This window comes from Mesorhizobium sp. B4-1-1 (assembly GCF_006439375.1).
Taxonomy (GTDB): domain Bacteria; phylum Pseudomonadota; class Alphaproteobacteria; order Rhizobiales; family Rhizobiaceae; genus Mesorhizobium.
Genome location: NZ_VFTH01000017.1, coordinates 1 through 54,068, shown reverse-complemented (window position 1 = coordinate 54,068; position 54,068 = coordinate 1). Strand labels below are relative to the sequence as shown.

Here is a 54,068-nt window from a genome sequence, read left to right as displayed (position 1 = left end):
CGACGCATATGGCGGTCGGCGGCGGCGAGAAGCGCGCCGAGGCGATGTCCTCGCTTGCCGGCATGCTGCACGCCCAGGCGACCGCGGCGGAGATCGGTGACTGGATCGCGGCCGCCGAAGCCGAGTCACTGAGCGAAGAGCAGCAGGCGGCGGTCAGGGAGTTGCGCCGCCAATACACCAACCTCACCTGCCTGCCTGTCGAATTCGTCGAGCGCCAGACGGTGGCGCGCATGCGTTCCGAGCAGCTCTGGCGCGACCTGCGCGCCAAGAACGACTGGGCCGGCTTCCTGCCGGCGCTGGAAGGCGTCGTGGCTCTGGTGCGCGAGGAAGCGGCGCTGCGCGCCGATGCGCTCGGCCTTGCCCCCTATGACGCGCTGATGGAACAGTATGACCCCGGCAACCGTTCCGCCGACATCACGCCGGTGTTTGCCGAGCTGAAGGCCTTTCTCAAGGATTTCCTGCCGCGTGCGCTGGTCATGCAGGAAGCGCGGCTGGCAAAACATCCGTTGAAGCCGCTATCGGGCACCTATGCCGTCGACCGCCAGCGCGAACTCGGCCTTGCCATGATGGCGGCCGTCGGCTTCGACCTCACCCATGGCTCGCTGTCGGTGTCGCATCATCCCTTCTGCGGCGGCGTGCCGACCGACGTGCGCATCACCACCCGCTACAAGACCTCCGACTTCCTGTCGGCGCTGATGGGCGTGCTGCACGAGACCGGCCACGCGCTTTACGAGCAGAACCTGCCGAAAGCCTGGTCGCATTGGCCGCTCGGCAAGGCGCGCGGCATGGCCGTGCATGAGAGCCAGAGCCTGTTCGTCGAAAAGCAGATCGGCCGCAACCCGGCGTTCTGGCGCTGGGCTTTGCCGGTGGTCGAAAGACACCTCGGCGAAGCCTGGTCGCTCGACGACATCCTGCCGCATGTCCACCATGTCGAGCGCGGCCTGATCCGCGTCGATGCCGACGAGGTCACCTATCCGATGCATGTCATCCTGCGCTACGAGCTCGAGCAGGAACTCGTGACCGGCCGGCTGGAGGCCGCCGACCTGCCGGAGGCCTGGGACGCCAAGATGCGCGACTATCTCGGCCTCTCGACCATCGACAATCCCGCCGACGGGCCGATGCAGGACGTGCATTGGCCGGGCGCCGCCTTCGGCTATTTCCCTTCCTACACGCTGGGCGCCATGATGGCGGCGCAGCAATGGGCGGCCCTGGTCAAAGATCATCCGACCGCCGACCAGGACCTGGCAAAAGGCGATTTCAGCGCCATCAATGGCTGGCGGCGCGACCGGATCTGGTCGCAAGGCTCGCGGTGGTCTACCCCCGAACTGCTCGAGCGTGCCACGGGCGAGAAGCTGAACGCAGCTTACTTCACCGAGCATCTGCGCCGGCGTTACGGGGCCTCATAGACCGACGCCGGCAGTGGCCGCCCGTTTGCGTACCATTTCGTACTACTATATGTTATGACCAAGAGGTGCGCAGATGAACGCTTCAGGTCCCAAGGAACGCGCAACGTTTTCGATCGACAGCACGATCAAGGAGACGCTTGAAAGCCAGATTCCGAAAAGCAAGAGATCCCGCTTTGTCGAAGAGGCGATAGCGAAGGCATTGAAGGACGCCGCGAAAGAACGCGCTCTGAAAATGATCCGGGAATTCAAGTCGACCTCGACCGGCGGCAAAGACTCCACTGACGTGCTGCACAGAATTCGTCTGGAAATGGACGGCCGGCCGGTGGATATCCTCGAAGGCCGTAAAAAGTGATCATCGTCGATGCGTCGATCTTCATCAAACTCTTTCGATATGAGGATGACAGCGAACAGGCGCGAAATCTGTTCGTGAAGAACATTGCGGATGGCCGCGCCATGGCCGCTCCTGGCATCCTGCTTTACGAGGCGTTATCGGCTGCGCTTCATTATGAGCAATCCTTTGTCATGGTCGCAAAGCTCATCGCCGGACTGCGCGAAGGCGGTTTCGAGCTTCTGGAGCCGGATATGGACGAACTGGCCAAAACACAGGAGATGGCGACACAACTCAGTCCGGCTGGCGGCTATCCGACGCTCAACGATTGCGTTTACCATGCAATCGCCATCAATCGCGCTGCAACGTTGGTGACAGCCGACCGGCGGCATTTTGCCAAAACAAAACACTTGGGCCGCATCACTCTACTCGCCGACTGGCAAGCAGACTGACATATTTCTACTCCGCCGCGCCCTTGAAGGCGCCGGCTCCGGTCTCGAATTGCAGCTTGGCGAGCCGCGCATAGGTGCCGCCCTTGGCGACCAGGCTCTGGTGGGTGCCTTCCTCGACAATGCGCCCTCCTTCCATGACCAGGATGCGGTCGGCCTTGAGCACGGTCGCCAGCCGGTGGGCGATGACGACGGTGGTGCGGCCACGCATCAGCCGCTCCAGCGCCCTTTGCACCAGCGTTTCGCTTTCGGCGTCGAGCGCCGAGGTCGCCTCGTCGAGCAAAAGGATCGGCGCGTCGCGCAGGATGGCGCGCGCAATCGCCACGCGCTGGCGCTGGCCGCCGGACAGCGTCACGCCGCGCTCGCCGACCTGGCTGTCATAGTCCTTGTCGAGCCTGGCGATGAATTCGTCGGCAAGCGCCGCCTTCGCCGCGGCCTCGATCTCGGCGTCGCTGGCGCCCTGCCTGCCGAAGCCGATATTGTCGCGCACGCTCGCGGCGAAGATGGTGACCTCCTGCGGCACGATCGCGATGCGTTGGCGGACAGCCGCCGGATCGGCCTCGCGCACGTCGACGCCGTCGAGGACGACGCGACCGCTCTCGGGATCGTAGAAGCGCAGGATCAGGGAGAAGACGGTGCTTTTTCCGGCGCCCGAAGGCCCGACGATCGCCACCGTCTCGCCGGGCTTCACCTGGAAGCTCAGGCCATGCACGGCGGCGCGGTCCGGCCGCGCCGGATAAGAGAAGGAGACGTCGTCGAAGCTGATCGCGCCCTTGGCCGTGGCCGGCAACGGAACGGGGTCGGCAGGCCGCTGGATCGCCGGCGTCTCGGCCAGGATCTCGGTCAGCCGCTCTGCGGCACCCGCCGCCTGCGACAGCTCGCTCCACACCTCCGACAACGCGCCGAGCGCGCCGGCGGCAAACACCGAATAGAGCAGGAACTGGCCGAGCGTGCCGGCCGACAGCGTGCCGGCAAGCACATCGCGCGAGCCGAACCACAACACCGCGACCACGGAGGTGAAGATCATGAAAATGGCGAAGAAGGTGAGGAAGGAACGCGCGAACACCGAGGCCCGCGCCGCCTCGAAGGCAGCGTCGACGGCAGCGGCGAAGCGGCCGGTGACCAGCTTCTCGTTGGTGAAGGCCTGCAGCGTGCGCACCGCGCCGATCTGCTCGCTGGCATAGGCGGTGGCTTCGGCGAGCGTGTCCTGCGCTTGCCGGGACTTGCGCCGCACCGAGCGGCCGAAGGCGACCAGCGGCAGCACGATCACCGGAATGGCCGCGATCACCAGGCCGGAGAGTTTCGGGCTGGTGACGACCATCATCGCCACCGCGCCAAGGCCGAGGATGACGTTGCGCAGCGCGACCGAAGCGGTGGCGCCGACCGCCGACTTCACCTGCGTGGTGTCGGCGGCGAGCCGCGATACGATCTCGCCCGAATGCGAACGATCGAAAAACGCCGGCGACAGCGTCGTGACATGAGAGAAAACGTCGCGGCGTATGTCGGCCACGACACGTTCGCCGAGCGTGATGACGAAATAGTACCGGCTGGCCGAAGCGGCCGCCAGCAAAGCCGCCATCAGAACCAGTGCCGCGAAATACTCCGCGATGAAGGTGGAGCCCGATGCCTGGAAACCGTGATCGATCATACGCCGCACGGCCATCGGCAAAGCCAGCGTCGTCACCGCCGCCACGATCAGCGAGATGATAGCGCCGATGGCAAGCTTCCTATAGCGGGTGATATAGGGAAAAAGGCTGCGGAGCGGCCGGACCGAGCGTCTGCGCTCGCTTGCGCTGCCACCGATTTCCGCCATAAGCGTTTCCTCTGGCCGCTTGACGGCGCCACATTCAATATGCGCCTGCCGCGGCCTTGTGATTCAATTTCGGCTGATGTATAGGCTCGCCGACCGTTTTAGAAGCCGTGGCTTTTCATTAGCTGCGGCTTCGAGTTTTAAAAAGGGGCGCATCGACGCAGGCCTGTAGGCCCGTCACCCGCGCCGGCAGCCAGGAAACACGACAATGAAGGCCGATATCCATCCCGACTACCACACCATCAAGGTCGTCATGACCGATGGCACCGAATACCAGACCCGCTCGACCTGGGGCAAGGAAGGCGACACGATGAACCTCGACATCGACCCGACCACGCACCCGGCCTGGACCGGCGGCCAGCAGACCCTGCTCGACCGCGGCGGCCGCCTGTCGAAGTTCAAGAAGCGTTTCGAAGGCTTCGGCCTCTAAGCCGGATACATCGGCAGACTTTGAAAACCCGCCTTCGAGGCGGGTTTTTTATTGGCCGCATTTCTTCCTTCTCCCCGTTCTACGGGGAGAAGGTGCCCGAAGGGCGGATGAGGGGCAGCGCCAGCCCCGGCGATTGGCCGGCCAAGGTGCGAGAAATTCAGAATTCGATGACAGTGCGCTTTTTCGACGACGCCAATGTCATAGGTCGGCGCCGCCCCTCACCTGCCTGCCGGCATCCCCTCCCATATAGTGACGGGGAGAGGGGCGCTCTCGCCGGCGATTTCGCCAATCGCCGACGCTGTGGGAAAGCGCCTGGGTTGTACCTACTCCCCCACAAACTCCCTAAGCGCCATGCGCTTATAGGCCGCGACAAGCCTGTCGCCCTCCTCGCGATCGACGGAGATCGCCAGCCGCACCGCGGCCTCGCCCATCTGCCAGATGAGGAACGCCGTCGTTTCCAGCTCCACTGGATCGGCATGGGGACGCAGCCGCTTCAGCACCGCGACCAAAAATTCGGCATTGGCCCGGCTGTCTGCGAGTTCCAGTTCGCGCAGCGCCTTGTCGGCCTGCGTACCCGACCAGATGTCGCGCATCACCGGTTCGGCCAGGAACAGTCCGTAATAGATGTCCACCAGCTCCGAAAACGCCCGTTTCATTCCCTCGGCATCGCTGACATCCTTGAGCGCCGCCGCAATGCAGGCCTGGCTTTCGGCGGTGTAGCGCTCGGCAAGCGCCCAGACGATCGCCCGCTTGTCCGGGAAGAACTGGTAGAGCGAGCCGATCGACACCCCAGCCCTTTCCGCCACCTCGCCCATGCGCATGGCATCGCTGCCTTGCTCGGCAATCAGCGCCGAGGCGGCGGCAAGCATGCGCTCGACCCGCTCGCGGCTGCGCTGCTGCATAGGCGCTCGCCGCGGTGAGGCAATGGCGGCCAGATCGGCCTTTGCGGCGACTTTTTCGTCCATGGCTCCCTCCGGGCGGTTCTTCAAAAACCGGCTTGACTCACAAAATAAGAGGGTTTATCACGTTTTGCAAATGTGAGGATTGCTCGCATTATTAAATCGAACAGAAGCTGGCATCTGGAGCAACCGAGATGATGAAACTTCTTCCCACCCTCACCTTCATCGCAGCAGTCGGTTCCGGCGTTGTCGGCGGCGTGTTCTTCGCCTTTTCCAATTTCGTCATGGCGGCGCTTGCCCGGCTGCCCGTCCCGAGCGGCATCGCCGCGATGAATTCGATCAACATCACGGTGATTACCCCGACCTTCATGACGGCGCTGTTCGGCACCGGCCTCATCTGCCTGGTGTTGATTGCCAGCGTTTTCTTCGGCTGGAGCCAGTCTGGCTCCTACTGGCTGCTTGCCGGCGCAGCGCTCTATTTCGTGGGCAATCCGATCGTGACCATGGTCTTCAACGTGCCGCTCAACGACGCGTTGGCCGCCGTCGATCCGGAAAGCGCCAACGGCGCCGCGGTATGGGCGAACCATCTGAGCCAATGGGTGATGTGGAACCATGTCCGCACCGTCACCGCGATCGTGGCGATGGCCTGCTTCATCATGGCGTTGATCTGAAGACGGCAGCCCGCGAATACAAAACTCCCGAAGGTTGCGTCCAACTTTCGGGGGTCAGTTCATCAGGCGGGGTCTTTTTTACGATCCTTGCGATCGGCGTGGCCGAGGTCGCGGTTGGGATCGATGACATCGCGCACCAGTTGCTTGAGCTTCGCCGCATCCGGAAAACCGCCGTCGCGTTTGCGATCCCAGACAAGCACATCGTTGCAGGAGATGGTGAAGATGCCGCCGGTACCCGGGACCAAAGTCACCTCGCCGAGATCGGTGCCGAAGGTGGACAAGAGCTCCTGCGCCATCCAGCCGGCACGCAGCAGCCACTGGCACTGCGTGCAGTAGGTGATGCGGATGACGGGCAGCGGCTTCTCATTCATGCCGGATTGAGTTCCGCTCACATCGGATCGAGCTTCGCTCATGGCGCTGCCGCTCAGGCCGCGCTGAGCTTGGCCATCGTCTCGTCGTCGACCTCGAAATTGGCGTAGACGCTCTGCACGTCGTCGTCGTCCTCGAGCGTGGCGACCAGCTTCATCAGCGACTGCGCCCGCTCTTCGTCGACCGGGACATTGTTCTGCGGCTGCCAGATCGGCTTCACCGATTCCGCTTCGCCGAGCGAGGCTTCCAGCGCCTTGGACACGTCGCCGAGATTTTCGAAGGCGCAATAGATGGTGTGGCCTTCCTCGTCCGATTCGACGTCGTCGGCGCCGGCTTCGATCGCCGCTTCCATGACCTTGTCGGCGCTGCCGGCCGAGGCCGGATAGTAGATCTCGCCAACGCGGTTCCACATGAACGACACCGAACCGGTTTCGCCGAGCGCTCCGCCGGCCTTGGTGAAGGCGGCGCGCACATTGGAGGCCGAGCGGTTGCGGTTGTCGGTCAGCGCCTCGACGATCAGCGCGACGCCGCCGGGACCGTAACCTTCATAACGCACCGACTCGTAGTTTTCGGCATCGCCCATCGACGCCTTGTTGATGGCGCGCTGGATGTTGTCCTTCGGCATCGACACCGCCTTGGCGTTCTGCACGGCGAGGCGAAGCCGCGGATTCATCGATACATCGGGCGTCCCGCTCTTGGCGGCGACGGTGATTTCACGCGCCAGCTTGGAAAACATTTTCGACCGCACCGCGTCCTGGCGCCCCTTGCGGTGCATGATGTTCTTGAACTGCGAATGGCCAGCCATGGCACCCCTGTCGTGTTCGGCTAGAGCATCTCGAAGCGGGGTGTCATCACCTCGTCCTCGGCAAAATGCTCGAATTCAATCTTTCAGAACGTCCCGGACATGCCTGCGAAGGCACGCGGCGCTCTTTGTCGGAATGGCCGGCTTATAGATAAATCGGCTCAATTCGTCCAGCCGCGCCGTCACTCCGACGTTGAACCGGCCCACTCACCCCTCCAGATCGGACTTCAACCGGTCGAGAATGCTGATGGCGTGACCGGCATACCGGCTGATCCAGCGGTCGTGGATCTGCTTGATCGGCAGCGCATTGAGATGATTCCAGCGCTCGCGCCCCTCACGCTTGGCAACGATCAGGCCGGCCTCCTCCAGGACTTTCAGGTGCATCATGACCGTGCAGCGGTCCATGTCCGGAAAAGCCTCGCATAGCGCGCCGGTGGTCTGCGGCTGGTCCTTCAGCCGATCCAGCAATTCGCGCCGGCGCGAATGCGCCAAGGCCTTGAAAACATGATCGTCCACGGTTTGGCTTGACATGTTATGTTTCTATAACATACTGTTCGGGCGAGCAAGGAAGGAGCTGTGGATATGTCCCTTGGATTCAGGATTTCCGGGCGCATCGGCAAACCGGTCGCCGAGGTCTTCGACGCCGTCGTCAACCCGACAAAGCTCAGCGGTTATTTCACCACCATTGGCGGGGCCTCCGCTCCGCTTGTCGCCGGCACCACCGTCACCTGGTGGAAGATGGTGCCGGTGGAGGTCGACGAAGTGACCAAGGACAAGCGCATCGTGCTGCGCTGGGACGCCACCGATGCCGACGGCAAGCCCGCCTACAAGACCCGCATCGAGATGAATTTCGAGCCGCTTGAGGACGGCGGCACTTTCGTCACCATCGCCGAGCAAGGCTGGCACGAAGGCGAAGTCGGCCTGAAGAAATCCTATCTCAATTGCGAAGGCTGGTCGCAGATGCTCGCCTGCATGAAGGCCTATCTCGAATACGGCATCAATCTGCGCGACGGCTACTACCGCAGCGAGATGAAGGGCGAGCCGGCCAACGAGACCTACATCTGAGCCTGCGTTAAGTCCCGATATCCAGCAGGAGGAGGTCGCCCCGATGACGAAAGCAACACCATTCCTGATGTTCGAGGGAAACGGCGAGGAGGCCATGACCCTCTATTGCGAGACCATCCCCGATAGCCGTGTCCTCGACGTCACGCGCTACGGCTCGGACGAGGACGGGGCGGAAGGAACGCTCAAGCTGGCGCGCGCGTCCATCGGCGGCGTCGAGGTCAGGATCTACAACAGCCCCGTGCATCACGCCTTCACCTTCACGCCATCCTTCTCGCTCTTTGTCGACTGTTCTTCCGGGCAGGAACTGGATCGGATCGTCGGCGTTCTTTCCAAGGATGGTGGATTTCTGATGCCACCGGGCGATTACGGCTTCAGCCAGCGTTTCGCCTGGCTCAACGACCGGTTCGGCGTCTCCTGGCAGATCAACTTGCCCTGACATCGAGGAGGGTACCGTGGAATTGAAGCGCGCCCCCACCGCCGAAACCGCCATGCTGATCCGGCGGCCGGTCGCCGATGTCTTCGAAGCAATCATCGATCCGGCGATCACCACGAAATTCTGGTTCACGCATTCGAGCGGCCGACTGGACGAAGGCAAGACGGTCGAGTGGGAGTGGCGCATGTATGGGGTCTCGGCCAGGGTCGAGGTCAGCGAGATCGTCCCCGACGAGAAGATCGTCATGCAATGGAGCGATCCGCCGACCACCGTCGTCTGGACCTTCACCAAAATGCCCGATGAGGCGACCTTCCTCGAAGTCCGCAATTTCGGCTTCGCCGGCTCTGCCGACGAGCAGGTCAAGCAGGCGGTCGACTCGACCGGCGGCTTCTCTCTGGTGCTCGCCGGCGCCAAGGCATGGCTGGAACAGGGCCTGACGCTCGGCCTGATCGGCGACCGTCACCCCAAGAGCATTTCGGCCAAATAGAAAGCTAGGACCGACGCCTCTCCTGCTCCGTCACATAACGCCGGAGCACCCGGTTGATTTCCGTTTGATAACCACCATCCTTCTCGACGTGCTCTCTGAACCAGGCGAGCACGTCAGCATCAAGGCGAATGGTGACAGGTTGTTTGAGGGGCCGGTAGAGATCTCCTCGGCGAGCGTGTGCCCAGTTCTCCATTGGCGCTTCCGGAATATCGAAAGTATCGATCTGATCGTCAGGCAGATCAGCCAGCTTGGCCAGTTGATCATGCTGATCCTGGCTAAGGTCCTTCCTGCTCATAGCGCCTCCTTTCATGTGGGGTGGCCTTGCGAGCACCGACAATTCTAACATGTTCTTCGTCTGCCACTGTCGGGTACGTGTGAACAACGAGCAAGATCACCTGAATTCCAACCATACCGATCGCATGCCAACGCTGTTCCCCATCTTCAAAACGATCGGGCACAATCAGATGGAGCGGATCGTCAAAAACCTTCTTCGCGAGGTCAAAGGCGACGCCATGTTTGGCAAGGTTGCGCCACGCTTTCTCGGGATCCCACTCGAACCGCATCGCGCTCCCTTAGCATACAAGTATGTACGTACAAATATGTAAGAGTCAAGCCTCAATGCCCGTCGCCCGAACCCTGCTTCTTGCGATGCCGTGCCAGCATGTTGAGGCCCTCGACCAGGGCTGAAAAACCCATGGCGGCGTAGATGTAGCCCTTGGGCACATGATAGCCCATGCCGTCGGCGATCAGCGTCATGCCGATCATCAGCAGGAAGCCCAGCGCCAGCATGACGATAGAGGGGTTCTTGGCGATGAAATTGGCGAGCGGCGTCGCCGCCAGCATCATCACGCTCACCGCCACGATCACCGCGATATACATGATGGCGATCTCGTCGGTCATGCCGACGGCGGTGATGATGGAATCGATCGAGAAGACGAGGTCGAGCAGCAGGATCTGGAAGATGGCGCGGGCAAGGCTCATCTGCAGCGTGCCCACCATCGTGTCCTGATGGTCCTGCGGGTCGACCGTGTGATGGATCTCCTTGGTCGCCTTCCAGACCAGGAACAGGCCGCCGGCGATCAGGATCAGGTCGCGCCAGGAAAAGCCGTGGCCGAAAGCGGTGAACACCGGCGCCGTCAGTTGCACGATGACCGAGATCGTGGCGAGCAGGATCAGGCGCATGACCAGCGCCGCCGAGATGCCGAGCCGGCGCGCGCGGGCGCGCTGCGCTTCCGGCAATTTGTTGGTCAGGATCGAGATGAAGATCAGATTGTCGATGCCGAGCACGACCTCGAGCACCACAAGGGTCAAAAGCGCGACCCATGCGGTCGGATCGGAAACAAAGTGAAAATGCGGCGCCAGAAATTCGACAAGCTGCATGGAGGTCGTCCCCTCTACGATCTAGAGCAGTGCTGCCGGCAATTAGGTACTCTGCGCACCTATATCAATGTCACGACCAGAAAGACGGTGCCGTTTCTTCGAGCCGAGGCCCGCGACGAAACGGCGCGATCTTCTCGGCAAGCCCGGTGCGGTCGGAAATATCGACGCCGACGCCGCACAATGTCGCCGGCCCGTTGGCCGCCTCGAACCGGCCTTTCGGCACTTTCGACAGGAACCGGTTGAGCGGCTCTTCCTTGTCCATGCCGAGCGAGGAGTCATAGTCGCCGCACATGCCGGCGTCCGAAATATAGGCGGTGCCGCCATTCAAGATCTGATGGTCGGCGGTCGGCTGGTGCGTATGCGTACCGACCACGAGGCTGGCGCGGCCGTCGACGAAATGCGCGAAGCACATTTTCTCCGAGGTCGCCTCTGCGTGGAAATCGACGATGGCCGCATCGGCCTGCTCGCCGAGCGGACAGGCGGCAAGCTCACGCTCACCGGCCTGGAAAGGGTCGTCGAGCTCCGGGTGCATGAAGACGCGGCCCATGATGTTGGCGACCAGCACGCGGGCGCCATTGCGGGCGATGTAGACGCCCGAGCCGCGCCCGGGCGTGCCCTTGGGAAAATTCGAAGGCCGCAGGAAGCGCTCCTCGCGCGGCGCGAAGATCAGCGCGTCGCGCTGGTCCCAGACATGGTTGCCGGTGGTGACGACATCCGCGCCCGCCGCGAGCGTCTCGCGAAAGATTTCTTCGGTGATGCCGAAGCCGCCGGCGGCGTTCTCGCCATTGACGATGACGAAATCGAGCTTGAAGTCGGAAATCAGCCCTGGCAGCTGTTCCCAAACCGCCGTGCGTCCCGTCTTGCCAACCATGTCGCCGAGGAAGAGGAGTCTCATAGCCACTTCTATCCAGAGCTGTGGACGCTAGGCAAGCGGCACGGAAGTCCTAACGCCGGCCGAAAGTGGCGCGTTGCCGTTCGGTCGGCCTTGCGCTCGCGCCCGACACGCGGCTAGCCGAGGGGATCATCGGCAAGGCCGGCGGCGTGTTCCGTCCTCGCAACCAGAAGAGCCAGAGATAGAAAGCGGTGAACCCGCCGGTGACGGCAAGCAGCAGCAGGCCGCCGCGCCATCCTTTCATCGCGGCCGTATCAAGGTTCGATGGATCGGCGGGATCGTAGTAGAATTCCATCTGGTCGCCCTTGGCTGCCTTGTAGAGGCCGATGTCCTTGCCCGACCATGTCATCGGCGCATCGTTGGCGACGTAAGCCAAGGCGACATTGATGCCGTCCGTTTTGAGGCCGTTCGCCTGCGTTTCGCTGTAAGGACTGACATCCGTTACGGTGGCGACCGTCCGCTGCCAAGCGGACTGGCGGTGCAGGGCAGTTCCTATGATGTGCAATGCCATCAAAAATAGTATCGCCGAGATCAACGCGAACGGCATCAGCAAATAGCGCGCAAGAATAAACACCACGATCCCCGTCGAGCTGGACTATTTTTCAGGAATATAGCCGACGTTTGTCGGAAACGCGTTAAGCAGGTCGCGACAGTTCAATGCATGTCGCCCAAAAAAGCGCAGCGCTTTTGGGACGACCGACAAAACCTAAAGCGCGCCTGAATTCGTTTCGGCGCGACGCGCTTTAAGCGATATCGAAGCGGCGCAACCCGCTCTCGGTCAGTATTTCCCGAATGATGACGTCGTGGTCTTCGTTCGGCACCAGCGGCACTTCCTGGCAATCGAAGGCGATGCCGATCAGCCTGGGCACGATGCCCCTGTCGGCCAGCCTGGCGATGGCGCGGTCGTAATAGCCGGCGCCATAGCCTATGCGGTGACCGCGGGCGTCGAAGGCGGCGAGCGGCACCAGCATCAGCGTGGGGTCGAGCACTTCCGCCTCTTCATGCGGCCCGACGGTACCGAACCCCATCTCGACCATCGGGGCGCCGCGCACCAGCTCGCGGAAGACGATCGTGGTCTTGTCGATAATCGCCGGCAGGCAGAGCCTGGCGCCCTTCTCGCGCAGCGCGAACATCAGCGGCCGCACATCGACCTCCGAGCGCATCGGCCAGAAGCCGGAGACGACCCTTCCGGGCTCGAAATCGATTTTTTCCTTCGCGGTCTCGGCCATTTCGAGCGCGATTTCCACCCGCCAGAATTCGTCGAGCGCGTCGCGGCGCGCCAGCGCTTCCTTGCGAAGCTGTTTCTTCAGGTCTTTGGATGATGTCATGTGCGGACGCTAGAAAAGGCCAAGGCTCTACAGCGTTGCAGGAGCGACGTTTTCTAGCGCAAGTCTCCCAAAATCGGGAGAGTGACGATCCACACAACCGGTGGAGAGGTCGATCCCGGGTGCCTACAAAGTAGGTGGGCGCCGTGTGAGAAAACCCACGGGTCTTCCCAGGGACAGCTCCCTAAGGATCGATAAGGCCCCGGGGATAAGTTTCTCCTGCCGGGAAGCGCAGACCGCCGATCCCAATATAGGCCGCTGCCCTGCCGAACGCCAGAAGAACGGATGGCTGTCAGCCCATTATTTGCCACCTCATAATGGTGCCGGCGGAGCACTCCGCGATGACCGGCTATTGCGCTGCGGAAATCGCCTCCTTACGGTCGCCGCGAAATGGCCAGGAGAAAAAATGCGTTTCGAAGGCACCGCGGCCTATGTCGCCGACAAGGATCTGATGGTCGCGGTCAACGCCGCGATCGCGCTGGAACGGCCCTTGCTGGTCAAGGGCGAGCCCGGCACCGGCAAGACCGAGCTCGCCCGCCAGGTGGCATCTGCGCTCGGGCTCGAGTTCATCGAATGGAACGTCAAGTCCACCACCAAGGCGCAGCAGGGCCTCTACGAATATGACGCCGTCTCGCGGCTGCGCGACAGCCAGCTCGGCGACGAGCGCTTCAACGATATCGCCAACTACATCAAGCGCGGCAAGCTGTGGGATGCCTTCGCGGCGCAAAGGAAAGTCGTGCTTTTGATCGACGAGATCGACAAGGCCGACATCGAGTTCCCCAACGACCTCCTGCAGGAACTCGACCGGATGGAGTTCTTCGTCTACGAGACCGGCGAGACGATCCGCGCCGAATTCCGCCCGATCGTCATCATCACCTCGAACAATGAGAAGGAACTGCCGGACGCCTTCCTGCGCCGCTGCTTCTTCCACTACATCCGCTTCCCCGACATCGATACGCTGCACCGCATCGTCGAAGTGCATTACCCCGGCATCAAGCAGAACCTGGTGCGGGCGGCACTCACGCAGTTCTACGAGATCCGCGAGGTGCCGGGCCTGAAGAAGAAGCCGTCTACCTCCGAGGCGCTCGACTGGATCCGCCTGCTGGTCGCCGACGACATCGCGCCCGAGGATCTGCGCGCCGATCCGAAGAACATGCTGCCGAAGCTGCACGGCGCGCTGTTGAAGAACGAGCAGGACGTGCATTTGTTCGAGCGCCTGGCCTTCATGGCGAGACGGCAGCAGTAAGCCGGCAGCAATAGCGCTTTCCCGTCCGTGGACCGTTGCCGGCGAGCGGCCGCTGCCGCAGCTTCGGGTCAAAATGTTGGAGGAAAAAAATGTCCGAGATCACCATCCGCCCACTCGCGCAGTCCGACCACGCGGACTGGCGCCGGCTGTGGACCGACTATCTGACTTTTTATGAGACGAAGCTGCCGGAAGAGGTCTACGCGATCACCTGGAAGCGCCTGTTCACGGACGGCGAGTTCGAGCCGAAGGGTTTCATTGCCACGCTCGACGGCAAGGCTGTCGGCCTCACCCATTATCTCTATCACCGCTCAGGCTGGTCCGAGAAAAACAACTGTTATCTGCAGGACCTGTTCGCCGACCCCGAAGTGCGCGGCAAGGGCGTGGGCGCCGCGCTCATCAAAGCGGTGCAAGACGAGGCCGGCAAGATTGGGGTGAAAAACGTCTACTGGATGACGCACGAGACCAACGCCACGGCGCGTCGGCTCTACGATCATGTGGCGCGGCGAACGGGCTTCATCGAGTACGATCTGCTATAAGGCAATTTGAAAACCCGGAACGAGCTGAATGACCTGCTATGTAGGAATTTTGGACGGTGCCGATGACGTCTGGGGGGTTCGGATACCCGATCTTCCGGGTTGCCATGGCGGTGGCGCGAGCCCCGACGAAGCGGTTGCCGATGCAGCGCTCGCGACCCGGGAATGGACTGAGATTCGTATTGCGAAGCGCCTGCCCGTCCCCAGCCCACGTACATTGGCTGATCTGCTGAGATCAGGCGAAATCGACAGCATCTCAGGTGAGTCCGCCGTGGTCATTGGTTAGAGATAGCCGATGTTCATCCCCTTCTTCCTCGAACTGAAGGCCGCGCGGGTTCCCGTTTCGCTGAGGGAATATCTGTCGCTGCTGGAAGGGCTGGAAGCCGGGCTGGTCGATTATGACGTCGAGGCTTTCTACTACCTCGCGCGCTCGGCCCTGGTGAAGGACGAGCGCCATATCGACCGTTTCGACCAGGTCTTCGCGCATGTCTTCAAGGGCGTCGAGGCGCTTGGCGGTCCAGACGCCGTCGACGTCGCCAACATCCCGGAAGAGTGGCTGCGCCGGCTGGCCGAAAGGCATCTGACCGAGGAGGAGAAGAAGCTCGTCGAGGCTTTGGGCGGCTTCGACAAGCTGATGGAAACCTTGAAGCAACGCCTCGAGGAACAGAAGGGCCGCCACCAGGGCGGCTCGAAATGGATCGGCACCGGCGGCACCTCGCCTTTCGGCGCCTATGGCTACAACCCCGAAGGCGTGCGCATTGGCCAGCACGAAAGCCGGCATCGCCGGGCGGTGAAGGTCTGGGACAAGCGCGAGTTCAGGAATTTCGACGACACCGTCGAGCTCGGCACCCGCAACATCAAGGTGGCACTGAAGCGGCTGCGCCGTTGGGTGCGCGAGGGCGCGGAGGAGGAGTTCGACCTTCCCGGCACCATCCACGCCACCGCCGAGCACGGCTATCTCGACGTCAAAACGCGGCCCGAGCGGCGCAACGCGGTGAAGCTGTTGATGTTCTTCGATGTCGGCGGCTCGATGGACGACCATATCCGCGGCGTCGAGGAGCTGTTCTCGGCCGCGCGCGCCGAGTTCCGCCAGCTCGAGTATTTCTATTTCCACAATTGCCTCTACGAGCGCGTCTGGAAGGACAATCGGCGCCGGCTGGCCGAGACGATCCCGACCTTCGACCTGATCCACAAATACGGGCCTGACTACAAGGTGATCGTCGTCGGCGACGCCTCGATGAGCCCCTACGAGATCGCCCATCCCGGCGGCTCGGTCGAGCATTGGAACCCGGAGGCCGGCAGCGTGTGGCTGGCGCGGCTCTTGCAGCAATGGCCGAACGCGATCTGGCTAAACCCGGAAGCCGAGAAGAACTGGCGCTACACGCATTCGATCCAGTTGATCGGCGACATCTTCGGCGGCCGCATGTTCCCGCTGACATTGGCCGGGCTCGAAGCGGCGACAAAGCAGTTGTCGCGCAAGCATTAGCTCGCTTTCGCTGGCAGCGTTTGTAACAAATGCCTATGTTTCGGCGAATACCCGTTGCAAGCAACAACGAGCCGCCAAGGCCGAGGAGATTCCATGGACACCCACGCCTATCCCGTCACCCGCACCGACGCCGAGTGGCGCGCCCGGCTGACGCCGGAGCAGTATGCCGTGATGCGCAATCACGGCACCGAGCGCCCCGGCAGCTGCGCCCTGCTCTACGAGAAGCGCGCCGGCACCTTCTACTGCGTCGGCTGCGACCAGCCGCTGTTCGAATCCAAGCTGAAGTTCGAGAGCGGCACCGGCTGGCCGAGCTTCAACGATCCGGTCCCGGGCTCGATCGACACCACCGTCGACCGCAGCTACGGCATGGTCCGCACCGAATGCCATTGCGCGCGCTGCGGCAGCCATCTCGGCCATGTCTTCGAGGATGGCCCGCCGCCGACCGGCCTGCGCTATTGCATCAATGGCGTGGCGCTGCGCTTCGAGCCGGCAGCTTGAAACCTCGTGCATGACTTCGCAAAGGGCGGCCTCGGCCGCCCTTTTTCATGCGAGCTCAGAGCATGACGCCGAAAAGCGCGAAGCGGTTTTCGGGCGACATCATGCTCTAGACGATGGCCGTCGCGATCAACCAGAGCGCCGAGCCCAGCATCGCCAGTTGCGCCTTGAAACCCCCGACCTTCTCCGCGGTCCGCCAGACGGCGACCGTCAGGAAGATGTTGTAGGGAACGGGGAGGAAATGCACCGCCAGCACCAGCCAGAGCGGCAGCTTCAGCCCAAGCAGGACCAGCGCCAGCGCCGAAGAGGCGATGCTCACGATCGTCCCGACAAGCAGCATGTCGCGCCAGAACAGCCGGTCGAGCGGCGCTTCGCCCCTCCAGCGTGAGCGCAAGAAGCCGGCTTTGTGATCGATTAGCGCTGTCACGCCCGTGGGGTCGAAGTCACCCATCAATCAAGCCTCGTTGAGCGGAGCGCCGAAGGGTTCGGCGGGATGATGCTGCGAAATTTGATGCTGATGCCGCAGAAATCCGCCGCCAAAACCTGTACGATCACAGACACGTGACCCATATCGTATTCTGTCGTTTTCGCCGCAACACCCAGGAGTTCGGAATGAGCGATCAGGTCTACAACGTTCTCTTTCTCTGTAATGCCAATTCGGCCCGCTCGATCATGGCCGAAGCCATACTTAACAAGCTCGGGGCCGGCCGCTTCAAGGGCTATTCCGCTGGCTCGCGACCGAAAGGCACCGTCCAGCCCCGTGCGATTCAGTTGTTGGAGAGCATGGGCCACGACACGTCGTTTGCCCGGTCGAAGAGCTGGGACGAATTTTCAGGGCCGGACGCACCGGAGATGGACTTCGTCTTCACCCTCTGCGACACCACAGCGAATGAAAGCTGTCCGGTCTGGCCAGGCCATCCGATGACCGCGCTTTGGGCTGTCCCCGATCCCTCCAAGGCCAGTGGCACTGAAGCCGAGCAGCATTTCGCTTTCGCCGAGGCCTATCGCATGGTCGGCAACCGCATCGCACTGTTCACGAACCTGCCGATAACATCGCTCGATCACCTGGCCCTGCAGCAGCGTCTGGATGAAATCGGCCGCGATGGGCGGCGGCGAGCTGAAAGCGCGTAAGCGCAGCGGTAGGCAGTCAATCTTACGGCAGGCCTTCGTCTCCGAGCACCTCGACGACGGCCCGTTCGAAGCGCGAGCACTCGTTCGCCAGCCAGTCGGCCATCGCCGGCCAGTTGTCCTCGGCATAGCAGTTGACGCGCCACAGTGAATTGATGCCGAGATTCTGAGCGCTTTGTTCCGGCTTGAGTTTCAGCCTGGCTTCGATCGCCGGCTGGAACGGCTTCAGCCGGGACCAGGAGCCCGTGGCGCCGAATTTTTCGTTACGTCCGAAGAAGACGCCGACATGGCTCTGCGCCGGCGCGACATACATCGAAAGCACCAGCGCGAAATCAGGCAGCCCGCGTTGCCAGAACCACGGTCCGCGCCGCGCGAGCCTGGACCTCTCTTCCGGGTGCCGCTCGGCGAACAGCGCCCAGAAGCCGCGATGGCGGAACTCCGAGGCGCGACGGCCGCCGAAGTCGAATTCACTCATGGCCGGCCTCCGGCCATGAGGCTTACGCCATGCCGAGGGCGGCCTTGTAGAGGTCCAGGATCGACTCTTCTTCCTGGCGCTCGGCCTGGTCCTTCTTGCGCAGCCGCACGATCGTGCGGATCGCCTTGGTGTCAAAGCCGGTGCCCTTGGCTTCGGCATAGACGTCCTTGATGTCGTCGGAGATCGTCTTCTTTTCTTCCTCGAGCCGCTCGATGCGCTCGATGATGGTGCGCAGCTGGCCGGCGGCTACAGTCTGGCTGGTCTCGGTGATTTCGTCGGCCATTTTTCTCTCCGCGTCTTCTGGAGCCATGGCGATTCCCGCCACGGCGAATTGGAGCGGGTTCCCTGCCCGAGCGGGCGCGGCGGGTCAAGACACTTGTCGAGCGGCTGTGGACGGCTGCTGTCAGCCGCCGTTCAAAATCCCGATCAGGCTGTTATTTGAAGGCGATCAGCAGATCCTTCGCATCGATCTGGTCGCCGGCCTTGACCAGCACCTCGGCGATCTCGCCGTCGCGTTCGGCGTGGAGCGCGGTTTCCATCTTCATCGCTTCGATCGACAGCAGCACATCGCCAGCCTTGACCGCCTGTCCGGCCGCCACGGCAAGCGCCGACACCACGCCGGGCATCGGCGCGCCGACATGCCCCTCATTGCCGGGCTCGGCCTTGCGGCGCGCCTTGGCGGCGGACGCGCCATGCGCCCTGTCCGGCACCTTGACGCGGCGCGGCTGGCCGTTGAGCTCGAAGAACACGGTGACCATGCCCTTGTCGTCGACATCGCCGAACGCCTGGCAGCGAACCACCAGGGTCTTGCCCTTCTCGATATCGAGGAAGATCTCGTCTTCCGACTTCATGCCGTAGAAATAGGTCGGCGTCGGCAGCACGCTCACCGGCCCGTAGGTCTCCTGCGCCGCGGCGAAGTCGGTGAACACCTTCGGGTACATCAGCCACGACGCGAACTCGTATTCCGAGAGCTTGCGGTCGAGCTTCGTCTCGATGTCCTTGCGGCTGGCCTTGAGGTCGGCTGCTTTCAGCAGCGAGCCGGGCCGAACGGTGATCGGCTTCTCGCCCTTCAGAGCCTTCTTCTGCAGCGCTGCCGGCCAGCCGCCTGGCGACTGGCCGAGATCGCCGCGCAGCATCGACACGACCGAATCCGGGAAGGCGATGTCCTTGGCCGTATTCTCGACATCGGCAACGGTCAGATCCTGGCTGACCATCATCAGCGCCATGTCGCCGACCACCTTGGACGAAGGCGTCACCTTGACGATGTCGCCGAACATCCGGTTGACGTCGTGATAGGCCTGCGCGACCTCATGCCAGCGCGTCTCCAGCCCAAGCGAGCGCGCCTGCTCCTTGAGGTTGGTGAACTGGCCGCCCGGCATTTCGTGCAGGTAGACCTCCGAGGCAGGTCCCTTGAGATCGCTCTCGAAGGCGGCGTACTGGTTGCGCACCGCTTCCCAGTAGAAGGAGATGCGGCGGATCCACTGCGGATCGAGACCGGGATCGCGCTCGGTGCCCTTCAGCGCCTCGACGATCGAGCCGAGGCAGGGCTGCGAAGTGTTGCCGGAGAAGGAATCCATCGCCGCGTCGATGGCGTCGGCGCCGCTCTCCACCGCCGCGAGCACCGTCGCCGCCGAGAGGCCTGACGTATCGTGCGTGTGGAAATGGATCGGCAAGTCGGTCGCCTCGCGCAGCGCCTTGAACAGCACGCGCGCCGCGGCCGGCTTCAGCAGGCCAGCCATGTCCTTGACGGCAACGATATGCGCGCCGGCGGCCTCCAGTTCCTTGGCCAGCCCGACATAGTATTTGAGGTCGTATTTGGCGCGCGCCGGATCGAGGATGTCGCCGGTGTAGCACATCGCCGCTTCGACCAGCTTGCCCTCGGCGCCCACCGCGTCCATGGCGACGCGCATGTTCTCCACCCAGTTCAGGCAGTCGAAGACGCGGAACAGATCGACGCCGCCGCTAGCCGCTTGGCGGACGAAATGCTGGACGACATTGTCGGGATAATTGGTGTAGCCGACGCCGTTGGCGCCGCGCAGAAGCATCTGCAGCAGAAGGTTCGGCGCCGCCTCGCGCACCTTGCTCAGCCGCTCCCACGGGTCCTCGGTGAGAAAGCGCATGGCGACGTCGAAGGTGGCGCCGCCCCAGCATTCAAGCGACAGCAGCTGCGGCAGGGCGCGGGCATAGGTGCCGGCGATGCCGGCGATGTCATAGGTGCGCATGCGCGTGGCGAGCAGCGACTGGTGGCCGTCGCGCATCGTGGTGTCGGTGACCAGCACCTGTCGCTGCTCTCGCATCCAGGCCGCGAATTTCTCCGGGCCGAGCGCATCGAGCCTCTGCTTGCTGCCGTCCGGGATATGGCCATTGAGATAGGGCACCACCGGTGCCGCCGCATTCGCCTTCGGCATCGGCCGGCCGCGCGTCTCGGGATGGCCGTTGACGCTGACATCGGCCAGGTAGTTGAGCAGCTTGGTGGCGCGGTCCTGCCGCTTCACCTGCTCGAACAGTTCCGGCGTCGTGTCGATGAACCTGGTCGTGTAGGAATTGTCGGCGAAGCGCGGGTGGTTGATGATCGCTTCGAGGAAGGTGAGGTTGGTGGCGACGCCGCGGATGCGGAACTCGCGCAGCGCCCGGTTCATGCGCGAGATCGCCTCGCCGGGCGTCGGCGCCCAGGCCGTCACCTTTTCGAGCAGCGGATCGTAGAAGCGGGTGATGACCGCGCCCGAATAGGCGGTGCCGCCGTCGAGCCGGATGCCGAAGCCGGCCGCTTCGCGATAGGCGGTGATGCGGCCGTAGTCCGGGATGAAATTGTGCTCCGGATCCTCGGTGGTGATGCGGCACTGGAGCGCGTGGCCGTTCAGCCTGATGTCCTTCTGCGCCGGCACGCCCGATTGCTTCGTACCGATGGCGAAGCCGTCGAGAATGTGGATCTGCGCCTTGACGATGTCGATGCCGGTCACCTGCTCGGTGACGGTGTGCTCGACCTGGATACGCGGATTGACCTCGATGAAGTAGAACTTGCCGGTATCGGCGTCCTGCAAAAACTCGACCGTGCCGGCGCCGATATAGCTGGTCGCGCGCGCGATCTTCAACGCATGGCCGCAAAGCTCCTGGCGCAGCTCTTCGCTGAGATAGGGCGCAGGGGCGCGCTCCACGACCTTCTGGTTGCGGCGCTGGATCGAGCAGTCGCGCTCGAACAGGTGCACCGCGTTGCGGTGGGTGTCGCCCAGCACCTGCACCTCGACATGGCGGGCGCGCTCGATCAGCTTTTCGAGATAGACCTCGTCCTTGCCGAAGGCCGCCTTGGCCTCGCGCTTGCCTTCCACGACCTCGCGCGCGAGGTCGGCCTCGGCGCGGATGGCGCGCATGCCGCGGCCGCCGCCGCCCCACGAGGCCTTGAGCATCACCGGATAGCCGATTTGCGCGGCGAGCTTCTTGACCTCGTCCATGTCGTCGGGCAGCGGATCGGTTGCCGGCACGACCGGCACGCCGACCTCGATCGCCAGGTTGCGCGCGGCGACCTTGTTGCCCAGCCGGCGCATCGTTTCCGGCTTCGGGCCGATGAAGGTGACGCCGGCCTCGGCGCAGGCCTCGGCAAATTCCGGGCTTTCCGACAGCAGCCCGTAACCGGGGTGGATGGCGTCGGCGCCCGACAGCCTGGCGACCCGGATCACCTCCTCGATCGACAGGTAGCTTTCGATCGGACCCATGTCCTTGGCCAGATGCGGTCCGCGCCCGACCTGGTAGCTCTCGTCGGCCTTGAAGCGGTGCAGCGAATATTTGTCCTCCTCCGCCCAGATCGCCACGGTTTTGAGGCCGAGCTCGTTGGCCGCGCGGAACACGCGGATGGCGATTTCGGACCGGTTGGCGACGAGGATCTTCGTGATGGCCAAGGACTGGGCTCCAGCAGCGTAAGGGAAGATGAACCGGCGCAATGATTAGCGTGAAAATGCTGCAGTGCAAACAAATTTGAGCGACACCTAAAACGATTTAAGTCGCTTGTTTGCGTCAAACTGTTATTGCCGTTCTTCGAACGCCGTAAGCGGGCGGCCGACGGGCATTCCCGAGCGCGCGACGCGGAGCTTTCCGGTCGGCCTCCACCCGCAAACGAAAATGCCCGGCGCGAGCGCCGGGCATTTCCGAAAAGTCGGCTAAAGCATGCCTCCCGAAAGTGTGCAGCGGTTCGGGACAAAGACATGTTTGAAACGAAAGACCTGAAGCAGGTCTCGCGACCTGCTTTAGGGTTTGCCGGCTTATTTCTCGAAGTAGCTGTACTTGCCGTCGTCACCCTTCTTCCATTCATAGATGACATAGTCAGGACGGGTGATGTCGCCCTTGGCGTCGTAGCCGATGTCACCGATGGCCGTCTTCCAGGTGTTGGCCCTGATCGTCTCCGCAACCTTCTGCGCGTCGTCGGCCGAGCCGGTCTTGGCGATGGCCTGGGCGATGATCTGCACCGCGGCATAGGAGTAGAGCGTGTAGGCTTCCGGTTCGAAGCCGTTGGCGCGGAACTTCTCGACCACTTCCTTGGCGGCCGGATTCTTGCGCGGATCCGGAGCGAAGGTGTTGAGCGTGCCGGCGACGGCGTCGCCCGCGATCGAGGCCAGTTCGTTGGAGACGATGCCGTCGCCCGAGAACAGCGGCGCCTTCAGGCCCTGGTCGGCCGACTGACGGATGATCAGGCCGGCTTCGGTGTGCAGGCCTCCCCAGTAGATGAGCGTGACGCCGTTTTCCTTCATCTTGGCGATGAGGGCCGAGAAATCCTTGTCGCCGACATTCACGCCTTCGTACAACACTTCCGTGATGCCGTTGGCGTTGAGGTTTTTCTTGGTCTCATCGGCGAGGCCCTGGCCATAAGGCGTCTTGTCGTGGATGATGGCGATCTTGGCGTCCTTGAAGTTCTTGGCGATGTAGTCGCCGGCCACCTTGCCCTGCTGGTCGTCACGACCGCAGGTGCGGAAGGTGTTCCACATGCCGCGCTCGGTGAACTTCGGGTTGGTCGCGGCCGGCGTGATCTCGAGGATGCCGTTTTCCTGGTAGACTTCCGAGGCCGGGATCGACACGCCGGAGTTGAAGTGGCCGTCGACATACTTGACGCCGTCGGCGACGAACTTGTTGGCGACCGAGATGCCCTGCTTGGGGTCGGAGACATCGTCGCCGATCTCGAGCTTGAGCTGCTGGCCATTGATGCCGCCCGCCGCGTTGATGTCGGCGATCGCCTGTTCCGCGCCCTTCTGCAGCTGTGCGCCGAACGCGGCGTTCGGGCCGGTGATCGGACCGGCGACGCCGATCAGGATGTCAGCGGCCCACGCGCTGCCGCTGAACGCGACGAACGCGGTCAGCGCAACGGCGGACAAGAGTGATTTTTTCATTGAAACGCTCCCATTTACGGAGTGGGCGTGGATGATACTTTCATGCGATGCCCACCCTTATCGCAGAAAGCATAGAATGCCGATTTTCAGGCACTTGTCACGCCGATTCATGTCCGAAACGGCGTAATGGTGAACGTCAACCTTTCGGTTTCCAGCTTAACAATGAAGCTCTTTCATAGAGCCAGTTATACTGTGTGACCATCTGGTTGGTACGCGTGTATTGATAGCCGAGAAAGCCCAGGATCATCAGCACGATGGTATCGATGATATAGTAATGCAGCGAGAACATCGTGCCGTCGAACAAGGCGTGATGGATGAACCTGATGCCGACGCCGAGACCGAGCATGTAGAAAAACAGCTGAACGTAGGTGCTCCAGGTCTGAGCGGCGGCCTTGCCGGTCATCCATGCCGCCCAGCCGCCGAGCAGGCAGGTGACGAACAGGAACTGCCAGATCGAGGCTTCTTCGTAGATAATGCCCTGCATGATTGATGTCCTCGATCTCAGTGATGTCCGCCTTCGAGATAGGCGGCGCGCACTTCCGGATTGGCGAGCAGTTCCTTGCCGGTGCCGCTCATCGTCACATTGCCGTTGACCATGACATAGCCGCGCGTGGCGAGCTTGAGCGCCCCAAAAGCGTTCTGCTCGACCAGGAACACAGTCAGTCCCTGCGTCTTGTTGAGCTCGCGGATGGCGTCGAAGATCTGCTTGACGATCAGCGGCGCGAGACCAAGCGACGGCTCGTCGAGCAGAAGCAGTTTCGGCCGCGCCATCAGGGCGCGCCCGATCGACAACATCTGCTGCTCGCCGCCCGACAGCGTGCCGCCGCGCTGGGCGATGCGCTCCTTCAGCCGCGGGAACAGCGTGAACACCTTCTCGACGTCCTCGTCGTAGTGCTTGAGGTTGTCGAGGCTGGCGCCCATCTGCAGGTTTTCCATCACCGTCATGCGCGGGAAAATGCGGCGTCCTTCCGGCGACTGGGCGATGCGCAGGCGGGCGATCTCGTGCGTCGGCATCTGTGTGATGTCGGCGCCGGCGAAGGTGATGCTGCCGGTACGCGCGCGCGGCGCGCCGAAGATGGTCATCATCAATGTCGATTTGCCGGCGCCGTTGGCGCCGATCAGCGCCACGATCTCACCCTGGTTAACCTGCACGTTGACGCCATTCAGCGCCCGGATGTTGCCGTAGTAGGTTTCGACGCCCTTGATGTCGAGCAGCGTTGTGCCGGCCATTATTTACGCCCTCCACGTGTCGCGGGCTTGGCCGCCACTTCGTTCGCCAGCGCCTTCGCCTGGCCAATCCAGTCTTCGCGGGCAATACGCCCGTCAAAGGCGAGATAGGCTTCCGCCGCTTCGATGTCGGCCTTCTTCCAGGCGGCGATCTGGTCGAAATGGAAGATGCCGTGCTCGTTCAGCTTCCGCTCGTTGACCGGGCCGATGCCCTTGATGCGGATCAGACTGTCCGCCTTGCCGCCACGCGGCGCGTCGAGGCGATTGGAGATGCCGCCGGCTTTCGTGGCCGGGGCCTTTGCGATTGCCCTTTTCGCCGGCGCTTTTGCGGCCGGCTTCCTCGCCGCCGGCTTCGTCGCTGCCGGAGCCGCGATCGGCTTGCTGGCGATCGCGGCGGCGCGCGCATCGACCTGCGCCGCTTTCGAGGCGCCCTTCGACACCGTGACCCGCTCGCCCTCGCCGGCGTGTTCGACGCTGTCGGAAACCGGCCCGGCCATCATCGAAGCGGAATTGCCCGGTCCGTGCGCGGAGTCGGGGCCCGTATCGAGCTGCTCGATGACATCCTCGTCGCCGACTTCGGTCAGCACCGTCTCGACTTCCTCGTCGTCGACGCCGAGATAGGCGGCGATGACGCGCGGATCGGTACGGACCGATTCCGGATTGCCGTCGGAAATCTTGCGGCCGTATTCGAGCACGACGACATGATCGGAGATCTGCATCACCACCGACATGTCGTGCTCGATGAGCAGGATCGACGTGCCGGTGCTCTTGATGCCCATCAACAGCTCGTTGAGCGCCGCCGATTCCTTCGGATTGAGGCCGGCGGCCGGCTCGTCCAGGCACAGAAGCTCCGGCCCTGTGCACATGGCGCGCGCGATTTCCAGGCGCCGCTGCGCGCCATAGGGCAAGTCGCCTGCGGGATCGTCGGCGCGATCGACAAGATCTGCCTTCTCCAGCCAGTGCCTGGCGAGATCGATCGACTCGGCCGAGGCCTGGCGATAGCTCGGAAAGCCGAACAGCCCAAGGAGAGTATAGCCCGAAGCCTTCATCAGCTTGTTGTGCTGCGCGACCAGAAGGTTCTCCAGCAGCGTCATGCCCGAGAACAGGCGGATGTTCTGGAAGGTACGCGCCACCTTGGCGCGCGCAGGGATCTCATGGTTGGGCAGGCGTTCGAGCAGATAGGTCGAGCCGTCGTTCCGGTTCAGCGTGATCATGCCTTCCGACGGTTTGTAGAAGCCGGTGATGCAGTTGAACACCGTCGTCTTGCCGGCGCCGTTCGGCCCGATCAGCGCCGTGATCTCGCCGCGCCTGGCCTGGAACGACAGGTCGCCGATAGCGACCAGGCCGCCGAATTTCATCGACAAATGCTCGACCTGCAGAATGAAGTCTTTCGAGGAAGGAGTCGCGTTCATCAGCCGTGTCCCTCCTTGGTGAAGGAGCTTGAAACCGCTCTTCGCTCCTTCAGGAAGGCTGTCGGCTCGCGGCTGCCGACGAAGCCGCGCGGCTTCCACAGCATGACGATGACCATGGCCATGCCGAACAGAAGCATGCGGTAGAGTTCAGGCGTGAAATCGGGACCGAAGACCCGTTTCAGGAAGTCGAGCTCTCGCAACGCTTCTGTGCCGCCGATCATCACCAGCGCCGCTACGGCGATGCCGACCAGCGAACCCATTCCGCCGAGCACGACGATGGCGAGGACAATCGCCGATTCCAGGAAGACGAAGGATTCGGGGCTGACGAAACCTTGCCGTGCGGCAAAGAACGAGCCGGCGAAGCCGCCGAACATGGCGCCGGTGGCGAACGCCGTCAGCTTGGTGGTGGTGGTGTTGATGCCGAGCGAGCGGCAGGCGATCTCGTCCTCGCGTAGCGCTTCCCACGCCCTGCCGACCGGCAGCCGGCGCAGCCTGATGGTAACGAAGGCGGTCAAAAGACAGAGTCCGAGGATCAGATAGTAAAGGAAGATCTTGTAATAGGCGCTCGATGTGGCGATGTGCAGCACCTTGGCGATGTAGTTCGGGTCCGAGACGTTGAACGACATCAGGCCGAAAAAGGAGACCTTTGGAATGCCGGAAATGCCGGCCGAACCGTTTGTCACCTCGCGCCAGTTGATCAGGACGAGGCGGATGATCTCGCCGAAGGCAAGGGTGACGATCGCCAGATAGTCGCCGCGCAAACGCAGCACCGGAAAGCCGAGCATGACGCCCCAGAAGGCGGCCATGCAGCCGGCGGCCGGAAGCAGTATCCAGAACGACAGGCCGAAATGCGTGCCGAGCAGCGCATAGGCATAGGCGCCGACGGCATAGAAGGCGACGTAGCCCAGATCGAGCAGGCCGGCGAGGCCGATGACGATGTTCAGCCCCCAGGCCAGCATCACATAGATCAGGATCTGTATGCCGAAATTGTCGACCCACTTCAGAGAGCCCTGAAACCCTCCCGCCATCGATCCTGTTACGAGCGCAAGCACCAGCACGACGACGATCGGATAGAGCGCCAGCGCGCTGATGCCCAATGCCGAGAAGTGGGCGTGGATGAAGGCCCGGAAATAATACATCACCCAGGCGACGGCATAAATGATCGCCAGAGCCCGCACAAAGCGTGCGTAGCCGGCAAGGTCGGGTCCGAGCAGCTCGTCAAGCGAGCCGGCCAGCACAAACAGCAAGGCTGCGACAACGACCGCGGCTATGAAATAAGGCATCCTGAAAAAGCGTGCCGCCATGGTGTCGGGCAGCAGGCCTGTGTCGATGTCGGCTATCTTCAGGCTGGCCACGAACGGCTGGCCATAGGCGACATACAGGAAGCGGCCCACGGCAGTGGCGATGACCACCAGGGCAAGCAGGCCCCAGCGCTGCACCAGGATCAGTTCGTTGGAGATATTCTGGTCGGTCCTGAGACCGATGAACAGCACGAACAGGCCGAGCGAGATGGCGCCTGCATAGAGCGCTTCGCGAAAAGCGCGCTGGATTGGAGTAGCGACAGCGTCGCGCTCCGAAGACACGGTGACGGCCATGAGGATCAGACCTTTTCGACTTCAGGCCGGCCGAGGATGCCGGAGGGCAGGAAGATGAGCACGATCGCCAGGATCGAGAAGGCGGCGACGTCCTTGTAGTCGATCGAGAAATAGGCCGACCACATGCTCTCGATGAAGCCGATGAGCAGTCCTCCGAGCACCGCGCCGGGCAGGGAGCCGATGCCGCCAAGCACGGCCGCCGTAAAGGCCTTCACGCCCGGCACGAAGCCGTCCGAGAACACCACGACGCCGTAATACATCAGGAACAGCGTGCCGGCGACGGCAGCAAGGGCGGCGCCCATGATGAAGGTGATGGAGATGGTGCGGTCGACGTCGACGCCGAGCAGCGCCGCCATCTTGCGATCCTGCTCGCAGGCGCGTTGGGCCCGCCCGAGCGCCGTCCTGTTGACGAGGTACCAGAAGATCGCCAGCAGCGCGGCGGTGACCAGCACGATGATGATCTGCTTCAGCGAAATGCTGATGCCGTCGATCGTGTAAACCTGCGACACCATCGGCGGGATCGGCTTGTTGCGCGGGCCTTGCGTGACCTGCACGAAATTGGACAGCGCGATCGACATGCCGATGGCGGTGATCAGCGGCGCCAGCCGGAACGATCCGCGCAGCGGCCGATAAGCCACTTTTTCGATCGTCCAGTTGTAGAGACTGGTGAGCAGCATCGCCACGATCATCATGATCAGAAGCGCCACCACGACCGGCACCGAATAGAACAATGCGCCAAGGATCAGGAAGACAATGAGCGCGGTGAAGGCGCCGACCATGAAGATGTCGCCATGCGCGAAATTGATCATGCCGATGATGCCGTAGACCATCGTATAGCCGATCGCGATCAGGCCATAGATCGACCCCAACGTCAGCCCATTGATAAGCTGCTGGACGAAGTACTGCATATTTAAGCGGCTCCCCTGGAATGTCGCTTTTGAGGACGCATTCCTTTTCGTATTTCCCCTAGTCGTAAAGTTTCGAGCCCGGATTGCAACGTGATTTTTCAATCGCTCTGCGTGGTTTGGAAGCACGCCGTCCGATTGCCCGTTTTTTTCGCGCCCGACCCCTGGACTATCGCGGACCGTAGCATTGGCACAACGCAATGTCTTTGACGATTCAACCTTATGATGGGCCTCATGTCGAAGAAATCGGCGTCAAAATAAGTTGATGAGAAGAATTCTTGCAAGGAACCGAGGCGCTGCTTTTCAACCGCCGCGCCTTCCGTTGGGTGAGGTTTGCGCCATCTGTGACGGCCATGTGACGGCGAGACGCCTTCGGCGGAAGACGCCGCGCCGAAGTGGAAAAGCCTTGAGGCGACGTCTCAGCAAGCAGAGCCTCCCTCTCCATTGAGACTGTGCTTTTCGAGCGGCGGCAGCGATGTCGGAAGCGGCCCGGTCTTTGCGGATTTCACCATCCTGGCGACGGCGGTCATCGCCGGCCACGGTGTCGCCCTTTGCCCGATCGAGGTCTTTCGCGAGGCGACTGGTTCCGCGATCAGGTGTCGGCGAAAGCGGAAACCGAAGCCGAAGCGCCTGCCGGCTGATCGTATCAGGTGACGACGAAGCCGTGCGCGAACGGATCGCGGTCGTCGATGAAGATCGTGTTCAGCCCGGTCATGCGGGCCCAGCCGCCGATCGAAGGGATGATCGCCGGCTTGCCGGCGATGCTGACCTCTTTTTCGACCCTGCCCTTGAACAGCGAGCCGATGATGGATTCGTGGACAAAGCTGTCGCCGGACTTGAGCCTGCCCTTGGCATGGAGCTGCGCCATGCGTGCCGAGGTGCCGGTGCCGCAAGGGCTGCGGTCGATCGCCTTGTCGCCATAGAACACGGCGTTGCGGGCGTCGGCCTTGGCATGCTTCGGCTTGCCGGTCCACAGCATGTGCGACAGCCGGTTGATGCCGGGATTCTCCGGATGCACGAAGGAGTATTTCTCGTTGAGGCGCTGCCGCACCACCGGGCTCCAGGCGATGAGGTCGCCCGCCGAATAGTCGGCCATGTCCCGGTAATTCTGCTGCGGCTCGACGATGGCGTAGAAATTGCCGCCATAGGCGACGTCGACGCTGATCTCGCCGAGCACCGGGCATTCGACGGTAAGGCCTTCGGCATGGAGGAAGGACGGCACGTTGGTGATGCGCACCTCCTCGACATATTCGCCGACCTGCATGTATTCGGCGATGACAAGGCCGGCCGGCGTGTCGAGCCTCAGCACGCCCGGCGTCTTCGGCTTCACCAGCCCATGCTCGATCGCCATCGTCACCGTGCCGATGGTGCCGTGGCCGCACATCGGCAGGCAGCCCGAGGTCTCGATGAACAGGATGGCGATGTCGCAGTCCTCGCGCGTCGGCGGATAAAGGATCGAGCCCGACATCACGTCATGGCCGCGCGGCTCGAACATCAGCCCGGTGCGGATCCAGTCATATTCGGCGAGGAAATGCGCCCGCCGCTCCATCATCGTCGAGCCCTCGAGCAGCGGCCCGCCGCCGGCGACAAGGCGCACCGGATTGCCGCAGGTGTGGCCGTCGATGCAGAAGAAGGATTTTTTGGCCATGACCACTCCTGACTGTCAGAACCGCTGCGGATTGAAAGGGGTGAGATCGAGCGGCGGAGTCTGCCCGAGAACGAGATCGCGGATCAAGCGGCCGGTCGCCGCCGACTGGGTCAGGCCGAGATGGCCGTGCCCGAAGGCATAAAAGACATTCGGCGCGCGCGCCGCGCCGATCACCGGCAAGGAGTCCGGCAGCGACGGGCGATAACCCATCCACTCGCGGCCGCCCGACGAATCGAGCCCGGGCAGGAAACGCTTCGCCTTCTCCAGCATCGCCTTCGAGCGGGCGAAATTCGGCGGTCGCTCGATACCGCCGAGTTCGACGGCGCCGCCGACGCGCAGACCCGTTTCCAACGGCGTGATGACGAAGCCATGCCCGGAAAAGATCAGCTGCCGCTTCACGTCGAAGGCGGACACCGGCAGCGTCGTGTTATAGCCCCGCTCGGTTTCGAGCGGGATGCGGTCGCCGATATTTCTTGCCAGGAGATGCGACCAGGCGCCCGCGGCGATCAGGAGTTTCTTTGCCCTCCGCCTGGTGCCGTCGGCCAGGACGATCGTCGCTCCGTTTGCGTCCGCCTCCACGCGTTCGATACGCGCATGCTCGAAACGGGCGCCGAGCTTTTCCGCATAAGCCCAGACCGCCTTGCCGAGCAGCTTGGGGTCGGCGACCGTTTTCCAGCCTGGCACGAAGGTGCCCTTGACGAAGCGCGGCGCAAGACCTGGCTGGAGCGCTGCCATTTCTTCGCCCTCGACATGGCGAAAGCCGATGCCGAAACGCTCGCGCTCGGCCCAGCCGGGCAGCGAGGCACGGAACTCCGCCTCGCTCTCATAGAATTCCAGCGAACCATCCTCGCGCAGCATCGGCCGCGTACCGGAGCGGTCGAGGAGCCCCATCCACTCGGCTTCGGCGAGCTTCATCATACCGACCTGCGCCGCCAGGCTCGCTTCGTAGTGCTTGGCGGCGCCCGCGCGCCAGAAGCGGACCAGCCAAGGCAGCAGCTTGGGCAGATAGGCCGGCGGGATGGCCAAAGGTCCGAGCGGGTCGGCGAGCCATTTCGGCAATTGCCGGATCATGCCCTTATGCGCCAGCGGCAGCACGTCGGAGAGGGCGAAAGCGGCGGCATTGCCGGAGCTCGTCTCCTCGCAGATGCCGGTACGGTCGAAGACGGTGACGCCGCGGCCCGCCTCTGAGAGCAGAGTCGCGGCGCAGATACCGACGATGCCGCCACCGATGATGGCGATGTCTTCGCCTTCTCCCCGTTCACGGGGGTGAGGAGTGTTCCGCGTCGCGGGCGGAAAGCCAATTGCTTGGCTTTCCGAATGACGAACGCCCGCAGCGACAGCGGAGGGCCGCGGCGCCCGAAGGGCGGATAAAGGGCGGCGCCCCTCCTCGGAATTTTTCTGCACGTCAGTGCTGTCCCTTATTCGGCTGCCACCATCTTTTCTGCCGATCGAGGAGAGTTCTGGAGCGACGGCAGCTTCGGCCGCACCGCCAGCGCATCCCGCACGATCTTCTCGACCGCCTTGCGGCGCTCGCCCGACAGCGGCTGGCGCGGCATGCGCACACGGTCATTGGTACCGATCGCCAGCACTTCGGCAAGCTTGATGTTTTGGACCAGATGGGTGGAGACATCGAGGTCGAGCAAGGGCCGGAACCAGCGGTAGATCGCCAGCGCTTCCTCGCGGCGGCCCTCTCTCATCAGCTGGTAGATCGCCACCGTCTCGCGCGGGAAGGCGGTGACAAGGCCGGCGACCCAGCCGATCGCGCCGACCGACAGCGCCTCGAAGGCGAGATTGTCGACCCCGGTGAAGAGGTCGTAGCGGTCGCCGAACCTATTGATGATCTCGGTCGAGCGGCGGATGTCGTCGGACGATTCCTTGATGGCGACGAAGCGCTTGTCCGACGCCAGTTCTTCCATCAGGTCGATGGTCACGTCGACGCGATAGGCGAGCCGGTTGGAATAGATCATCACCGGCAGGTCGCCGGCTTCCGCGACTGCACGAAGGGCGGCGACCGTCTCTTGCGGATTGGTGTGGTAGATCGGGCTCGGCACCACCATCAGGCCGTCGGCGCCTTCCTTGGCGGCGCGCTTCGCAATGCTCGCCGCCTCGCGCGTGCCGGGCTCGTTGACGGTCAAAAGCACCGGTTTCTTGCCGGCGACTTTCTGCGCCGTCTTCAGCACTTCGATCTTTTCGTCCGGCGACAGCATCGGCCCTTCGCCGAGCGAGCCGCACACGACGATGCCGTCGCAGCCGGCCTCCATCTGCAGTCCGTAGCAGCGCTCCATCTCGGCATGGTCGAGCCGGTCGTCGGCAGTGAATTTGGTCGTGACGGCGGGGAAAACTCCGGTCCACATGGCTTGTTCCTCCATTGATATATCAGTCGTATATCTATTAAAAGCTGGCTCGTCAATGCTGAATCCATTATGATATATGAAAAATATATCAGGAGCCTGCCATTGATCTCCCCACTGATATCCGCTGACACGAACGCGGCCTTCGAGCCGGCGGCGACCAAGGCCTACCGCGCGCTGGAGCATACGATCGTCACGCTTGAGCTGGCGCCGTCGAGCTTCGTCACCGAAGGCGCGCTGATCGAGCGGCTGGGTCTCGGACGCACCCCCGTGCGCGAGGCGATCCAGAGGCTCGCCTGGGAAGGACTGCTGGATATCAGGCCTCGCGCGGGCATCGCGGTCGCGCCGCTTCACGCCGGCGACTGGCTGCGGGTGCTGGATGCGCGGCGCGGCATCGAGGTGGTGCTCGCCCGCTCGGCCGCCCGCTTCGTCACCCGCGAGGCCGCCGACCTGTTTCACGAGGCGGCCCTGGCCATGCAGAAGGCAGTGATCTCCGGCAACGTGCTTGCCTTCATCCAGGCCGACAAGGCGCTCGACGAGGCGCTGGCAATCGCCGCCGACAACCCCTTCGCGGCGCGCGTGGCCGCCCCCTTGCAGACGCACAGCCGCCGCTTCTGGTATCGCTACAAAGCCGACACCGGGCTGGCCGAATCAGCCGAGCACCACGTGGCGCTGATCCGTTCCATCCTCGACGGCGACGAGGAAGGCGCCGCCAAGGACGCCAAGAAACTGATGGCGCTGCTGCGCGGTCATGCCGAGGTGGCCGCCACCCGATAAGGTCGTCAGCCCTCGACCGAGTCTTTTTTCGCCGCCCATTTTAACAAGGCGTCGAGAGCAGGGCACAAAGCCTGCCCCCAATCCGTCAGGCAATATTCGACCTTCGGCGGCACTTGGTGATGCACGATCCGGCGCACGATGCCGTCGGCTTCCATCTGCCGCAGTTGCTGGATCAGCATCTTTTGCGAGATCGCGGGGATCGCCCGCTCGAGATCGGAAAAGCGCAGCACCTTGCCGCCGAAGAGGTGAAACAGGATCACCAGCTTCCACCGGCCTTCGAGAATGCGCAGCGCATTCTCCACACCGCTCGCCGCAGACAAGGGCGTGTGTTCCTCATACTCACCTTCAGGTAAGTACCTTACTTTCTCGTCGGTTCTTGTCATTTTTGCAGTATATCTCATCTTAGCGGCCGACAACAGCCGCTGGCCCACATGGAAGGCGGCCCCCAACTGGAGACAAGCCGTGACCGTGATCCTTCCTGAACCACTCGCCGACTATTTCGCCGCTAGTAACCGGCACGACATCGATGCAATGCTTGCGCCTTTAGCGCCGGACGTTGTGGTCAGGGACGAAGGTGAAACCCATCGCGGGACCGACGCAGTCCGCAGATGGATGACAAGCACGACGGACAAATACCATGCGAAAGTCGAGGTGAGGGAGGCCGCTGCCATTTCGGGCGCATGGCGGATCACCGGCATCGTCTCCGGAAATTTCCCCGGCAGCCCGATAATCCTTCACTACGACTTCACGTTGGAAGGCGACCGGATTGCCAAACTGGAGATCGGCCTATGACCATCCGGCAGACATTCACGGTCGACAGCCAGGAGCTCGCCCGCAAGCGCGTGCTGGTCACCGGTGGCACCAGGGGCGCCGGCGAAGCCATCGTCCACCGGCTGGCCGCCGCGGGCGCAAGGATTGCGACGACCGCCCGTTCTCCCACCGCTGACTCGCCCGCTGAACTCTTCGTGCAAGCCGATGTCGGCACCCTCGAGGGCACCGCGAAAACTGCCACCAAAATCATCGATGGTCTCGGCGGGGTCGACATCATCGTTCACAACGTCGGTGGGTCGAAAAGCCCCGGCGGCGGATTCGCGGCCTTGTCCGACCGAATCTGGCAGGACGAACTCAACCTCAATCTGCTGGCCGCGGTCAGGCTCGACCGCCTGCTCGTTCCGCTTATGGTTGAGCAGGGATCGGGCGCCATCGTCCATATCTCGTCGATCCAGCGCCGCCTGCCCTTGCACGAGTCCACCATCGCCTATGCCGCGGCAAAGGCCGCGCTCTCCACCTACAGCAAGGCATTGTCCAAGGAGCTTGGTCCCAAAGGCATCCGCGTCAATGCCGTGGCGCCGGGCTGGATCCACACCGCCGCATCGGAAGCCATGGTGAAGCGCCTGGCGGCCCATGCAGGATCGGACGAAGAGACCGCCCGTCAGGGCATCATGGATGCGCTTGGCGGCATCCCGATCGGGCGTCCGGCCTGGCCGCAGGAGATCGCTGAGTTGGTGGCTTTCCTGGTTTCCGATCGGGCATCGGCGATTCACGGCGCCGAATACGTTATCGACGGCGGCACCATACCGACGATCTGAGCTCTCTTGCCGTCGACAGTTCAGGCGCCCGGCATGGCGGCGGTTATGGTGGGGCTATCCCAGCCTTCGCCGACCGACAAGACACAGCTCTGGCCCTTGGTATCGGAAGCCAGGACCGTCCAGCTTCCTTGGTCGGAAACGAAGATTTCGAGCACAACGTTGGGATTGATCAGGCCGCGCCCGGCCTCGCTTTCGTGGAACTTGTCGCCGAGAGACTTGATGATGTCGGCGCGCGGAGCGCATTGCGTTGCCGCGTTCGCCGACGCCGATCCACCGGTCACCACCGCCGCCGCCAGCATTGTCGCCATAAGAAATCGTGTCATCTGACACCTCCTCGCGCCAGACGCGAACCCCGGCTGCCACCGGCGCTGTTTGATTTGCCTGCACGCATGGCAGGAATACAGCCTAAGACGGAGGGTGGTCTGTTGGTTCCATCACAGGGCGATGGAATTATTAGAAGGTGCGGATGCTCTCCTGGCGCGATGCACCAGAATTCATGCACCTGAAGTTGCGCTTCGCTTTTGGCGGCGTGAGCTGGACGGTGCAAGGCTGGTGGACGAAAGCCGCAGCATTCCACCTGCATCCACAGAAAGAAGGCGCGGCTTGCACCGCGCCTCCCCGATTGTGGCTTGGACGACCTGTCCGGGTCAGTTCATCGTCGGGATGACGAATTCCGCGCCGTCCTTGATGCCGGACGGCCAGCGGGAAGTAACCGTCTTGGTCTTGGTATAGAAGCGGAAGGCGTCCGGACCATGCTGGTTGAGATCGCCGAAGGACGACGCCTTCCAGCCGCCGAAGGTGTAGTAGGCGATCGGAACCGGGATCGGCACGTTGACGCCGACCATGCCGACCTGGACTCTGGATGCGAAGTCGCGCGCCGCATCGCCGTCGCGGGTGAAGATGGCGACGCCGTTGCCCATCTCGTGATCGTTGGCGAGTTTGATGGCGTCCTCGTAGCGCGGCGCGCGCACCACCGACAGCACCGGCCCGAAGATCTCTTCCTTGTAGATGCGCATGTCGGCCGTCACGTTGTCGAACAGGCAGCCGCCCATATAATAGCCGTTCTCATAGCCCTGCATCTTGAAGCCGCGACCGTCGACGACGAGCTTGGCGCCTTCCTTGACGCCGATATCGACATAGCCCTTCACGCGCTCCAGCGCCTGTGCTGTCACCAGCGGGCCGAAATCGGCCGCCGAATCGGTCGACGGACCGACCTTCAGGCTTTCCACGCGCGGCACCAGCTTCTCCATCAGCCGGTTGGCGGTGTCGTTGCCGACCGGGACGGCCACCGAGATCGCCATGCAGCGCTCGCCGGCCGAGCCGTAGCCGGCGCCGATCAGCGCGTCGACCGTCTGGTCCATGTCGGCGTCGGGCATGATGATCATGTGGTTCTTGGCGCCGCCGAAGCATTGCACGCGCTTGCCGGCCGCGGTGCCGCGCGAATAGATGTAGTGCGCGATCGGTGTCGAGCCGACAAAGCCGATCGCCTTGATGTCCGGATCGTCGAGGATGGCGTCGACCACTTCCTTGTCGCCGTTGACGACGTTGAGGATGCCGGCAGGCAGGCCGGCCTCGATGAACAGTTCGGCGATACGGATCGGCACGCCCGGATCGCGCTCCGACGGCTTCAGGATGAAGGCGTTGCCGCAGGCGATGGCCGGCGCGATCTTCCACAGCGGAATCATGGCCGGGAAGTTGAACGGCGTGATGCCGGCGACGACGCCGAGCGGCTGGCGCATCGAATAGACGTCGATGCCGGGGCCGGCGCCGTCGGTGAACTCGCCCTTCATCATGTGCGGGGCGCCGATGCAGACCTCCACCACTTCGAGGCCGCGCTGGATGTCGCCGCGCGCGTCGGCGATCGTCTTGCCGTGCTCGCGCGCCAGGATGTCGGCCAGTTCGTCATAGTCGCGGGCGACCAGCTCGAGGAATTTCATCAGCACGCGCACGCGGCGCTGCGGGTTGGTGGCGGCCCATTTCGGCTGCGCCGCCTTGGCGTTCTCGACCGCGGCGCGCAGTTCCGCCTGCGAGGCAAGCGCCACCGTGCCGCGCACGGAGCCGTCCATCGGCTGCATCACGTCCTGCTTGCGGCCGCTGGTGCCGGCGACACGCTTGCCGCCGATGAAATGACCGTACTCGATCATGCCTTCTCTCCCTTGTTTGGTGGTGATGCATTGTCCGCCTTTGCGGCGGCGATGGCAACGCGAGCCAAAACGCAACCGTTGTGCGGAAAATAGACAACGACAATGGAGTGTGCATTAATTGTCGCAAATGACAGGTGCGCTGTCGTCGGGGATTTCTTATGAACTGGGATGACGTCCGCATCTTCCTGGCCGTGGCGCGCGCCGGGCAGATCCTCGGCGCCGCCAAGCGCCTTGAGCTCAACCACGCCACCGTCTCGCGCCGCATCGCCGCGCTCGAGGAGGCGCTGAGGACAAAGCTCTTCCGCCGCCTAACCACCGGCAGCGAACTGACGCCGGCCGGCGAGCGCTTCCTCGACATAGCCGAGCGCATGGAAAGCGACATGATCGCCGCGCGCTCGACCATCGCCGGTGAGGGCGACGACGTTTCGGGCACCGTGCGCATCGGCGCCCCCGACGGATTTGGCGTCGCCTTCCTGGCCAAGCGGCTGGGCGAACTGACCGCGCTGCATCGCGAGCTCACCATCCAGCTGGTGCCGGTGCCGCGCTCCTTCTCGCTGTCCAGGCGCGAGGCCGATATCGCGATCACCGTCGAGCGGCCGACCGAAGGCCGGCTGGTGGCGGGCAAGCTGGTCGACTATACGCTCGGCCTCTTCGCCTCCCGCGCCTATGCCGAGGCCAACGGCCTGCCCAAAACGCCGGCCGAGCTCGGCCGGCACACGCTGATCGGCTATGTGCCGGACCTCATCGTCAGCCCGTCGCTCGACTATGCCGCCGAGTTCAGCCCCGAATGGCGCACCAGCTTCGCCATCTCCTCGGCGCTCGGCCAGGCCGAAGCGGTACGCTCCGGCGCCGGGATCGGCATCCTGCACACTTTCGTTGCCCGTTCGATGCCGGAGCTGGTGCCGGTCGACATCGTCGCGCCCATCCGCCGCGCCTACTGGCTGGTCTATCATGAATCGGTGAGGCCGCTGCGCCGCGTCCAGCTCGTCGCCAATTTCATCACCAAAGTGGTGGAACGCGAGCGCGGTCTTTTCGTCTAATCCGCGTCGAGCACGAACGAGCTCACCACTTTTGCGGCTTCGTCCGCAAGCGGCGCCCATTTGCGCGCCGCCTCGTCGGCGCTGTCGCCCGTGACCCCGCAATCGACGAAGCCGTAATGCGAGCTGCGCAGCGTCAGCGCGATGCGGGAATGGCCGTAGAAGCTGACATTGTCGTCGGCGTAGTGGAAATCCATGTCGGCGATCCGCACCGGATAGCCGTCCGGAAAATGCGCCAGCCGGTCCTGGCTGAAGCCCGCCGACTGATAAGCGACCCCGATCAGGGTCTGCCAGTTTTCCGCCGACCAGTCCTTCTCGATGAATGCACTGGCATCGGGCGGATTGTCCGGGGCGGTCGGGTCGTAGAGATTTTGCGACACCCTGCAGGTCAGGCCTTCTTCGCCGGATTTGACCTTGAGCCGCATGGTATTGCCAAAGGTGGTTTCGCTCGTCCATTCCTCGGGATAGGTCAGCGAAAAGCCGTGCTCCTTGTCGCGAACGGTCTTGTCCGCGGCAAACGCCACCGGGACGCAGGTCAGATAAGCGGCCGCCGCCGCAACAGGAAAAACACGCATCCCAAAGTCCCCTCGCTGCCGCCGATCCTATCACAGGCAGTTGGTCGTTGCCGCCTTGCCTCCGCCACAAATTCAGCCACTGTGGCACCAGCGTGCCTGGCCATGTCATGACCGGGCGCAAGGGGGACAATCTTCGGAACGCCGGCGGAGAAATGCGAGCCGTACTTGCCATTTTGCCGCTGATTTTTCTGTCGGACTGCGCCAACCCTTGGACGAAGGTTCCGGAAGCGGAGCTGCCGAAGCCGATTCGCTACGCCATGGCGCGCCCCTCGCCTTTCGTCATCGGCAATTATTGCGGCCCGGGCACCCGCACCGGCGATCTGTCGGCAAAGCCGGTCGACCGTCTCGACGCTGCCTGCCAGGTCCACGACGCCTGCTACATTGCCCGGCACAATCATTGCGACTGCGACGGAGCGCTTGTCGCCTCCGCGAGGACGATCCGCGACGACCGGACGGCGCCGCGCAAAATGCGAAACGAGGCAGAATTGCTGATCGCCACCTTCGCGTTTCCGGTCTGCAGGATCTTTCCGCAAGGCTTCATGCCGCCGCGCAACCCGGCCCAGCTCAAGGCCATGAACGGGGCGACTGGATGAAGCCCGGGTCGGCCATAACCAAGGCGTTGCTTGGACTGGCGCTGGCAGCGCTTGCCGGTTGCGCCGGCATGCCTGGGCATTCGGCCTGCGCCTTCTTTCCGGGCGACGGCGCCTGCGGCCGCTTGCCGGTCTCGGCGGACAGCAGCGGCGCCGAGATAGCCGAAGCTCACTACTTCGCAGGCGACGGCAACAGCGCCTATGACAAGCAGTTCCAGGCGCTGCTCGCCCAAAGCCGCCTCGATGCGCTCGACCGCGCCAACGGCACCGGCCGTTTCGGCCGCGACTGGCGAGATGTCCAGAACAGCGGCTTCCACACGACCTATCCGACGCTGCAGCGGCTCACCAAACCGCTCGACGACACCGAGCTGACGCCGACACGAGGCAAGCCGGGCGAAGGCCGGTTCACCGGCCGTTGGCGCATGTCGCGCCAGACGCTCTATCTCGACGCCGCCGCGCGGCCCTCGGCGCCCAAGACCTTCAGCTTCTCCGGCTTGCAGGCGCGCTCGGTCGAGATCGTGCTGCGCCAGGCGGGGCAACTGCAAGTCGACATCGGCGGCACCTGCAACGGCCCGCTCGCGATCCGCGCGTCGGGGCGATCCATCACCGTCGCCGCGGCCTCTCCATTCCATCTGAGCCTGCCCGTCGCCGAAACCTCCGTCAGCCTGTTTCCGGACCAGGCGCTGACCCGCTGCGATCTGCGCGTCGGCTCCACCCTGGCGCCGGCCGGCGCCCCGCTGACCTTGCTGCGCGAGGAGACCGCCGATCCCTGGATCGCGGAGCTCGACAGCCGCTACGACCGCTGTCCGGTGCCCGACCCGGCGGGGATGGAGGAACTCGACCGCGTTTTTTATGCCAGCCGCTGGCTGTCGCAGACCTGCGCGCTGGCGCTGGGGTCGCCGACCCTGCTGCGCAAATCGCGCGACGGCTTCAACGCCAAGGTCGAGGCGCTGCTCGGCCGGACACTGCCCGACAGCGCCTTCGACAAGGCCGACCCAGAACTGCCGCTCGACTTCTCAAGCGCGCCGAAACTTAAGCTGATCTATTTGTCGTCGCTGGAGTTCAAGGCGGATTTCTCCGGCCGCATCATGGAGCGGCTGATCCGCCATCATGCAGCGCTTGGCACCAAGGTGCGCATCCTGGTGACCGACGTGCTGGAGCGTGAGAAGGACGACGCGCTGCTGCACCGGCTCGCGGCTGAGTTCCCTAACGTCCAATTACAGGAATATCGCTGGCAGGCGGACCACGGCGCGCCGTTCGACGAGCAGATCTCGCAGTTGCACAAGGTTCACCATATCAAGATGCTGGCGACGTTGGCCGAGCATCCTGGACGCTCGCGCGTCATCATCGGCGGCCGCAACATCCATGATGGCTTTCTGTTCCACAAGCCCGTCGACCTGACGCGCTATCCGGACCTGGAGCAATACGGCAAGACCGACGGCTTCTCGCTGAATTACTATTCCAACTGGAGCGACTTCGACATCGAGATCGCCGACCAGGCGACCGTCGAGACGTTGGCCGCGCATATGTCGACAATCTGGCTGCGCGACGCCGACACCAACCTGTCGCGACCGTTTTCCATTCCGGTTCCCGGTGGAAGCCCGCGCGGCGTGGCGCGGCATTTCATTTCCGTGCCCTACGAGGACGGGCACGCGCTGGAGGCCTATTTCGTCGAACTGATCGACACCGCCGAGCATCGCATCGAGATCGTCAATCCCTATCTCAACCTGACGCCCGATATCGCCCGGGCCATCGACCGGGCGCTGGCCAGGGGCGTGAAGATCGATGTCGTCGGCCGTATCGACCTCAAGGGAGACATCGGCGGACGGTTCCTCACCGCGCTCAACAAGCTGTTCGTCGAGAAATATGGCGACCGCATCGACATCCGCGAGTTCAAGGCGCCGGATGTCGTGCTGCATTCCAAGATCATGATGATCGACGAAAGGCTGGTCGCCATCTCCTCGGTCAACCTCAACAACCGCAGCTTCTTCCATGATTCGGAGAACGGCATGGTCGTGCTCGATCCGGCTTTCTACCGCCGCATGAAGCCGGTCTATGACGATTACCTCGCCCATTCGCGCCCGGTCGACACCAGTGTCACCATCGGCTGGGCCTACCGGCTGCTGTTCAGCGACACCTGGGTCAGGGAAGCGTTTTGAACACCACCACTCGACAGGCCGGCATCACCTGAATATCGGCGCGCCTTAGATGGGCTTCAGATACCGCTCCGGGCTGAGGTCGCGCGCGTTGATCTCCGGCACCCGGTTCGACATGATGTCGGCCAGCACCTTGGCCGAGCCGCAGGCCATGGTCCAGCCGAGCGTGCCGTGCCCGGTGTTGAGATAGAGGTTGGCGACCTCGCTTTGCCCGATCAAGGGCGGTCCGTCCGGCGTCATCGGTCGCAAGCCGCACCAGAAGCTCGCCGCCTTGAGGTCGCCGCCACCGGGAAAGAGATCGCCGACCGAGTGTTCGAGCGTGCGGCGGCGCGATTCCTGCAGGCGAAGATCATAGCCCGAAATCTCCGCCGTGCCGCCGACGCGAATGCGGTCGCCGAGCCTGGTGATCGCCACCTTGTAGGTCTCGTCCATGACGGTCGACACCGGTGCTGCCTCGGCATTGCTGATCGGCACGGTGATCGAATAGCCCTTGACCGGATAGACCGGAATTGGGCGCCCCAGCGAGCGCATGAACTGCGCCGAATAGCTGCCCATCGCCATCACGAAGGCGTCCGCGGATCTCCATCCGCGATCGGTCAGCACATTGGTGAGGCGATTGCGGTTCCTGACGATGCGCCGGATGGTCGAGCCGTATTCGAAGGTCACGCCGCGCGCTAAGCAGAGTTCCGCGAGCTTGTCGGTGAACATCTTGCAGTCGCCGGTCTCGTCGCCCGGAAGCCTGAGGCCCCCGACGAACTTCTCGCGCACCGCCGCAAGGGCCGGCTCGGCCGCGACACAGCCGTCGCGGTCGAGAATCTCGTAAGGCACATCATATTTTTTGAGCACCTCGACGTCGCCGCCGGTGCCGTCGAGTTGCTTCTGCTTGCGGAAGAGCTGCAGCGTGCCTTTGCTGCGTTCGTCGTAAGTGATGCCGGTCGCCTCGCGCAGCGCCTTCAGCGTGTCGCGGCTGTATTCGGCAAGCGGCACCATGCGCGACTTGTTGAGCGCGTAGCGCTCGGCCGTGCAGTTGCGCAGCATCTTGAGGAGCCACGTCCACATGTTCGGGTCGAAGGCCGGCCGCACGACAAGCGGTCCGTATTTCATCAACAGCCATTTGACGGCTTTGACCGGGATGCCGGGCCCGGCCCAGGGCGAGGCATAGCCCGGCGATACTTCGCCGGCATTGGCGAAGCTGGTTTCGAGCGCCGGCCCCGGCTGGCGATCGTAGACGGTCACTTCATGACCGGCCTCGGCGAGGAAGTAGGCGGTGGTGACCCCGATCACGCCGCCGCCCAGCACGATGACTTTCATTCTATGCTCCCTCAAAGCCGATCATGCCGCGGAAGGGCCCGGATCGTCCCCTTCTGTCTGCCGGATTTTGCCGCGCCCGCCAAGGGGCCAGTCACCGGCGGATGCGCTGTGGACCAGCCTGAGGCCGTGACGAGGTTGCTCGGCGGCGCGATCCCGCGCCGCTCGCCGCGCGGCCTCCGGCTGATAGGCCACATCCTCGAGAAGGACCTCCTCGGCAGGGCCGTCGGGCCGCTCGGCCAGCGCCGATTGGCCCGCTTTCATGCCAAGCAGGCAAAGGCCGCGCCACGTGGCGACCGGCAGGCTGGAGCCGACGGGAGCGGATGCTTCGGCCTGCACCAGCGTCCGCGTTTGCGATGGACCGCCGCCGAAGCGGAAAGTCACCCGGCTGTTGAGCGTGGCAAGGTCGGGCTCGACGGTTCCCGTCGCAATGACGCGGCTTTCGGCGAGCTTGCGTTCGAGCATCGGCGCGATCGGATCGGCAAACGCGCGGCGACGCATCAGCATCGCCTCGATCACCGCAAAGTCCTTGGCCGTCAGTCGGTAGACCGTCCTGGTCATGCCGTCCTCCGCGTCTGTTCGACGGCGTCGATCGTAGCCGAGAGGACCCGACTGTCGCGGCTGCGCCAGGAGACCCTGCGGCCGGCGCGCGCGCCGATCAGCGCCGTTCCGAGCGGCGTCAGCACCGATATGCGTCTTTCGGCGATGTCGGCCTCCGCCGGATAGACCAGCGTCACCGTCTGAAGGCTTCCTTCCGGATCCTGAAGTGTCACCGTCGAGCCCATCCGCACCACGTCGGCGGGCATTGCCGCCTCGGTGGCGACCCGGGCGCGGTCCATCTCGGCAAGCAGGTCCTCGGCCATATCGGGCGTACGGTTGAGAAAGGCCCTGGCGAGACTGCTCAGCCGCTCGTGATCCGCCGCGCTGACAAGGATGGTGGAACGCGATTGCGTTGCTGTGGGCATGGCATACCTCATATGCTGGCGCATCGGCGAAGCGAATGCGCGCAAGCCGCCACGTCGAGGGCGGCGAACAAAGCCGGACCGCAAAGGCCGCCGGCTCGATGAAATTGTCTGGAATTCAAACGCCCCTGTTCACGCGGCCGCCGGCATTGGCGGCCACGCCGGGGCTACGCTCCCGCGATGGGGCAAACCCTGAAGCAAGTTTTGGTATAAGCGAGGTTGCTCATGCGCCGAACCTTGCCGAGAAGTCCCGGCTTGTCAAGCAAGCCCCGCTTCAGGAACCAATGTAACGGCGGTGAAAGCGTGCACCCAGGCTGGTCAATATCTCGTAGCCGATGGTGCCGGCATGGCCGGCCGCGTCGTCGACGCTTTGCGAGGGACCGATGAGCTCGACGAGGTCGCCTTCGCCGAGCCGGCCTGCCGCAAGCGCCGAAATGTCGAGGACGATCGAGTCCATCGACACGCGCCCGATGAACGGCAACCGCACGCCCTCGAACCAGGCGGCCGAAGCAGCGCGCCGGTGCCAGCCGTCGCCATAGCCCAGCGAAATGGTCGCCAGCCTGAGCGGCCCCTCGGCTTGATGGGTGTGGCCGTAGCCGATGCCCACGCCCGCGCCGACCTGCCGCGTCTGCGCCACCTTGGCTTGCAGCCCTATCACCGGCAGCATCGGATTGGGTGCATGGGGGGTCGGATTGACGCCGTAGAGCGCGGCTCCCGGGCGGGCAAGGTCGTAGTGGTAGGCCGGCCCGAGAAAGATGCCGGACGAATTGGCCAGGGAGGCGGGCGCCGCGGGCAGCATCTTGCGCAGCAATTCGAATTCGCGTCGCTGCTTCTCGTTCGCCGCCTGTTGCGGCTCGTCGGCGCGGGCGAGATGGCTCATCACGAAACGGATGTCGACGCCGTCGAAGGCACCGGCCTCGCCCACCACCGCCTCGACTTCCGCCGGCGCCATGCCGAGCCGGGCCATGCCGCTGTCGACCTGGATGGCGGCGGCAAGGCTCCGGCCCATCGCTCGCGCGATCTCGCGCCAGGCCTTCAGTTGCATGGCGCTGTTGACGACCGGCCAAAGCCCGGCCACCGCGGCTTCCGGTTCAGAACCCGGAGGCAGCCCGTTCAGCACGAAGATGTCGGGCCCGGGCCCGATCGCCTTGCGCAGCGCGATGCCCTCGCCGAGCAGCGCGACGAAAAAGATGTCGCAGCCCTCCTTCGCCAGCGCCGATGCCACTTGCGCGGCGCCAAGCCCGTAGCCGTCGGCCTTGAGCACGCCCGCGCAGCGAACGCCGTCGAGTCGCACCTTTAGCCGGCGGTAGTTTTCCCGCATGGCCCCGAGGTCGATCGTCAGGATCGCGCCGGCGGCCGCCTCGCTCACCGTCGAACCGCTGCTTGCATCATGTGCCGGAAACCCGCGTCCGGTGTCGTCGTTCATGGCGACCCCCGCTCATTGCATCGGCAATCAATACGGCCACAGAGCCGGCGCGACAACCGGGGCGGACGACCGCTCAGGGGACGAGATGCTGGAATGCTGCGATGACCTGCTCGTAGACCTTGCGCTTGAACGGCACGATCAGCTCCGGCAGATCCCGCATCGGCCGCCAGGCCCATTCGTCGAATTCGGCGGTGTGGCCGCCGGGCGGCGGATTGATCTCGATCTCGCTTTCGTCGCCCTCGAAGCGGTAGGCGAACCATTTCTGCGTCTGGCCGCGATAGCGGCCCTTGAAGGCGACGCCGACCAGATGCGGCGGCAGGTCGTAATTGATCCAGTGCGGCGCCTCGGCCAGCAGCGACACGCTGCGCATGCCGGTCTCCTCATAGAGTTCGCGGCCCGCGGCCTCGATCGGCTCTTCGTCCTTGTCGATGCCGCCTTGCGGCATCTGCCAGAGCTGCGTCGAGCCGGCGAACTCGCTGTCCGGTTCGGCAATGCGGTGCCCGACCCAGACCAGGCCTGCTCCGTTGAGGATCATCAGCCCGACGCACGGACGGTAAGGCAGCGTTTCAGGATCGATCTTCTTGGCCATGGGTCAGCGTTCCAGCCGTCTTTGAGAATGGACTTCGGCGAGGCGGGTAGGGTTAGCCTTTTTGCGGATCGATCGCCACCGCCGAGATCGGCACGATCTCGATGCCGCGCTTCTTCGCCTCGGCAATCCAGGACGTCACCGTGTCGACGGTGATATCGAAGGCCGAACCGATGCCGACGGCGGAGCCCTTGGCCCGCGCCGTCGCTTCCAGGCTGTCCAGCTTCTTGAGGATTTCGCCGCGGTCCTGCACGGCATCGATCGCCATGTCGCCGGCAACGAACGGCACGCCGTCCTTGAGCGCAAGGTCAGGCGCAACGCTGCGGGCGGACGATCCGTCGTCGATATAGGCGAGCCCCCGCTTGCCGAGCTCGGCCATGAACGGTTCCATCGCCGAGGCGTCGGTCGAGAAGCGCGCGCCCATATAGTTCATGACCCCGGTATAGTTGGTCGTGCGCGACAGCGCCCAGTGCAGGCTCTTCAGGTTCTCGTCCGGGCTGGCCGACACCGTCAGCGTGTTGCGGCCGGGATTGACGTTCGGATAATCGAACGGCTCGAGCGGCACCTGCATGACGATTTCATGTCCGCTCTGCCTTGCCGCCTGCATCCAGCGGCCGATGCTGTTGCCTTGCGGCGCGAAAGCCAGCGTCACTTCGGCCGGCAGCTTGGCGATCGCGGCTTGCGTGCCAGTCTGCGAGACGGCGAGCCCGCCGATGACGATCGCCACCCGTGCCCCGCGCGCGCCCGACCAAGGCCGCGCATAGACGTCGAAAGGCCGCCTGCCGTCGGCGGAGCGCATCGGCAGCGGACCGGTGTCGCTGGCCTCGATCAGCGCCCTGTCCGGGATATGGGCGACCTTGAGGTTCTGGCCGAGCGTCGACGGATCGCGAATGATGATCGCCGCCTTCGGCGGCCCGTCGCCCTCTTCGGTCTGGACGTGGATGATCTGCGGGCCGCCGCTCTTCATCGGCGTGCTGGCTTGTGGCGTCGCCGCAGCTACCGGAGCCGGCGCCGCTGCCGCCGCAGGGGCAGGCGCAGCGGGGACCTTCGGCGTCGAAACTGCCACTTCTTCCGGCTTGCGGAACGGCTTTTCACGCAGCGCGATAGCGCCGGAAACGCCGATCACGCCAAGCACGGCCAGCACAGCGACGAGCGTGCCGGAGCCGATGCCGCGCGAGGCCTTGCGCTGAGGCCGGAGCTTCTGTCCGAGCGGGCGTTCGATGTCCTTGCCGATCTCAGCCAAGTCGTGTTTCCCCGGAAGCCCGCCAAGGTCACTTTTTCGTGACATCTCGCGTAAACTTCGCAATCGCTGGCGCGATACCCCAGACGCGTGGCGACCCAACCGCGGTCCCCGAATCAAACTGCCGGAACCTCGCGGCCCCGGCAGCATTGCATTGCTTCGCGCAGCCGGCCAGAGCCGGACCGCATTACTGGTTCAGCACGGCCTTGTCCGGGTTCGGCGGGAACGACGGATCGGTCTTTTCGCCGCGCAGAAGCTGCTCGGCATAGATCAGCTGCAGGTCGTCCTTCGGATCCGGTGGCACATAGGCGGCCGAGCCCGAACCGGTGGAGCTCTCGTCGGCGCCCTTGATGTGGCCCTTGAGATCGGATTCGCCGCGGGTCAGGTCGCGGCCCTGCAGGTCCGGCGGCAGCGGCTGGTCGACCTTGATGTCGGGCGTGATGCCCTTGCCCTGGATCGACTTGCCCGACGGCGTGTAATAGAGCGCCGTGGTCAGCCTGAGAGCGCCATTCTCGCCGAGCGGGATGATGGTCTGCACCGAGCCCTTGCCGAAGGACTGCGTGCCGACCACCGTGACGCGGCGCAGGTCCTGCAGCGCGCCGGCGACGATTTCCGAGGCGCTCGCCGAGCCGCCATTGACCAGCACGATCATCGGCTTGCCGTTGATGTCGTCGACCTGCTTCGGCTTGGCGTCGAAGCGGGTGACGTCCTTCGGATCGCGGCCGCGTGTCGAAACGATCTCGCCGCGCTTGAGGAAGGCATCCGACACGCTGACCGCCTGGTCGAGCAGACCGCCCGGATTGAGGCGCAGGTCGAGCACATAGCCCTTCAGCTTGTCGTTCGGCACCTGCTTCTTGATGTTCTCGATGGCGTTCTCGAGATCGTCATAGGTCTTCTCGGTGAAGGAGGTGATCTTCATGTAGCCGATGTCGTTCTCGACCCGGTACTTGACCGCCTTGACCTTGATGACGTCGCGCACCACCGTGATTTCGATCGGCTTGTCGGCGCCCTGGCGCAGGATGGTGAGCTTGATCGGCGTGTTGACCGGTCCGCGCATCTTCTCGACCGCGTCGTTGAGGGTCAGGCCGCGCACCTCTTCGCCGTCGATCTTGGCGATGTAGTCGCCCGACAGCACACCCGCCTTGGCGGCCGGCGTGTCGTCGATCGGCGTGATGACCTTGACGAGATCGTTCTCCATCGTGACCTCGATGCCGAGGCCGCCGAACTCGCCCTTGGTCTGCACGCGCATGTCCTGCGCCTGCTCGGCGTTCATGTAGGAGGAGTGCGGGTCGAGCGAGGCCAGCATGCCGTTGATGGCGTTCTCGACCAGCGACTTGTCGTCCGGCGGCGTCACGTAATTGGCGCGCACGCGCTCGAAGATGTCGCCGAAGATCGCCAGCTGCTTGTAGGTTTCCGAACCCGCAGCGTTCGCCGCCGAACCCGGTGCGCCGTAGACCAGGCTCATTGCCGATGCGCCCATCAGCGCGCCGGCAAACAGAAGCGACAGTTTCCGCATCATTTCACGTCCTTCCAGAAAATCGATCCGCCCACCATGGGGCCGGATCGACGGGTTTTCCATCTTTGCGGAACTCGACATAGAGTTCCAGCGTCGAATTCTCATTCCTCGAGGCAGAGGTGCTTGCCACCCGGGCCTCTCCCATCGCGCCGATCGGCTCTCCTGCGAGCACCGACTGTCCGGTCGCGACGCTGATTCTGCTCATCCCCGCCAGGACGACATGATACCCGTCGCCCGCATTGAGGATCAAGAGTTGACCATACGAGCGAAACGGCCCCGCATAAAGCACGTTTCCATCCGCCGGCGCGGTGACGATGGCTCCCGATTGTGTCGCAACCATGTCGCCCTGCATCGCCGCGCCATTGCCGTCGTCGGCGCCGAAACGCAGTTTGATCTTGCCGATGACCGGCAGCGCGATCTGACCTTGCAATGCCGAGAACGGCGCTGATCCGGTCAGGCGATTGGCCTCCGGCACCGGCAGCGAGGCGAGCTCGGTGGTCGAGGCCGTGGTGTCGTTGTCCGTCGATTTCCGCTCGCCCACCTTGACCTGGTCTTGCGCCTTGCGCGCCTTGTCGGCTTCGAGCGAGGCGATCAGGTCCTTGAGGCTGCTCGCCTTCGCCGCTAGCTGCTGCGAGTGCTGCTGTTCGGCCGCGATCGCCGTTTGGGTGTCGGCCTGCAGCTTCTTCTTGGCTTCGAGCAGCATGGTGAGCCGCTTCTTTTCCGCCGTCTGGTCGGTGACGGCGGTGGTGAGTCTCGCCCGTTCTGCCTCGATCGAGGCCGTGACGCGGGTCTGCTCCTTGAGATCGGCCATCAGCCTTTCGGTCTGCTGGCGCAGTTCCGGCACCACCGCGCCGAGCAGGATGGCGCTGCGCACCGACGACAGCGCGTCCTCGGGCTTGACCAGGATCGCCGGCGGCGGATTGAGCCCCATGCGCTGCAGGGCGCCCAACACCTCGGCCAGCACGTCGCGCCGCGCCATGAGCGAGGCGCGCAGCTTCGTTTCCTCGGCCTTCAGCCCTTCGAGCTTGGCGCCGATGTCCTCGATGTCCTGGCCGAGCTTCTGTTCCGTCATCGCCGACTGGATGAGCGCCGCGGTGATGGAGGCATAGTCCTTCCGCACCGAGGCGATGTCGGCGGCGAGCTTGCCCAGCCGCTCCGACGACAAGGTGATCTCCTTGGAAACCTGCTCGTATTCGGCCCGGCTCTGATCCGGGTCGGGCGCCATGTCGAGCGAGTTTTCGGCCGCCCGGACCGGCCCGAGCGCGACTACGGCGGCGACAAGGGTCAAACCGCAGCGGCTGCGCCAGGCGCGCGTTCTGGAATTCCAGCCTTCAGACATCAGGCCTCGACTGTATCCGCCGCTTCGTTAACGAACCATCAACCATGTTGGAAGCGCCCAATAACCCGGTTGCCGCGCGATTGAGGCGGAAATCGCGGCGCAGGCCGGCAATCCCCAGCTTTTCGGCCGATGCCGTCATTCACGATCGATGATACGGATGACCGGAAAGGATCGTGGCGATCCGGTAGAACTGCTCGCCCAGCATCACGCGCACCAGCTGGTGCGGCCAGGTCAGCGCGCCGAACGACAGCACCAGATCCGCCTGCTCGCGCAAGGATCTGTCGTGGCCGTCGGCGCCGCCGATGGCGACCACGAGCGCCTTGCGGCCGCCGTCGCGCAACTGGCCGATGCGGGCGGCAAGGTCCTCCGAGGACAGCGACTTGCCGCGTTCGTCGAGCAGGATGAGAACAATGCCCGGCTGCAACTGGGCCTGCAGCCTCTGGGCTTCCTCGCGGCGGCGCTCGTCGGCGCTCTGTCCACGGCTTTCGGGAACCTCGGCAATGCCGGCAAATTCCAGCCCGACCGCGGGCCCGCTCTTCGAAAAGCGCTCGAAATAGCGGTCGGCGAGTTCTCTCTCGGGGCCGGTCTTCATCCGGCCCACGGCATGAACGGTGATCTTCATCCTCGCCCCAGCGAGCTTGTCCTAACGCATACCGTGACGGTTCACGGCACACGGATCAAGGCTCAGTGCAAGGTCTCTTCCTCGAGATCCGGCGCCTGCCACATCTTTTCCAGATTGTAGAATTCGCGGACTTCGGGGCGGAAGACGTGGACTATGATGTCGCCCGAATCGATCAGGACCCAGTCGGCGCCTGCCAGCCCCTCGACGCGCGCCGTGCCGAGGCCGGCATCCTTCAGCGCCTTGAGGAGGTGGTCGGCGACAGCCGAGACATGACGGTGCGATCGACCCGAGGCGATGACCATGTAGTCGCCGAGGCTCGATTTTCCCTGGATGTCGATTGAGACGATGTTTTCGGCCTTGGAGTCTTCCAGACTGGCAAGGACTGTGTCGATGGCGAGGGACGCGGCGTCGTTTACGCTGATCCCTGCCGGCGAAGGCATGATGTCAGCCTTCTTCCGCAGTGCTGTTCTCAGTGTGTTTCCTTTCCCAACAAGAACAACCAAATCACCAGGCAAATCAGGTGACACCAGTTAGATAGGCAGAGTTCCATTGCAGTTTCAAGACGGGCGCGCCCTGCCCGCGCCAACGCGGCTCCGCCCGGCAGGTTCCGTCGCCCCGAAAAATCGGAACCCTTTGCGCTTTGCATGGGTTATCGGCTCACTGACAACGGGACTTCATCCATGCCAACCGACCCGCAAAGCGCCCTCATCACCATCCAGGCGGGGCTTGCGCAGCTGAGCACACTGATCGTTTCCTATTCCTTCTCGGCCATCGGCGCCATGATCCTGCTGGTTGTCGGCTATTTCGTCGCTGGTGTCGCCGAGCGCTCGATCTCCGCCGGCCTCGGCCATATCCACGGCTTCGACGCGACCTTGCGTCATTTCTTCTCCAAGATCGTCCGCTATGCCATCCTGATCCTCGTCATCATCATGGTGCTCGGCCAGTTCGGGGTGCAGACCGCCTCCATCATCGCCGCAATAGGCGCAATCGGCCTGGCCATCGGGCTGGCTCTGCAAGGCACGCTGCAGAACATCGCCGCCGGCATCATGCTTCTGGCGCTCAGGCCCTTCCGCATCGGCGAATATGTCGAGGTCGGCTCGATTGCTGGCACCGTCGAGGAGATCGGCCTCTTCGCCACCAAGCTGCGCTCCGTCGACGGCGTCTATGTGCTGGCGCCCAACTCGACGCTGTGGAACCAGCCGGTGCGCAATTTCACCCGCAACGGCGTGCGCCGCACCGACATGAGCTTGAGCATCGGCTCCTGGAACGACATTGACCGCGCGCAAAAGACGCTGCTTGCCATCGCCGGCGCCGAAAGGCGCATCCGGCGCGAACCGGCGCCGATCGCCTTCGTGGCAAATCTCGGCGACACCACCGTTTCGCTCACCTTGCGCTACTGGACGTCGGCCGCCGACTATTTCTCGACCCAGACCGACATGACCAAGCGCGCCAAGCAGGCTTTCGACAGCGAAGGCATCTCGATCCCGCTGCCGCCACCGGAAATGCCGGCGCCGGAGGCGCGCAAGCAGTAGCCCGATCAGCGCTTCGTGGCCGTCTCGTCCGGCGCGAAGGCTAGCTCGACCGGCAAGGGCGTCTGCGCCGACATCGGCGCGAAACTGCCGCTTGTGGCCGCGGGCGTCGGCCGGCCGGCCATCACGCGCCACAGCACGAACAGGCAGAAGGCCGATGCGATGACGATGCCGACATAGATGAAGGTCGCTGTGCCGAAGACGACGGAAAGCGCCGTCACGATGCCCGGCACGATGAAGCCGGCCAGCGACCAGGCAAACAGCATCGAGCTCGACAGAGCCAGAAGCTCATCCTTGCCGGCGCGATCGGCGGCATGCGCGCTGGAGAGCGCGTAGATCGATTCCGACGCCCCGTCCCAGATCAGGTAGATCACCACCAGCGCCATCAGCGCGCCGCCGTCGAAGGCAATGGCGAACGCGCTTGCGACGGTCGCGAGCGCCGCCGCGCCCGCCAGCACATAGCGGCGGTCGGTGCGGTCGGAAATCCAGCCGAGCGGGATCTGCAGGATCAGCGTGCCGACCGGCATCGCCGACAACAGCAGCGCCACGTCGGCCTGGCTGTAGCCCTTGGCGGTGGCATGGATCGGCGCAAAACCTGAAACGATCATCGACAGGCCGCCGACCGCCAGCATGCCGGCGACGCCGACCGGCGAGATCCGCCAGGCGCGGCGAAGCGCCACTGATGCGGCCTGCGGCGCCGGCGGCTGGGCAAGCCGCGTCATGCCGACCGGCAGAATGGAAAGCGCGGTGAAGGTGATGCCGATCAGCGCGGCGGCGGCTGTATGGATGTCGATCGCGGCGAGCGTCGCATAGCCAACGCCCAATCCACCAATATAGGCGACGTAGAACACCGCCATGATCCGGCCGCGGATCGAATTCGGCAAGGCGTCGTTCAGCCAGCTCTGGGCGACGATGAACAGCCCGCAGATCGCAAAGCCGTAGAGCGCCCGGGCCGCGATCCAGAGCAACGGGATCGGCCCGGCGCCGATCGCGGCATTGGAAAGCGCGATCAGCGCCGAAAGCACCATGAAGGCGCGGGCGTGGCCCACTCGCTTGACGAGCGGCCCGGTCAGGATGCAGCCGGCAAGCCCGCCGGCCGAAAGCCCGGTGACGATCAGCCCGGCCCAGGTCGGGTCGAAACCGTCGGCGCCAAGCCGCACCGGGATATAGGCGAACATCAGCCCGTTGCCGATTGCGATCAGCGCCATCGACACGATGACGCTGGCAATGGCGATCAGCGGCGCCGATTGCGTGGCGCGGCTGGGATCGTTCGCGGATTGATTCTGCTTGAGCATGTCCACGCAAGCCTGGCCTACGAACAGGCAAAAAGCCGCCGTAAAAGCGACATGGCCGGACTTACCTTCTCCCCTTGCGGGAAAAGGAGGGCGCTTACCCCTTCGCCGCCTTGCGGATCGCGGTGGAGGACAGCGAGGAGCGCGGACCGTGGATGAAAGTCCAGGCAGGCGCCGGCATGCGGGCAAGCAGCGGCGCGTCGCCCTCGTCGACGCGGGCATAGTCGAAGGTCTTGGCGACCACCGACGACAGGAAGGAGAGCGTGGCGCCCGGGCGATCGATGACCGCGATGGGGAAAGTCAGCACGATCTCGCGCCAGCGCTGCCAGCGGTGGAAGTCGCGCAAGCTATCCGCGCCCATGATCCAGACGAAATCGACGCCCGGGTTGCGCGCCTTGACCAGCGCAAGCGTGTCGGCGGTGTAGCGCACGTGCTGCGCCGCCTCGAAGGCGGTGACCTTGATCTTCGGATTCCTGGCGATCTTTTCGGACAGCTCGATGCGCTCGGCGAGCGGCGCCAGTTCCCGCGCGCTCTTCAGCGGATTGCCGGGCGTCACCATCCACCACAACTGGTCGAGCGCGAGCCTTCTCAGCGCGATCTCGGCGACCAGCGCGTGACCGGCATGCGGCGGATTGAACGAACCGCCGAACAGACCGACGGTCAGCCCCTTGGCGGCGTGCGGCATGCGGAGGTAGTGAGCGGGGACGGGAGGCTCGGGCAGGGAAAGCATGGTGCTAGGCCTCCCTCTCTGGCCTGCCGGC

At 63.8% G+C, this 54,068-nt stretch carries 60 protein-coding genes and 1 other RNA gene (1 of these 61 running past the window's edge); 20 read left to right on the top strand and 41 right to left on the bottom strand.

What is annotated here, in order from left to right; genetic code table 11:
* The 3 genes from FJW10_RS22135 to FJW10_RS22125 form a co-directional block, all read left to right on the top strand.
* Window positions 1-1,406, top strand: the 3' portion of a protein-coding gene (locus FJW10_RS22135; protein ID WP_140901631.1) for a carboxypeptidase M32. It extends 82 nt beyond the left edge of the window; 1,406 of the gene's 1,488 nt are visible here — the last part of the coding sequence; its start codon lies beyond the left edge, outside the window; it ends in the stop codon at window positions 1,404-1,406.
* A gap of 73 nt (window positions 1,407-1,479) precedes the next feature.
* On the top strand, window positions 1,480-1,758 hold the full coding sequence (locus FJW10_RS22130; RefSeq protein WP_140901630.1) for a hypothetical protein: 279 nt from the start codon (window positions 1,480-1,482) through the stop codon (window positions 1,756-1,758).
* A complete protein-coding gene (locus FJW10_RS22125) occupies window positions 1,755-2,186 on the top strand; it encodes a type II toxin-antitoxin system VapC family toxin (RefSeq protein WP_140901629.1) in 432 nt (143 codons plus the stop codon). The genes FJW10_RS22130 and FJW10_RS22125 overlap by 4 nt, the downstream gene beginning before the upstream one ends.
* A gap of 7 nt (window positions 2,187-2,193) precedes the next feature.
* Here the strand turns inward: FJW10_RS22125 and FJW10_RS22120 are convergent, their stop codons facing one another.
* Window positions 2,194-3,996, bottom strand: a complete 1,803-nt coding sequence (locus FJW10_RS22120) for an ABC transporter transmembrane domain-containing protein (protein WP_140901628.1) — start codon at window positions 3,994-3,996, stop codon at window positions 2,194-2,196.
* 205 nt (window positions 3,997-4,201) lie between these two features.
* Here FJW10_RS22120 and rpmE point away from each other — a divergent pair, with 205 nt between their 5' ends.
* The gene (gene rpmE / locus FJW10_RS22115; RefSeq protein WP_027166741.1) at window positions 4,202-4,423 is read left to right on the top strand and encodes a 50S ribosomal protein L31; all 222 of its coding nucleotides are present in this window, start codon (window positions 4,202-4,204) and stop codon (window positions 4,421-4,423) included.
* Between the two features lie 323 nt (window positions 4,424-4,746).
* Here rpmE and FJW10_RS22110 read toward each other — a convergent pair whose 3' ends face one another.
* Window positions 4,747-5,388, bottom strand: a complete 642-nt coding sequence (locus FJW10_RS22110; RefSeq protein ID WP_140901627.1) for a TetR/AcrR family transcriptional regulator — start codon at window positions 5,386-5,388, stop codon at window positions 4,747-4,749.
* 128 nt (window positions 5,389-5,516) lie between these two features.
* On the opposite strand from FJW10_RS22110, the gene FJW10_RS22105 reads away from it, so the two are divergent.
* Complete coding sequence (locus FJW10_RS22105; RefSeq protein WP_140901626.1) at window positions 5,517-5,993, top strand: DUF1772 domain-containing protein; 477 nt, start codon at window positions 5,517-5,519, stop codon at window positions 5,991-5,993.
* Window positions 5,994-6,055: 62 nt separating this feature from the next.
* Here the strand turns inward: FJW10_RS22105 and FJW10_RS22100 are convergent, their stop codons facing one another.
* The 3 genes from FJW10_RS22100 to FJW10_RS22090 form a co-directional block, all read right to left on the bottom strand.
* Window positions 6,056-6,364, bottom strand: a complete 309-nt coding sequence (locus FJW10_RS22100; protein WP_140832904.1) for a SelT/SelW/SelH family protein — start codon at window positions 6,362-6,364, stop codon at window positions 6,056-6,058.
* Window positions 6,365-6,417: 53 nt separating this feature from the next.
* Window positions 6,418-7,167, bottom strand: a complete 750-nt coding sequence (locus tag FJW10_RS22095) for a YebC/PmpR family DNA-binding transcriptional regulator (protein WP_140901625.1) — start codon at window positions 7,165-7,167, stop codon at window positions 6,418-6,420.
* 204 nt (window positions 7,168-7,371) lie between these two features.
* On the bottom strand, window positions 7,372-7,695 hold the full coding sequence (locus FJW10_RS22090) for a helix-turn-helix domain-containing protein (protein ID WP_140901624.1): 324 nt from the start codon (window positions 7,693-7,695) through the stop codon (window positions 7,372-7,374).
* A 51-nt stretch (window positions 7,696-7,746) separates the two neighbouring features.
* Here FJW10_RS22090 and FJW10_RS22085 point away from each other — a divergent pair, with 51 nt between their 5' ends.
* From FJW10_RS22085 to FJW10_RS22075, 3 genes are read left to right on the top strand one after another with little or no spacing between them, the layout of a single operon-like run.
* A complete protein-coding gene (locus FJW10_RS22085) occupies window positions 7,747-8,229 on the top strand; it encodes an SRPBCC domain-containing protein (protein WP_140901623.1) in 483 nt (160 codons plus the stop codon).
* A 43-nt stretch (window positions 8,230-8,272) separates the two neighbouring features.
* Window positions 8,273-8,665, top strand: coding sequence for a VOC family protein (locus tag FJW10_RS22080; RefSeq protein WP_140901622.1), 393 nt, complete (start codon window positions 8,273-8,275; stop codon window positions 8,663-8,665).
* A 16-nt stretch (window positions 8,666-8,681) separates the two neighbouring features.
* Window positions 8,682-9,149 (top strand): SRPBCC family protein, encoded by a 468-nt coding sequence (locus tag FJW10_RS22075; protein ID WP_140901621.1) that lies wholly within the window; start codon window positions 8,682-8,684, stop codon window positions 9,147-9,149.
* A 4-nt stretch (window positions 9,150-9,153) separates the two neighbouring features.
* Here the strand turns inward: FJW10_RS22075 and FJW10_RS22070 are convergent, their stop codons facing one another.
* The 7 genes from FJW10_RS22070 to ssrS form a co-directional block, all read right to left on the bottom strand.
* Window positions 9,154-9,444, bottom strand: coding sequence for a BrnA antitoxin family protein (locus FJW10_RS22070; protein ID WP_140901620.1), 291 nt, complete (start codon window positions 9,442-9,444; stop codon window positions 9,154-9,156).
* Complete coding sequence (locus tag FJW10_RS22065) at window positions 9,425-9,712, bottom strand: BrnT family toxin (protein ID WP_140832891.1); 288 nt, start codon at window positions 9,710-9,712, stop codon at window positions 9,425-9,427. Before FJW10_RS22065 ends, FJW10_RS22070 begins: the two co-directional genes overlap by 20 nt.
* Before the next feature lie 52 nt (window positions 9,713-9,764).
* Window positions 9,765-10,529 carry a TerC family protein gene (locus tag FJW10_RS22060; protein WP_140901619.1) on the bottom strand — a complete coding sequence of 255 codons (765 nt, stop codon included), beginning with the start codon at window positions 10,527-10,529 and terminating at the stop codon, window positions 9,765-9,767.
* Window positions 10,530-10,599: 70 nt separating this feature from the next.
* Window positions 10,600-11,424, bottom strand: coding sequence for a TIGR00282 family metallophosphoesterase (locus FJW10_RS22055; RefSeq protein ID WP_140683544.1), 825 nt, complete (start codon window positions 11,422-11,424; stop codon window positions 10,600-10,602).
* A gap of 49 nt (window positions 11,425-11,473) precedes the next feature.
* Window positions 11,474-11,968 (bottom strand): DUF3592 domain-containing protein, encoded by a 495-nt coding sequence (locus FJW10_RS22050; protein ID WP_281405138.1) that lies wholly within the window; start codon window positions 11,966-11,968, stop codon window positions 11,474-11,476.
* Window positions 11,969-12,164: 196 nt separating this feature from the next.
* Window positions 12,165-12,749: a 5-formyltetrahydrofolate cyclo-ligase gene (locus FJW10_RS22045; RefSeq protein WP_140901617.1), complete on the bottom strand. Its 585-nt coding sequence runs from the start codon at window positions 12,747-12,749 to the stop codon at window positions 12,165-12,167.
* Window positions 12,750-12,831: 82 nt separating this feature from the next.
* A non-coding RNA gene (gene ssrS / locus FJW10_RS22040) (6S RNA) lies at window positions 12,832-12,987 on the bottom strand.
* A gap of 165 nt (window positions 12,988-13,152) precedes the next feature.
* Between ssrS and FJW10_RS22035 the strand changes: the two genes are divergently transcribed.
* The 4 genes from FJW10_RS22035 to msrB all read left to right on the top strand — a co-directional run bounded on the left by FJW10_RS22035 (window position 13,153) and on the right by msrB (window position 16,509).
* Window positions 13,153-13,992, top strand: coding sequence for a MoxR family ATPase (locus FJW10_RS22035; protein ID WP_140646552.1), 840 nt, complete (start codon window positions 13,153-13,155; stop codon window positions 13,990-13,992).
* An 89-nt stretch (window positions 13,993-14,081) separates the two neighbouring features.
* Window positions 14,082-14,528, top strand: coding sequence for a GNAT family N-acetyltransferase (locus tag FJW10_RS22030; protein WP_073985252.1), 447 nt, complete (start codon window positions 14,082-14,084; stop codon window positions 14,526-14,528).
* A gap of 292 nt (window positions 14,529-14,820) precedes the next feature.
* Complete coding sequence (locus tag FJW10_RS22020) at window positions 14,821-16,011, top strand: VWA domain-containing protein (RefSeq protein WP_140901615.1); 1,191 nt, start codon at window positions 14,821-14,823, stop codon at window positions 16,009-16,011.
* A gap of 93 nt (window positions 16,012-16,104) precedes the next feature.
* Entirely contained in the window at window positions 16,105-16,509 is a 405-nt protein-coding gene (gene msrB / locus FJW10_RS22015) for a peptide-methionine (R)-S-oxide reductase MsrB (protein ID WP_140646549.1), read from the top strand.
* A 106-nt stretch (window positions 16,510-16,615) separates the two neighbouring features.
* Here the strand turns inward: msrB and FJW10_RS22010 are convergent, their stop codons facing one another.
* Window positions 16,616-16,957, bottom strand: a complete 342-nt coding sequence (locus FJW10_RS22010) for a hypothetical protein (RefSeq protein WP_140901614.1) — start codon at window positions 16,955-16,957, stop codon at window positions 16,616-16,618.
* A gap of 161 nt (window positions 16,958-17,118) precedes the next feature.
* Between FJW10_RS22010 and FJW10_RS22005 the strand changes: the two genes are divergently transcribed.
* Entirely contained in the window at window positions 17,119-17,637 is a 519-nt protein-coding gene (locus FJW10_RS22005) for an arsenate reductase ArsC (RefSeq protein ID WP_140832872.1), read from the top strand.
* A 22-nt stretch (window positions 17,638-17,659) separates the two neighbouring features.
* Here FJW10_RS22005 and FJW10_RS22000 read toward each other — a convergent pair whose 3' ends face one another.
* The 12 genes from FJW10_RS22000 to FJW10_RS21940 form a co-directional block, all read right to left on the bottom strand.
* Window positions 17,660-18,109, bottom strand: a complete 450-nt coding sequence (locus FJW10_RS22000) for a hypothetical protein (protein ID WP_140901613.1) — start codon at window positions 18,107-18,109, stop codon at window positions 17,660-17,662.
* A gap of 22 nt (window positions 18,110-18,131) precedes the next feature.
* Entirely contained in the window at window positions 18,132-18,392 is a 261-nt protein-coding gene (locus FJW10_RS21995; protein WP_095767239.1) for a DUF2312 domain-containing protein, read from the bottom strand.
* A 151-nt stretch (window positions 18,393-18,543) separates the two neighbouring features.
* A complete protein-coding gene (pyc, locus tag FJW10_RS21990) occupies window positions 18,544-22,002 on the bottom strand; it encodes a pyruvate carboxylase (RefSeq protein WP_140901612.1) in 3,459 nt (1,152 codons plus the stop codon).
* Between the two features lie 360 nt (window positions 22,003-22,362).
* Entirely contained in the window at window positions 22,363-23,481 is a 1,119-nt protein-coding gene (locus tag FJW10_RS21985; protein ID WP_140832867.1) for a branched-chain amino acid ABC transporter substrate-binding protein, read from the bottom strand.
* Between the two features lie 136 nt (window positions 23,482-23,617).
* On the bottom strand, window positions 23,618-23,965 hold the full coding sequence (locus FJW10_RS21980) for a DUF6867 family protein (RefSeq protein WP_140832865.1): 348 nt from the start codon (window positions 23,963-23,965) through the stop codon (window positions 23,618-23,620).
* Window positions 23,966-23,982: 17 nt separating this feature from the next.
* A complete protein-coding gene (locus tag FJW10_RS21975; protein ID WP_140832863.1) occupies window positions 23,983-24,711 on the bottom strand; it encodes an ABC transporter ATP-binding protein in 729 nt (242 codons plus the stop codon).
* Complete coding sequence (locus tag FJW10_RS21970; protein ID WP_140901611.1) at window positions 24,711-26,120, bottom strand: ATP-binding cassette domain-containing protein; 1,410 nt, start codon at window positions 26,118-26,120, stop codon at window positions 24,711-24,713. The genes FJW10_RS21975 and FJW10_RS21970 overlap by 1 nt, the downstream gene beginning before the upstream one ends.
* Entirely contained in the window at window positions 26,120-27,715 is a 1,596-nt protein-coding gene (gene livM / locus FJW10_RS21965; RefSeq protein ID WP_140901610.1) for a high-affinity branched-chain amino acid ABC transporter permease LivM, read from the bottom strand. The genes FJW10_RS21970 and livM overlap by 1 nt, the downstream gene beginning before the upstream one ends.
* Before the next feature lie 5 nt (window positions 27,716-27,720).
* Entirely contained in the window at window positions 27,721-28,623 is a 903-nt protein-coding gene (locus FJW10_RS21960; protein ID WP_140832858.1) for a branched-chain amino acid ABC transporter permease LivH, read from the bottom strand.
* A gap of 643 nt (window positions 28,624-29,266) precedes the next feature.
* Window positions 29,267-30,268, bottom strand: a complete 1,002-nt coding sequence (locus tag FJW10_RS21950) for a 4-hydroxyproline epimerase (protein WP_140901609.1) — start codon at window positions 30,266-30,268, stop codon at window positions 29,267-29,269.
* 15 nt (window positions 30,269-30,283) lie between these two features.
* Window positions 30,284-31,570, bottom strand: coding sequence for an FAD-binding oxidoreductase (locus FJW10_RS21945; protein WP_140901695.1), 1,287 nt, complete (start codon window positions 31,568-31,570; stop codon window positions 30,284-30,286).
* Between the two features lie 116 nt (window positions 31,571-31,686).
* On the bottom strand, window positions 31,687-32,622 hold the full coding sequence (locus FJW10_RS21940; RefSeq protein ID WP_140901608.1) for a dihydrodipicolinate synthase family protein: 936 nt from the start codon (window positions 32,620-32,622) through the stop codon (window positions 31,687-31,689).
* Between the two features lie 69 nt (window positions 32,623-32,691).
* Here FJW10_RS21940 and FJW10_RS21935 point away from each other — a divergent pair, with 69 nt between their 5' ends.
* Window positions 32,692-33,396: a GntR family transcriptional regulator gene (locus FJW10_RS21935; protein WP_246674344.1), complete on the top strand. Its 705-nt coding sequence runs from the start codon at window positions 32,692-32,694 to the stop codon at window positions 33,394-33,396.
* 5 nt (window positions 33,397-33,401) lie between these two features.
* Here FJW10_RS21935 and FJW10_RS21930 read toward each other — a convergent pair whose 3' ends face one another.
* Window positions 33,402-33,779: a winged helix-turn-helix transcriptional regulator gene (locus FJW10_RS21930; protein WP_140901607.1), complete on the bottom strand. Its 378-nt coding sequence runs from the start codon at window positions 33,777-33,779 to the stop codon at window positions 33,402-33,404.
* 79 nt (window positions 33,780-33,858) lie between these two features.
* Here FJW10_RS21930 and FJW10_RS21925 point away from each other — a divergent pair, with 79 nt between their 5' ends.
* Both FJW10_RS21925 and FJW10_RS21920 read left to right on the top strand, forming a co-directional pair.
* Complete coding sequence (locus FJW10_RS21925) at window positions 33,859-34,188, top strand: nuclear transport factor 2 family protein (RefSeq protein WP_140901606.1); 330 nt, start codon at window positions 33,859-33,861, stop codon at window positions 34,186-34,188.
* On the top strand, window positions 34,185-34,985 hold the full coding sequence (locus tag FJW10_RS21920; RefSeq protein ID WP_140901605.1) for an SDR family oxidoreductase: 801 nt from the start codon (window positions 34,185-34,187) through the stop codon (window positions 34,983-34,985). The genes FJW10_RS21925 and FJW10_RS21920 overlap by 4 nt, the downstream gene beginning before the upstream one ends.
* A 20-nt stretch (window positions 34,986-35,005) precedes the next feature.
* Here FJW10_RS21920 and FJW10_RS21915 read toward each other — a convergent pair whose 3' ends face one another.
* Complete coding sequence (locus FJW10_RS21915) at window positions 35,006-35,308, bottom strand: hypothetical protein (protein WP_140901604.1); 303 nt, start codon at window positions 35,306-35,308, stop codon at window positions 35,006-35,008.
* Window positions 35,309-35,632: 324 nt separating this feature from the next.
* Window positions 35,633-37,129 (bottom strand): CoA-acylating methylmalonate-semialdehyde dehydrogenase, encoded by a 1,497-nt coding sequence (locus FJW10_RS21910; RefSeq protein ID WP_140646535.1) that lies wholly within the window; start codon window positions 37,127-37,129, stop codon window positions 35,633-35,635.
* A 158-nt stretch (window positions 37,130-37,287) separates the two neighbouring features.
* Between FJW10_RS21910 and FJW10_RS21905 the strand changes: the two genes are divergently transcribed.
* Window positions 37,288-38,169: a LysR family transcriptional regulator gene (locus FJW10_RS21905; protein ID WP_140832847.1), complete on the top strand. Its 882-nt coding sequence runs from the start codon at window positions 37,288-37,290 to the stop codon at window positions 38,167-38,169.
* On the opposite strand, the gene FJW10_RS21900 is transcribed toward FJW10_RS21905, so the two are convergent.
* On the bottom strand, window positions 38,166-38,741 hold the full coding sequence (locus FJW10_RS21900) for a hypothetical protein (protein ID WP_140901603.1): 576 nt from the start codon (window positions 38,739-38,741) through the stop codon (window positions 38,166-38,168). The genes FJW10_RS21905 and FJW10_RS21900 overlap by 4 nt on opposite strands.
* Window positions 38,742-38,893: 152 nt before the next feature.
* Here FJW10_RS21900 and FJW10_RS21895 point away from each other — a divergent pair, with 152 nt between their 5' ends.
* Both FJW10_RS21895 and FJW10_RS21890 read left to right on the top strand, forming a co-directional pair.
* Window positions 38,894-39,334 carry a hypothetical protein gene (locus FJW10_RS21895; RefSeq protein WP_140832843.1) on the top strand — a complete coding sequence of 147 codons (441 nt, stop codon included), beginning with the start codon at window positions 38,894-38,896 and terminating at the stop codon, window positions 39,332-39,334.
* On the top strand, window positions 39,331-41,490 hold the full coding sequence (locus FJW10_RS21890) for a phosphatidylserine/phosphatidylglycerophosphate/cardiolipin synthase family protein (RefSeq protein ID WP_140901602.1): 2,160 nt from the start codon (window positions 39,331-39,333) through the stop codon (window positions 41,488-41,490). Before FJW10_RS21895 ends, FJW10_RS21890 begins: the two co-directional genes overlap by 4 nt.
* A gap of 45 nt (window positions 41,491-41,535) precedes the next feature.
* On the opposite strand, the gene FJW10_RS21885 is transcribed toward FJW10_RS21890, so the two are convergent.
* From FJW10_RS21885 to rsfS, 10 genes are all read right to left on the bottom strand, one after another.
* Window positions 41,536-42,798 (bottom strand): D-amino acid dehydrogenase, encoded by a 1,263-nt coding sequence (locus FJW10_RS21885; RefSeq protein WP_140832839.1) that lies wholly within the window; start codon window positions 42,796-42,798, stop codon window positions 41,536-41,538.
* A gap of 21 nt (window positions 42,799-42,819) precedes the next feature.
* The gene (locus tag FJW10_RS21880; RefSeq protein ID WP_140901601.1) at window positions 42,820-43,356 is read right to left on the bottom strand and encodes a nucleoside-diphosphate kinase; all 537 of its coding nucleotides are present in this window, start codon (window positions 43,354-43,356) and stop codon (window positions 42,820-42,822) included.
* Window positions 43,353-43,760, bottom strand: a complete 408-nt coding sequence (gene rnk, locus FJW10_RS21875) for a nucleoside diphosphate kinase regulator (protein WP_246674343.1) — start codon at window positions 43,758-43,760, stop codon at window positions 43,353-43,355. The genes FJW10_RS21880 and rnk overlap by 4 nt, the downstream gene beginning before the upstream one ends.
* Window positions 43,761-44,031: 271 nt before the next feature.
* Window positions 44,032-45,183 carry an alanine racemase gene (gene alr / locus FJW10_RS21870; RefSeq protein ID WP_140901600.1) on the bottom strand — a complete coding sequence of 384 codons (1,152 nt, stop codon included), beginning with the start codon at window positions 45,181-45,183 and terminating at the stop codon, window positions 44,032-44,034.
* 73 nt (window positions 45,184-45,256) lie between these two features.
* Window positions 45,257-45,772: an RNA pyrophosphohydrolase gene (locus FJW10_RS21865; protein WP_140901599.1), complete on the bottom strand. Its 516-nt coding sequence runs from the start codon at window positions 45,770-45,772 to the stop codon at window positions 45,257-45,259.
* A gap of 52 nt (window positions 45,773-45,824) precedes the next feature.
* Complete coding sequence (locus FJW10_RS21860; protein WP_140901598.1) at window positions 45,825-47,012, bottom strand: divergent polysaccharide deacetylase family protein; 1,188 nt, start codon at window positions 47,010-47,012, stop codon at window positions 45,825-45,827.
* 184 nt (window positions 47,013-47,196) lie between these two features.
* Window positions 47,197-48,528 (bottom strand): S41 family peptidase, encoded by a 1,332-nt coding sequence (locus FJW10_RS21855; protein WP_181166921.1) that lies wholly within the window; start codon window positions 48,526-48,528, stop codon window positions 47,197-47,199.
* A gap of 1 nt (window position 48,529) precedes the next feature.
* Window positions 48,530-49,864 (bottom strand): murein hydrolase activator EnvC, encoded by a 1,335-nt coding sequence (locus tag FJW10_RS21850; RefSeq protein WP_140901597.1) that lies wholly within the window; start codon window positions 49,862-49,864, stop codon window positions 48,530-48,532.
* A gap of 139 nt (window positions 49,865-50,003) precedes the next feature.
* Window positions 50,004-50,486: a 23S rRNA (pseudouridine(1915)-N(3))-methyltransferase RlmH gene (rlmH, locus tag FJW10_RS21845; RefSeq protein WP_140901596.1), complete on the bottom strand. Its 483-nt coding sequence runs from the start codon at window positions 50,484-50,486 to the stop codon at window positions 50,004-50,006.
* A 62-nt stretch (window positions 50,487-50,548) separates the two neighbouring features.
* Window positions 50,549-50,926, bottom strand: coding sequence for a ribosome silencing factor (gene rsfS, locus FJW10_RS21840; protein WP_140832824.1), 378 nt, complete (start codon window positions 50,924-50,926; stop codon window positions 50,549-50,551).
* Window positions 50,927-51,166: 240 nt separating this feature from the next.
* On the opposite strand from rsfS, the gene FJW10_RS21835 reads away from it, so the two are divergent.
* Complete coding sequence (locus FJW10_RS21835; protein WP_140901595.1) at window positions 51,167-52,018, top strand: mechanosensitive ion channel domain-containing protein; 852 nt, start codon at window positions 51,167-51,169, stop codon at window positions 52,016-52,018.
* 5 nt (window positions 52,019-52,023) lie between these two features.
* Here the strand turns inward: FJW10_RS21835 and FJW10_RS21830 are convergent, their stop codons facing one another.
* Window positions 52,024-53,310: an MFS transporter gene (locus tag FJW10_RS21830; protein ID WP_140833111.1), complete on the bottom strand. Its 1,287-nt coding sequence runs from the start codon at window positions 53,308-53,310 to the stop codon at window positions 52,024-52,026.
* Window positions 53,311-53,404: 94 nt separating this feature from the next.
* A complete protein-coding gene (locus tag FJW10_RS21825) occupies window positions 53,405-53,992 on the bottom strand; it encodes a nicotinate-nucleotide adenylyltransferase (RefSeq protein ID WP_140801870.1) in 588 nt (195 codons plus the stop codon).
* Window positions 53,993-54,068: the final 76 nt, after the last annotated feature.

Coding starts and splice junctions, on each gene's coding strand:
- FJW10_RS22035 (WP_140646552.1), top strand. CDS start 13,153: ATGCGTTTCGAAGGCACCGCGGCCTATGTCGCCGACAAGGATCTGATG.
- FJW10_RS21915 (WP_140901604.1), bottom strand. CDS start 35,308: ATGACACGATTTCTTATGGCGACAATGCTGGCGGCGGCGGTGGTGACC.
- FJW10_RS22060 (WP_140901619.1), bottom strand. CDS start 10,529: ATGCAGCTTGTCGAATTTCTGGCGCCGCATTTTCACTTTGTTTCCGAT.
- rnk (WP_246674343.1), bottom strand. CDS start 43,760: ATGCCCACAGCAACGCAATCGCGTTCCACCATCCTTGTCAGCGCGGCG.
- FJW10_RS21960 (WP_140832858.1), bottom strand. CDS start 28,623: ATGCAGTACTTCGTCCAGCAGCTTATCAATGGGCTGACGTTGGGGTCG.
- rpmE (WP_027166741.1), top strand. CDS start 4,202: ATGAAGGCCGATATCCATCCCGACTACCACACCATCAAGGTCGTCATG.
- FJW10_RS21950 (WP_140901609.1), bottom strand. CDS start 30,268: ATGGCCAAAAAATCCTTCTTCTGCATCGACGGCCACACCTGCGGCAAT.
- FJW10_RS21825 (WP_140801870.1), bottom strand. CDS start 53,992: ATGCCGCACGCCGCCAAGGGGCTGACCGTCGGTCTGTTCGGCGGTTCG.
- FJW10_RS22095 (WP_140901625.1), bottom strand. CDS start 7,167: ATGGCTGGCCATTCGCAGTTCAAGAACATCATGCACCGCAAGGGGCGC.
- FJW10_RS21920 (WP_140901605.1), top strand. CDS start 34,185: ATGACCATCCGGCAGACATTCACGGTCGACAGCCAGGAGCTCGCCCGC.
- FJW10_RS21905 (WP_140832847.1), top strand. CDS start 37,288: ATGAACTGGGATGACGTCCGCATCTTCCTGGCCGTGGCGCGCGCCGGG.
- FJW10_RS21865 (WP_140901599.1), bottom strand. CDS start 45,772: ATGGCCAAGAAGATCGATCCTGAAACGCTGCCTTACCGTCCGTGCGTC.
- FJW10_RS21970 (WP_140901611.1), bottom strand. CDS start 26,120: ATGAACGCGACTCCTTCCTCGAAAGACTTCATTCTGCAGGTCGAGCAT.
- FJW10_RS22070 (WP_140901620.1), bottom strand. CDS start 9,444: ATGAGCAGGAAGGACCTTAGCCAGGATCAGCATGATCAACTGGCCAAG.
- FJW10_RS21885 (WP_140832839.1), bottom strand. CDS start 42,798: ATGAAAGTCATCGTGCTGGGCGGCGGCGTGATCGGGGTCACCACCGCC.
- FJW10_RS22130 (WP_140901630.1), top strand. CDS start 1,480: ATGAACGCTTCAGGTCCCAAGGAACGCGCAACGTTTTCGATCGACAGC.
- FJW10_RS22045 (WP_140901617.1), bottom strand. CDS start 12,749: ATGACATCATCCAAAGACCTGAAGAAACAGCTTCGCAAGGAAGCGCTG.
- alr (WP_140901600.1), bottom strand. CDS start 45,183: ATGAACGACGACACCGGACGCGGGTTTCCGGCACATGATGCAAGCAGC.
- FJW10_RS22110 (WP_140901627.1), bottom strand. CDS start 5,388: ATGGACGAAAAAGTCGCCGCAAAGGCCGATCTGGCCGCCATTGCCTCA.
- FJW10_RS21940 (WP_140901608.1), bottom strand. CDS start 32,622: ATGTGGACCGGAGTTTTCCCCGCCGTCACGACCAAATTCACTGCCGAC.
- FJW10_RS21835 (WP_140901595.1), top strand. CDS start 51,167: ATGCCAACCGACCCGCAAAGCGCCCTCATCACCATCCAGGCGGGGCTT.
- FJW10_RS21895 (WP_140832843.1), top strand. CDS start 38,894: ATGCGAGCCGTACTTGCCATTTTGCCGCTGATTTTTCTGTCGGACTGC.
- FJW10_RS21900 (WP_140901603.1), bottom strand. CDS start 38,741: ATGCGTGTTTTTCCTGTTGCGGCGGCGGCCGCTTATCTGACCTGCGTC.
- FJW10_RS21985 (WP_140832867.1), bottom strand. CDS start 23,481: ATGAAAAAATCACTCTTGTCCGCCGTTGCGCTGACCGCGTTCGTCGCG.
- FJW10_RS21910 (WP_140646535.1), bottom strand. CDS start 37,129: ATGATCGAGTACGGTCATTTCATCGGCGGCAAGCGTGTCGCCGGCACC.
- FJW10_RS21930 (WP_140901607.1), bottom strand. CDS start 33,779: ATGACAAGAACCGACGAGAAAGTAAGGTACTTACCTGAAGGTGAGTAT.
- FJW10_RS22085 (WP_140901623.1), top strand. CDS start 7,747: ATGTCCCTTGGATTCAGGATTTCCGGGCGCATCGGCAAACCGGTCGCC.
- FJW10_RS21880 (WP_140901601.1), bottom strand. CDS start 43,356: ATGACCAGGACGGTCTACCGACTGACGGCCAAGGACTTTGCGGTGATC.
- FJW10_RS21855 (WP_181166921.1), bottom strand. CDS start 48,528: ATGATGCGGAAACTGTCGCTTCTGTTTGCCGGCGCGCTGATGGGCGCA.
- FJW10_RS21830 (WP_140833111.1), bottom strand. CDS start 53,310: ATGCTCAAGCAGAATCAATCCGCGAACGATCCCAGCCGCGCCACGCAA.
- FJW10_RS22050 (WP_281405138.1), bottom strand. CDS start 11,968: ATGCCGTTCGCGTTGATCTCGGCGATACTATTTTTGATGGCATTGCAC.
- FJW10_RS22020 (WP_140901615.1), top strand. CDS start 14,821: ATGTTCATCCCCTTCTTCCTCGAACTGAAGGCCGCGCGGGTTCCCGTT.
- FJW10_RS22120 (WP_140901628.1), bottom strand. CDS start 3,996: ATGGCGGAAATCGGTGGCAGCGCAAGCGAGCGCAGACGCTCGGTCCGG.
- FJW10_RS21980 (WP_140832865.1), bottom strand. CDS start 23,965: ATGCAGGGCATTATCTACGAAGAAGCCTCGATCTGGCAGTTCCTGTTC.
- FJW10_RS22065 (WP_140832891.1), bottom strand. CDS start 9,712: ATGCGGTTCGAGTGGGATCCCGAGAAAGCGTGGCGCAACCTTGCCAAA.
- FJW10_RS22005 (WP_140832872.1), top strand. CDS start 17,119: ATGAGCGATCAGGTCTACAACGTTCTCTTTCTCTGTAATGCCAATTCG.
- FJW10_RS21890 (WP_140901602.1), top strand. CDS start 39,331: ATGAAGCCCGGGTCGGCCATAACCAAGGCGTTGCTTGGACTGGCGCTG.
- FJW10_RS21935 (WP_246674344.1), top strand. CDS start 32,692: ATGATATATGAAAAATATATCAGGAGCCTGCCATTGATCTCCCCACTG.
- FJW10_RS22030 (WP_073985252.1), top strand. CDS start 14,082: ATGTCCGAGATCACCATCCGCCCACTCGCGCAGTCCGACCACGCGGAC.
- FJW10_RS22010 (WP_140901614.1), bottom strand. CDS start 16,957: ATGGGTGACTTCGACCCCACGGGCGTGACAGCGCTAATCGATCACAAA.
- FJW10_RS22105 (WP_140901626.1), top strand. CDS start 5,517: ATGATGAAACTTCTTCCCACCCTCACCTTCATCGCAGCAGTCGGTTCC.
- rsfS (WP_140832824.1), bottom strand. CDS start 50,926: ATGCCTTCGCCGGCAGGGATCAGCGTAAACGACGCCGCGTCCCTCGCC.
- FJW10_RS22055 (WP_140683544.1), bottom strand. CDS start 11,424: ATGAGACTCCTCTTCCTCGGCGACATGGTTGGCAAGACGGGACGCACG.
- livM (WP_140901610.1), bottom strand. CDS start 27,715: ATGGCCGTCACCGTGTCTTCGGAGCGCGACGCTGTCGCTACTCCAATC.
- rlmH (WP_140901596.1), bottom strand. CDS start 50,486: ATGAAGATCACCGTTCATGCCGTGGGCCGGATGAAGACCGGCCCCGAG.
- FJW10_RS22090 (WP_140901624.1), bottom strand. CDS start 7,695: ATGTCAAGCCAAACCGTGGACGATCATGTTTTCAAGGCCTTGGCGCAT.
- msrB (WP_140646549.1), top strand. CDS start 16,105: ATGGACACCCACGCCTATCCCGTCACCCGCACCGACGCCGAGTGGCGC.
- FJW10_RS21850 (WP_140901597.1), bottom strand. CDS start 49,864: ATGTCTGAAGGCTGGAATTCCAGAACGCGCGCCTGGCGCAGCCGCTGC.
- FJW10_RS21995 (WP_095767239.1), bottom strand. CDS start 18,392: ATGGCCGACGAAATCACCGAGACCAGCCAGACTGTAGCCGCCGGCCAG.
- FJW10_RS22100 (WP_140832904.1), bottom strand. CDS start 6,364: ATGAATGAGAAGCCGCTGCCCGTCATCCGCATCACCTACTGCACGCAG.
- FJW10_RS22000 (WP_140901613.1), bottom strand. CDS start 18,109: ATGAGTGAATTCGACTTCGGCGGCCGTCGCGCCTCGGAGTTCCGCCAT.
- FJW10_RS22080 (WP_140901622.1), top strand. CDS start 8,273: ATGACGAAAGCAACACCATTCCTGATGTTCGAGGGAAACGGCGAGGAG.
- FJW10_RS21975 (WP_140832863.1), bottom strand. CDS start 24,711: ATGGCCGGCACAACGCTGCTCGACATCAAGGGCGTCGAAACCTACTAC.